A 57671-nucleotide genomic window follows, 5' to 3' on the forward strand; every position below is an offset into this window, starting at 1 on the left:
CTAGAATGTACCCGGCTACAAACGAAGATCGCATAATCTATCTTATGGAACTAACAATGCGGTTTCGCAAGTGTTGCTTTTTGCGTCGAAACCGCCGTTTTGGTCGCTGTTGATTTCTGTGCAAAACGGCGGTTCGGCGCGGCGAAGGCCGCATTATCTATGCTTCATCGTTCAAGGAAGACTACGATCCAGCCCCTCAGTATGAACAGCCTGGACTGAAGACGGAGGCCTCGCAACGCCAGCTTCCGTTACAGAAAGAAATCGTTGAACTCGTCAGGTTCTACATCCGTAACTATCGCGGACGGGCAAATCACCCACATCTTTTGATCTCTTAGAAAGGCCTGCCACTTTCTCGTCGACGACATCGATCTGATCAACGGGATAATCGAGGCAGTTCCAGCCAGCCTCAAGCGGAATACGGCACTCCAGTTCCCATTGGAATAACCGAAGGCTTACCTAACTTGGGCAGGCAGTCGACTAGTGGAAAGCAGACGTGATTGTCAGCGTCTTGCTGTCAGCGTCCAATGTTGCTTCAGTACCAATAGGTATCACCAGCGCATCAGCGCCGTGTCCCAAGGGCAAGCCGCCCAGGTTGTCGGAGCTGGCGATGTCATCGCCCAGACAAGGCAGGTTCTCTCAAATCTACGGGAAGTGCTGGCTGCAGCGGGTACGATCCCTGCCGACGTTGTCGGGGTAAGGACCTATGTCGTCAATCACAGCCCGGAGAACCTTGCGACGATTTGTGGCGAGATTGCCAAATTCTATGATGGCGCTGAGCCTGCGGCCAACACATTCATTGGCGTGCAGACCCTGGCACTCCCTGATTTTCTGATCGAAATCGAGGCGACGGCCTGTTTGCCGTAATAAACTGAAGAAGATGTCACTCAAGCGGCTGGAGAGTCGTTTCGGCGACAAAACCATGTTTTTTAACAGGAGACCACCTGCTCTCTTCTCTTGCCATTCCGCGAATTGGCCAGAACATCAGACTGGTCAAACGTGCCGCTCTGCGTCGCTTTGGAGGTGATTGCTACGCCTAGCCCTGGCGGTCCGGTTTGAAGGATTCAAAAGAGTGTCGGAACCCTATGCCGGGGATTTGGGCCGTGCAATCGTGTCGCCGATAATCTCCGCAGGTTCAAAGCGATGAATACCGCGGGGTTGGAACGACAGGAACTGCTCCGCTCCGAGAAGTTTCGCGGCAAGCCAGAGGACCGACATCCACATTTCCGTGCCCTGCAGTCCTGCCGGATGCCCTTCGGCGAACGCAAACCCCTTTCCCTTTTGCCACCGCCCCTCGTTTCGGCTCAGAATTTCGCGCGCGATCTCTTTCGCCTCGTCTCGTCTGTGATCCGTCTGTTTCAGGCACAGAAGCAGGGGATGGATCGTATCGAGCAGGTTGCAGGCGTCAAATTCCGCGCCGTGAAAGCCGTCATAGGCGCGATAATTGGCGATGACGGAGTCGATTGCCGCCTCCGGATATGGAACAGGCAGGCCGAACTGGGCGTAAGTGCCGCGCGTGAGACGGTAAAAGCCATTGACCGGTTGCAGCAGGCCCTGCGCGGCGGTCGGTTGACCCCAAAGCCCGGTTGTCCTGTCTGCGTTCATCGCAAGCCAGCCGAAGAGCATGGCAATATTGTCGCCGGATGTGAAATAGCGCCTGTTAAAGTAAAGCGCCGTGGCGAGGGCGTCGATGGTGGCGCCGCTATGCCACGCCCGGTTTTGCCATGGCAATTCTTCCAGCAGACGGGTCAGTTCCCCGGCGCGCATGTGTTCGACAAAGGCGATTGGCTGTTTCGGGGCGGCACCAAAACATTCCAGCGCATATCCGATGGCCAGAATATTGTAGAGGATGGAGGGATCCTGTTCTGGCGGTGTCGTGTGTCGATGATTGGCGGTAAAAAACAGCCCGCTTTGTGCATCCTGCATGGCTTGCAGGCTTGCCACGGTCTTTTCGGCGTCGAAGGCATTTCTTTCCTGCCCGAAGGCCGCAGCGATCTCGATCGCGTCGCACAGATGCCTGGCGCTTTCAACGACCTGCCCGGATGCATCGGCTGAACGATAGGCGCCCTGTTCTTCATAGGAACGTATGGCTACCAACCAGTCATCGGCAATTTCCTCACCGATCTCCCGCAGCACGGCTTCTATTTCCGGTAGGTTTGACGCAACCGCTTTTTCTCCGCGATATCGCAGAACCCGGGCGGGAACGCCGCCGGCAATGGCCATGGCGGGAATGCCCTTCACCACGATTGCGCCTGCCGCGACAATCGCTCCGCGTCCAATCGTCACGCCATCGAGCACCACGGCATTGGCGCCGATCCAGACGTCGTCGCCGATCTCGATGCCAAGCGAGGTCAGCGGCTGACGATAGATGGGGGTGTCGATATCGTCAAAACCGTGGTTGAAACCGACGATGCTGACATGGGAGGCGATGCGCACCCCGTTACCGATCGTCACCTTGCCGGAAAGGCAGGCATAGGGATTGATCGAGACGTTTTCCCCGAGTTCGATATCGCCACGCACGATTGCGTAACCGGCAATCCAGGACTGTGCGCCCATCAGCAACCTGTCCGTATGCACTTCTGCCCTGGCAGCAATATAAACGCCTTGCCCGAAAACGGCGTTGGCAGAGCGCTCAAGGCCGCGCAGCCGTGCCTGATGGTCAGGCTTGTCGATATCCTCCTGTTTCCGCTCCCAGGTCAGGATGTTCAGCCGATCGGGCCTTTGGGAAACACTTGGTGTTTCGTCAGCCATCTCCATCAGCCCGCGCGGTTTTCATTGAGGGCAAAGGCCGGAACACGTCGTCCTTCACGCCTGAACATGTCTTCCAGTCCGGCGAGACCGGGAGCATCCGGCAGGATTGCCAATGCTGCTTCTGCGGCCGTGCCGGCCGGTAGCGCCACGGAGGCCGTTATCAGCAACGTTTCGCCGGAGGCAACAGTGCCGCGCAATTGCGGAACAAGGGTTCTGGCATGGATGAGATTTGTGTTGGCGATGGCCTGATGGCACAGTCCTTCGCGATGAATTCCGACAGAAAGGTCGACAATGATGCTTGTGTCGCTTTGCCCGTAACACACAGCGCGGCCCTCTTCCGCCCGGGTTCGGTCGCGGTTGAAGTCGGCGCGCTCTATGGCGAAACCACCTTCGGAGGTTTGTAGCGCACGCGGGGTTCGGATGCGGTGCAGCCTGATATGCCAGGGGTTTTGCGGCACGAGCCAGGTCTCGATCTCGACATCCGCCCAGGGCCGCCAGCGGGAATAGAGGCAGTCTCTGGCAATCAACGCCTCTTCCATCGTCTCACGCGTGCGGAAGTGTACGCCATCATCGGAAAGACCGAGCATGCCGTCGAAACTTGCGGCAGCAAAATGCCGGTCATCCGCTTCGACATTGAAGGCATAACGGGTGGAATAGACGAATTTCGAATATTTCTCCTGCGCGGCGCGCATCCTGTCATGCTGTTGTCCGGAGGATAAGACCACGACATTGCCCGGCGTATGAAAGGCCACCATGCCGGGTTCCGGCAATGGTATCGGCTCGGCGAATTCCTGCAGCTCCGCTTCCGGCGCCATCCAGAAGGGATGGTCGGCCGGAAGCGCCAATGGTAGGAAAAATTTGAGCGCCCAATAGGGTGAGCAGGGAGAATTGTAGCTCTCGCTCATCAGCAGGTTTGGGTAGCCATATCCGACGGAGAGAACGCCATCGCGATCGGCGATGGGCCGCTTCGACCACCAGCGGATATGTCGCATGTAATAACCCTTGATCTCCGGCCACGGCAGTGCCTCTAGATCGGCAAAGGCGAGAGCGCCCCAGAAACCGCCGGCCGCGAAACGATAGGTCTGGCTGCGTCCGAAGGCGAGCGAGGCGCCGTCCGGCCCGAACCAGTGCCGCATGTCACGGGTGAAAATACGCGAGCGTTCGATAAGTCGTGTCTTGCGGGCCTCGTCGTCTTTCGCCAGCACCGTGTAGATCAGGCCGTAAAAATGCATTGCGAAGGGAATATAATGGTCAACGCGCCGCACCGGCCCGTCGCGATACCAGCCGTTGCCTATATCGAAAGCCTCGATCTCGTCGAGATAGGACTGGGTCTTGGTACGGTCGAACTCCACACCCACCCGCTCCAGCCCGAGATCGATCAGGACACGGAAGAATTTCCAGTTATTGTCGACGAATTCCCGCTCGCGTGCGGCCAGAAGATAGGCGGCGACAGTCTTTTTGTCCGTTTCGGCAAGCGGCTCCCAGATGTGTTCGGGAACCATGGCAAGCGCAAATCCTATGGCCGCCAGTTCGACCAGCCGCTGGTGCCGGTCGGCCGTGTCACCCCAATATTCCGGGTGGGCCGGATTGGTGCCGTTGGCCAACCCGCGTCGGTAGAGATCCCAGTGCGGAAAATCATAGCCGCCAGCTGCAAGGGGGACGATTCCCCATAGTGGCCGGGCAAAGCCCTCAAGTTCCGCCGCAGGAAAATCGAAAATCGCTCCCGTCGCACCAAGCCGGACATGCGCCCCACCCGGGGAAAAACAGCCAAGCAGCGGGTTGAAAAGATCAATCACCGCCTTTGCGAGATCATCCCTGCTGAGAAGCGGATTGTGAAAGAGCGGATTGGCTGCTGCGGTCTCGTGTGGCACGGTTACGAATGTCCGGAATTCATGGTTAAAGGGAAAGGCCGCAGGCTCATCACCTGCGGCCCCCTGGCAATTATTTGATGGCCTTGACGCCGTCATTCATGTCCTTGATGCCGTCATCAATGGAGATATTGTCGGTCATCAGCGCATCATGCACGCGGTTCAGGACGACCTCGATCTTGGCCGCATTGGGATTGACCGCCATTTCCAGATAGGCCTTGCCCGCCTGCAACGCGTCCTTGCTGGCCTGATCCTGCGGGAAGCCCGGCAGCGCTGCGATCTTCTCGGCCACGTCATCGGTTCTGAGTGCAGGGAAAGTGCCGGTGGAGGCAACAATGGCCGCACCCTCAGGGCCGGTGACGAACTTGATGAAATCCAGCGCCGCTTCCTTATGCCCGGAATTGGCATTGACTGACAATCCGGCAATTTGAGCGGCGGTCGCGCCTGCCGCCACACCGTCCGGGTGCGGGAATTTCACGATGCCCCAATTGACGCTTTTCGACTCGCCCGATTTCACCTTGGCGATCTGGGTTCCGACGAACCATGTGCCCATCGGCAGCATGCCGATCGTTCCGTTGAAGAACAGGGCGGAATAATGGGTGTTGGATGTTTTCAGCGAGGCATAGGACGGTATCGCGCCGCTCTTCTGCAGGGCGAGCGCCCGCTCATACCAGGGTTTCAGGAATTCGTAATTGCCATCCACCAGCGTGTGCTTGCCATCCTGAATGCCGGGCAATTGCACCGTGGAGCGCCATGTGTGCAAGAGCGCGCCATAGATGCGGTTGGCGCCCATGCCGCCCTTCAGCTTGCCGGCGATTTCATCAAACTGCGCCCAGGTCATGTCATTGGTGGGGTAAGGCACGCCTGCCTTGTCGAAAATATCCTTGTTGTAATAGACCACCCAGAAATCCGAGCGGAACGGCAGGGCGTAAATCTTGCCGTCGATGGTCAGCTCCTCGATCAGGCCGCCATAGGGGGCCGTCTCGATCTTCTGGTCCTTGATGAAGCCGCTGAGATCGGTGATGTTGCCGGCGCGCACCAGATTGGCGTAACCGGGTACATCCTTAATGGTGACGACGTCGATATCCTTGGAGCCGCCGGTCAGCTGCGTGGATATCATCTGTGTGTAATCCTGCGAGCCGAGGTCCACTACCTCGAACGTCACATTCGGATGTTTCTGCTTGTAGGCCTCCATCAAGGGCTTGAAATAAGCGCCCTTATCCAGATCCCACAGCGCCCATTTTAGCGTGACTGGCGCATCGCCCGCAGCGAATGCGGTTCCTCCCATGCCCATCGCAATGCCGAGACCGGCGGTTGCGAGAGCAAATGCACGTCTGGTTGTCTTGAACTCCATAGCCCGTTTCTCCTTCCCTGACTGATGTCGTTTGATTTTCGGTATGCTTTAAGTGCTGCTCCCCGCCGGTTCGGGCACCGGCAGGCCCTTTTGCGCGACGGCGTTTCTTGCCGCAAAGCACAGGGCGAACATGCCGAGCGAAAAATTGATGGTTGCCGGCATGAACACGGACACCGGATAAAACAGGATATGCGCGATCCAGAGCGCCACGACGAAGCCAAGTGCCGCCAGCATCGGCAGTGGTCTGGTGAGCGCAAAAAATGCCGCCTGCCGTAACGTTTCCCGAAGCGGCGGGTCCTGTCTCGCCATGAGAACCGTGGCGTAAGCAAAGACGAGGATGAGGAACAGCGTTACCGCCAGACTGATCGCAAAAGGCAGGCTGTAGATGAGTTGAAGCCGAAGGGCCCCGGCATAGCTGACGGTCGCATAGGCACCGGCGCTGATCAGCAGCCCGCTAACAGCTGTGAATGCGGTGCCAGGCAGGGCGAATTTCCGCATGGCTTCGAGAAAATCTCGCAGCAGATAGGTATTCTCGTCATTTGCGAAGGAAACGCAGATACGGGCCATGGCCAGCATCGCCGCCGGCATCGTCACCACTGGCAGGCTGGCGATGATGAAGAGGAGATTGAGCTTCACCATCTCCCACCATTCGCGCTTGATGATATCGAGGAACAGGGCAAGGCCGGTGAGCGGCGGGGCGTTCTTGTCGATCCCGGCCCCTTCTTTCGTCCATAACCCTTCCAGCCATTGCATCGCGTTGCTCACCGTCGCCTCAATAAAGGATCGATCGTTCGGTGGCGGGATCGAAAAGCTGTGCATTCGTGAGATCGGCCACCAGTTCGACGGGATCGCCGATTTTTGCCCTGAAACGCGGTGAGACGCGCGCAACAAGGTTTCTGCCACCGGAAACGAGGTTGAGATGCACTTCCGATCCCATCGGCTCTGCCAGTTCCACCGTCGCCCTGAAGGGCGCGACATTGGCGGCATCGATATCCGCCGGGGCGAATTCGTGGAAATTTTCCGGACGGATGCCGAGAACGATGTCCTTTCCTTCATAGGGGAGCAGGCGTGCGGTATCGATGCCCGCCGGCAAAGGCAGTAGGGTGCCGTCGAATAGGGCAACGAAGTGGTCACCGTCGCGGCGCAGCGTTACGGGCAGCATGTTCATCTGCGGTGCGCCGATGAAACCCGCGACGAACATGTTGATCGGCCGGTCGTAGAGATTTTGCGGCGTATCCACCTGCTGGATATGGCCGTCCTTCATCACAACGATGCGGTCCGCCATGGTCATGGCTTCCACCTGATCGTGGGTCACGTAGATGAAGGTGGCGTCCAGCCGCTTGTGCAGTTTGGAGATTTCCGATCGCATCGTGCCGCGCAGCTTGGCGTCCAGATTGGAGAGCGGCTCATCGAGAAGAAAGACCTCCGGATTGCGCACCATGGCCCGGCCGAGCGCGACACGCTGGCGCTGACCGCCGGAGAGCGCTTTCGGCTTGCGGTTCAAGAGATGGGTGATGTCGAGAATTTTCGCCGCATCCTTGACCTTGGTGTCGATGAGATCGCGCGGCGCTTTTCTGAGTTCCAGACCAAAGGCCATGTTCTTGTAGACGGTCATATGCGGATAAAGCGCATAATTCTGGAACACCATGGCGATGTCGCGATCCTTGGAGGGGACGTCATTCATCACGTCTTCGCCGATGCGTAATTCGCCACCGGAAATTTCCTCCAGCCCGGCAATCATTCTGAGCGTCGTGGATTTACCGCATCCGGAAGGGCCGACCAGAATGATGAATTCCTTGTCGGCAATATCCAGATCGATATCGTGAACGACCTTGAGCGCGCCGAAGGTCTTGTTGAGTTTTTTCAGGGAAATGCTTGCCATCTGTTCCTCGCGCTCACCAATAGGAAGACCAGTTGCGCGAAAGCCGGATCAGCGCTTCCAGATAATAATAATCGCCCCAGGAGACGCACTCATCGACGCCTTCGCCCCGGCAGGTGTTATGGGCTGTCTTCTTGGAATAGGTACCGTGCAGAAGCTGCCCGTTGGAGAGCGCCGGATCCCGGACGGCGTAGATATCGGCAAGGCTTTTCACCATGCGTTTTGCCAGTTCGCGGTATTCCTCCGCCTTTTCCGGCGTCTCCAGCTCCGCCATTTCCAGGAGGCCACAGGCGACGATGGCTGCTGCCGAGCTGTCACGCGGTTCGCCATCGCTGTCCGAGAAGATCAGATCCCAACAGGGCACGAGATCGTCCGGCAGTCGTTTGAGGTAGAAGGAAAGAAGCCGCTCGAAAGTGTCACGATAGGCTGGCAGGCGCTCGTAACGGTACGAAATGGCCATGCCGGCAATGCCCCAGGCCTGCCCGCGCGCCCAGTAGCTATCGTCGCTATAGCCCTGCTTTGTCACACCGCGCACCGGTGCCCCCGTCTCCGGGTCCATGTAAAATGTATGATAGGTGGAATCATCCGGCCGCACGGAATGGGCAAGCGTGGTGCGGGCGTGGGCAAGTGCTACGGTACGGTACTCTTCCCGGCCCGTTTCACGGCTTGCCCAATAAAGCAGCGGCAGGTTCAAAAGGCAGTCGATGATGTAGCGATATTCGTTGGGATTATCCCTGCGCCCCCAGGCCTGGATGAATTGCCCGACCGGCTGGAAGCGCTCCATCAACTGGTCTGCCGCCATCAGCGCCGCGCGTCGGCCATCCTCATCCCCCACCAGTTTCCATGCGGCGATGCAGGAGGGCGAATAGAGGAAACCCATATCGTGATGATCGGTCTCGATGCGGTTTTCGATACGGTGCAGGAAATTCTGCACCTGGATTTGCGCCGCATGCTGGAAGGTCCTGTCGCCGGTATGTTCGAAGGCGAGCCATATCTGGCCCGGCCAGAAACCCGCCGTCCATTGATCGTTGGCGACGGCGGGGTAGAAATTCTTCACGCTCGAATGGTTCTGCGCCGCATAGGTGAATTGCGGCAGGTTGCGCCTGACTTGCGCGACGGCGGCCTGAAGCGCGGCATCGACTTCCGCTGTGGTGATTGGGGTTGGAACAGTCGTCATCAAATCGAGCATGAAATCAACCCTTGAGGCCAGTGGAGGCGACGCCTTCAACGAAGAAGCGCTGTAATGCCAGGAAAACGACGAGAACCGGAATGAGCGCCACCACCGAGGCGGCCATGATCAGCCCGTATTCCGCCGAATATTGCGAAATGAACATGCGCAGGCCGATCTGGATGGTCTTCAGTTCTGTCTTGGTGAGATAGATCATCGGACCCATGAAGTCGTTCCAGGTCGTGACGAAAGTGAAGATCGTCAACGTGGAGAGCGCCGGCTTGGAGAGCGGCAACATGATCTTCGCCCAGATCTGGTATTCGTTCATGCCGTCGATGCGGGCTGCCTCGCACAGCTCGTTCGGGATCGACATGTAGAATTGCCGCATCAGGAAGACGCCGAAGGCGGTGAAGGCCTGCAGGAAAATCAGCGCGAGATGGGTGTTGTTGAGCCCGAATTCACGCATCAGCAGGAATTGCGGCACCATATAGACCTGCCAGGGCATGGCGATGGTGGCGATATAACCGAGGAACAGCGTGTTCTTGTAGGGAAAATGCAGCTTGGCGAAGGCATAGGCCGCAAAGCTTGACGTCAGCAATTGCAGCAGGGTGACGATGATCGTCAGCTTCGACGTATTGTAGATGAACAGCGCCAGCGGGATTTTTGTCCAGATTTCCACGTAATTTTCCCAGCGCGGCTGGGAGGGGACCCACTCGATCGGGAACGCGAAGACGTCGCGGCTGAGTTTCAGCGAGGCCGACAGCATCCATGCGAAGGGCAAAAGCATGACGATGGTGACGACGATGACGGTCAGATAGATGCCGAACGTGGCGGCGGGGATTTTCCGGCCCATGATGCGCATGGATCAATCCTCCCGCTGCCGTTTGAACTGGATGATGGTGACCATCAGAACCAGGAAGAACAGGACAAGCGCGATCATGCTGGAATAGCCGAGATCCCAGGAAATGAAGGCCTCATTGTAGATGTGGTAGACGAGAACCAGCGTCGAGGTGCCCGGGCCGCCCTGTGTGATCATGTAGACCTGATCGAAAACCTTGAAGGACTGGATCGTCAGCATGACGGTGACGAAGAAGGTCGTCGGCGCAAGCTGCGGCAGGGTGACGTGAATGAATTTCTGCCAGGCATTGGCACCATCCAGCCCCGCGGCTTCATAAAGCTCCGCATTGATGCCCTGCAGCCCGGCGAGATAGATGACCATATAATAACCCATGCTCTTCCACACGCCGAAAAGGATGACCGTAACCATGGCCCAGTGCCGGTCTGCCGCCCATCCCGGCATGTCGGCGGGATCAAGGCCGAGCGTATAAAGCAGCATGTTGACCGGACCCATTTCCGGATTGAAAATCATGTTCCAGACGACGGCCACGGCGACCAACGACGCGACATAGGGAAAGAACATGGCCGTGCGGAAGAAATTGCGACCGCGGATTTTCTGGTTGAGCAGGATCGCAAGCCCCAGCGCGCAGGCAAGCGTGGCCGGTACGGATGCAACCGTGTAAATGATCGTGTTCCAGAAGGCCGCAATAAAGGCCTTGTCTTCGAACAGCCGCCAGAAATTATCGAGGCCGGCAAAACGCATCGCGTTGGAGCCGTCCCAGTGCATGAAGGCTAGCGCAAAGGCAAAGAGGATCGGTCCAAGCGTGAAAATCGCAAAGCCCAAAAAATTGGGCGCTATGAAGGAATAGGCGACGAGCGCGTTTTCGATCCTGCGTCGCCGTCTGGAGACGATGCGAACTTTCTTCCTGCGATACGGAGCCGCCTGCTTGTCGGACATGGTCGCGGTTGCGATTGCCACAGCATACCTCCCATTGCTGCCGTTTCACCACTTCATTGGCGCCGGCAACCTGCATTTCCCATTGCGGCCCGGATTTCCTCCCTGCCGCCTCCCGCGCTCTGGATAACACAATATCCATATTGGTCAAACAACTTTGCATAAAGTCAGACAAATTTTCTGGTTTTTCAAAAATACGTATGATAGGACGCCTGTATCGGATTGCGGAACGCGCGGGAGGTTTGAGGGCGTGTTTGTCGAAATGATGCGGCTCCTGCCTGATCGGTTCGCCGATTTCGGCTCGGAACTGTCGGCGGAAAAAATTCACTCCTCAATGCCGGATGCGGTTCGCGGCAGTCTCGTCGAGGCTGCGGAACAGGCCCTTGGCGAGCCCTGGTCCGTTATTCTGGCGGGCGATTACCGCGAATACGGCCGGAGCGGCAATCGCGATCGTTTCGAGGCGCTTTATTTTTCCCGCCGGCTTAAGCTGAACGCGCTGGTTCTCGGAGAATGCGCCGAGGTGCAGGGCCGCTTCCTTGACGCGATCATCGATGGTCTCTGGCTAATATGCGAGGAGAGCGGCTGGCAATTGCCCGCCCATAATTCCCATGTTCGCGGCGGCCCAAGAGATTCTCTGCCCGATCCGCAAAATCCGGTGATCGACCTGTTCGCCGCCGAAACGGGCAGCAATCTCGCCTTGTGCCTGCACCTGCTCGCACCGGAACTTGAACGGACAAATGCGATACTCGCATCCCGTATCCGCACCGAGATCGACCGACGGATCACGCAGCCCTATCTTGCCCGGCATTTCTGGTGGATGGGGAACGGCGGCGAGCGGATGAATAACTGGACCGCCTGGATCACCCAGAATGTCCTGCTTTCGACCTTATTGTTGCCTACCGACCAGCCGACGCGGCGTTCGGTCGTGGAAAAGGCGCTCAAGAGCCTCGACGCGTTTCAGAAGGATTATGCGGAAGACGGAGCCTGCGAAGAGGGCGTCCTTTATTACGGTCATGCTGCACTGTGCCTGTTCGGCGCAATGAGCACTCTCGAGGCCAGCGCCCCCGGCTCCATGATGCCGCTTTTCGAAACGCCGAAACTGCGCAACATGGCCGAATTTATCCTCAACATGCATGTAGCGGGCGAGAGTTTTTTCAACTTCGCCGACGCGCCGGCGAAGGTCGCAATATCAGGCGTTCGTGAATATCTCTTCGGTAAAGCCGTCTCTTCCCTGCCGCTTCAGGCTTTCGCCGCCGCCTGCTGGAACCGCTCATCGGATAAGTTGATGCGGAAGGAATTGAACCTCTGGTATCGCGTTCAGGCGGCCCTCACCGCGCCGGAATTGTCTGCACTTGCGGTTGCAGAACCGACGAAGACCGACATTGCCTATGCCGGCACCGGATTGGCGATCGCCCGTGACGGGGTTTTCGATCTTGCCGTGAAGGCGGGCAATAATGGCGAGAGCCACAACCACAACGATGTCGGCAGTTTCACGCTTTACAAGAATGGCCGGTCATTCATCATCGATGTGGGGGTGGAAACTTACACCGCAAAAACCTTTTCACCGCAGCGGTACGAAATCTGGACGATGCAGTCGGCCTTTCACAATCTGCCGACTTTCGGTGGCGTCATGCAGGCCGCAGGGCCACAGTTTGCGGCACGGGATTTTGTCGCGGAGTTTTCGGAAAAACAGGCGGACATTACCTTCGACATAGCCGGAGCTTATCCGCCCGACGCGGGTGTCGAACATTACCGTCGGCGTGTCCGGTTGCTGCGCGGCAGCCGCGTCGAGGTCACCGATGATTATCGGGGCACGAGAGACGCAGTTCTGTCACTGATGGTTGCGGAAAAGCCTACCGTCACGCCGGGAAGCCTGATCTTTCCGAGGCTCGGAGAGGTGGTCTGCGAAGGCGCGGGTGAGCCTGCCATCGAGATCATCCCCATCGGCGACATCAGGCTTCGCCAGTCTTTGCCGCCGATGATCTATCGCATTCTTATTCCCATCAAAGCCGAGCGTCTGTGCCTGACGATCAGTTAAGGAAATGCCGATGAAGCTTACACTCAAGGTCGTCAATGCGGCTGGCGCTATTCTGGCAGAGGACGAGGCGGAGGACGAGGTGTTCCTCGTCTATCGTGCCGAATATTGCGAAGGCGACAGGCTCGTCGTCGAAGCTTCGCAGCCGGGCCACATCTGGCTCGGCCTTGATGCCGGCATGCCACCCACGCTTGTTTTTTTGCAGAAGGCCGAATTTGTCCTGCCGGTTCCTTTCGCGGCGAAGCGCAAGTCCTATCCGCCGCAGGCTTTCAGCGGGAACATTCACCGGATTGCGGCGCGTTGTGCGCTTGCCGGTGAGATCGGCGTTCGCAGGAACCTGGCCCTGAACCCGTTCGACGATCACGAAAATACCGCGCTGTTTCCGCATGTCCACGCGAGTACCGAAACGCGTGGGGAAGCCGCCTTTGCGGCCCGTAATGTCATAGACGGCGAAAAGGTCAGCGCTGGCCATGGTTTCTGGCCCTATACCAGCTGGGGTATCAACCGTGATCCTGAAGCCTCGTTGACGCTTGTTTTCGGTCGCGCGGTTCTGATCGACCAACTGACATTTTATCTGAGGGCGGATTTTCCCCATGACGCCTGGTGGGAAGAGGCAAGCGTCACATTTTCCGACGGCGAGAGCGTGCGCTTCACCCTGCAGAAAACCGGCGCTGCCCAGACGTTCCCGGTCGCGCCGCGTCGGGTGGAATGGATCCGCCTGCACGATCTGAAAAAAGCGGATGACCCCTCGCCTTTTCCCGCACTGACACAAATCGAGGTCTGGGGCGCGGATCTGCGGGAAATATCATAAATACCTGATTGCCTTGGTTTTTTGACCGAAAACCGCGATGCGGCTTCACCGGAAATGCTCTAGCTGTGCGAAATGCCGCGAAGGTCGCGCATCATGTCGCGATAGCGGTTCTGGCTGCCGCGCAGATGTGCCTGCATGGCCAGTTTGGCATCCTGTTCATTCCTATCCGATATGGCGATGACGATGGCCTCATGTTCCCTATGGATCAGCCGTCGATAGGCCGTCTGGTCGTTTTCCCGGGTCTCGGGCACCACGCGGGATTGCGGGATCACGGCCTGACCGTGCAGCTCGAGGAACTGCGTGAAGAGCGGATTGTTGGTGGCCGCCGCAATGGCCAGATGCAGCGCCAGATCGGCCTCACGAATGGACTGATTTTCGTCGATACATTTGAGAAGCCGGGCGTGACAGTCGAAAATGGCCTCTTCCTGCGACGGTGAACGGCGAAGGGCGGCCAGCCCCGCTGCCTCGATTTCAAGCGGCGTTCTGATTTCCAGAACCTCCAGATCGGACGATAGCCGGGCGCGATCGATACCGGGCGTGGGTAACGTCTCCTTTTCGCGCTTCAGCACAAAAATGCCCGCCCCCTGGCGAACTTCCACCAGCCCGTCGCAGCGCAGGGCCGTGACCGCCTCGCGCACCACTGTGCGGCTGACACCATGGGTTTCCGTCATTTCGATCTCGCTGGGCAAGCGGTCGCCGGGGCCATATTGCCCGGAGGCAATCGCATGCCTAAGGCTCAGGCTGACTTTGGTAACCAGAGAGCCGGAAGATTTGCTGCGCTGTTTTTGCTGTTCAGCCACGTCGATCACCATGCATTAAAATAGGGTCAGGCGTGAAGCCTGCAAAATATGTATGATGAATTCTGAGAAAACTCAATGATCATACTAATTTTACCCGCATTCATGCATCTTGATCTGTGTGCGTCAGCCCGCGATGACTGAACTTTGGCTGATTATCAATTGCGCGACGACATTCAGCCTGCAAGATCGGCTTGCCTCAACCCAGCCGCCATGTCCCCGACGATGACGATATTATGTCCCCAGAACATGTCGTCATCATCAAACGAGAAGATGAAGGTGCCATCCTCGTCGACGCGGATGCCGATGAGTTGCATGCGGGACAAAAACTCCTCGCGCGACAGAGCTACCTCACCCTCGTCGAGCCAGTTTTGATTTTTCAGGATCAGCAATTCGTCGGCGGCAAACTCGCCTATTCGGAGCTGCCATTTCGATTGTTCCTGGAACAACGAGACGGCGATCCTGAGGATATGCTCTGGAGCGGCATTCCCGGCGCCGCCGAGGATGAGCCTGGTTTGAGTCTCGCACCAGTTGATGGTGCCGACATAAGCTCCGTACGATGGATCCCATTCCAACCTGCCCAATTCCTCGGTTGTCAAACCGATGTGAGTGCCATCTCCCCCAGCGCCCATTCAATTACCTCTTCTATTGTCGGCCCTTTTGTCGTTGCTGCAGTAGCAAGGGATCATGATTATCGTTTCTCACACCAACTGATACGCCCGGATGATCGATACAAAACTGGACAGACGTGACCGCTATCCTTGTATCACGATCCGGGCACCAGGCGACACGCGCTCGTACAGGTCCATGACGTCCTGGTTTAACAGCCGTATGCAACCCGCCGAGACCGCTTTGCCGATTGAGCTTGGATCGTTTGTCCCGTGGACGCGGTAGTAGGTATCCTTGCCATCCTTGTGCATGTAAAGCGCCCGGGCACCCATGGGGTTCCAAGGGCCGCCTTCGACACCATCCTTGTTGGGTCCATAATGCGCCGGGTTTCTCTTGACCATATCAGGCGTCGGGATCCAGCGAGGCCAGGCGGCCTTCTTGGCGATCACGGCATCGCCGCCGTTGAATGCACGGGCAACCGGTCCAACGCCAACGGCATAACGGATCGCCTTGCCGCCCGGCTGAACCAGATACAGGAAGCGCGCCTTCTGATCGACGATGATGGTGCCGGGCTTCTCATCAGTCGTGTAGCTCACGACTTGCCGGACATATTCGGGATTCATCTTCCCAATATTGACGCCAGGAATGTTAAATCCGGCGTCGGTCTTTTCCGAATACATTTCAATTGGGTTCGATCCGAGTGGTTTAAATGCCTCCACATTGGCGCCTTCCCTGACCGGACGCGGCGCAGTCGAAGGAACGCGGTCCGTTGCGCTTGCACAAGCGGAGAGGAGAAGGGCCAATGTGATGGCTGCCGATGAACGAGAAGGGAGAAGCACACGAATCATGGTTGGTTGCCTGGTAGAGTTGGAGTTTTCCAGGCTTCGCTGAGGCTTTCACCTTAAGGCCGGCTTAAGCCCCTCCCGCCAATCACCCGTCATGGGCGCGGCAATGCCAGTGTGACCGTGAACCCCTTGTCCGATTTACGAAATCCAAGCTCTCCGCCAAGTTTGTTCATGGCCATGTCAACGATTGCCAGGCCAAGGCCACTGCCATCAACCGTAGTCGACGAGCCGCGTTTGAAGCGTTCTCTGACCTCGTCCTGATCCGTTGGGTCAATTCCCGGTCCCTGGTCCGTCACTTCGATTTCGAAGCGGGATGCGGCCTGCTGAAGGATGATTGAAACGCTTGAACGCTCTGGTGAATATTGCACAGCGTTTTCGACAACGTTACGAAGCGCCAGTCGTAGCAGGTTGGCGTTACGGACAAGTGGTAATTCGTCTGTCTGGTAAAATGTCTCCATTGAGACTGACCGACGACTGCTCAGTCCCTCCAGATCCGCCCGGATGTCGTTTACGACCCTGTCCAGCCGCGCCTTCTCTGCGTCACCACCACGGTCAGCGGAATCAACGGAGGCCAGATCGATAAGCTGGCGAACAAGTCGCGCTGTCCGATCAACGCTCGTTGATATCTGTGCCAATGCCTTGTCCCTCACCGCCTCCTGATCACTCCGCAGTGCGACCTGCGCCTGAGTCTTCAGCCCTGCCAGAGGCGTTTTCAGTTCGTGAGCAGCATAGGCGATGAATGTCCTTTCACGCTCGCGGGCGGCAGCCACCTTCAGAAGAAGTGAATTGAGCGAGTTGAGTAGCGGCTTGATTTCGCCAGGTGCGTCTTTCTCTTCGAGCGCATGCAATTCCTCGGCAGATCTCTGGCCAAGCAAGGTCGCGATTCTGTTGAGTGGCCCCAGTCCTTTTTCGACGCTTAACCAGATGAGTATGGCCAGAACCGGCAGGATCGCCACAGCCGGCACGAGTTGTCCCTTGACGACGTCGGCAACAAGCCTGTCGCGTATTTCCATACTATCGCCGACAAGGACGCGGACATTCAGCTTTTTATTGACGACCGCGAAGACGCGCCAGCGAACGCCATCAACCACGGCTTCGGTAAAACCGTCATGGGTGTCGGTGAGTGATTTCTGTGGAGCGCTTTCCGAACGGCTGATCAACTGGCCCTGTAGCGACCATATCTGGCAGGAGAGTTGACGCCGGTAATCCCCCTGCATGTCCAGCGATACGGCAGCATCGCCTGTTAGGGTCTCATCGACAGCCGCGGCGACATCGATATGGTGGTCGGTGATCAGGGAGCTGACCATGCGCGCGGCTTCCATCAGTCGGGCATCGAGAACCCTTTCGACCTGATGTTGAACACTGAAGTAGGTCCACGAGACGGCGAACAGCCAGACCGCACCCGTTGCCGCAAGCAAAATTACAAACAGTCGCAAACGTATCGAATGCATCAAGCCATTCCCAGTCTGTAACCGACACCACGAACCGTCTCGATCGCGGCCGCGCCGAGCTTGGCACGCAGTTTGTGGATGTGAACTTCTATCGTGTTACTCTCGACATCTTCCTGCCAGCCATAAAGGCGCTCCTCGAGCGAGTGTTTCGAGTGGATCGTCTGCGGGCTTTCCATGAGGGCCTGGAGAATGGAGAATTCGCGGCGGGAAAGAGATATTTCATTGTCGCCACGACAGACCTGCATCGAGGCTGGATAGAGTGTTAACCCCCGAAGACTAATCTCCGCTGTCGCACGGCCTGCCGACCTGCGGGTAATGGCCCGCAGGCGAGCCGCGACCTCATCAAGGTCGAACGGTTTGCCGAGATAATCATCAGCACCTGCGTCGAGACCGTCAATCCGATCTCCAACCGTATCCCTGGCGGTCAGCAGCAGCACCGGGATCTGGTTTCCCGAACGGCGGATGTCGTTCAATATCGCCAGTCCGGATCCATCCGGCAACATGACGTCAAGCACGACGGCGTCAAAGCGGTCCGTCTTCAGGGCCTCTGAAGCATCGGCTGCCGTCGTGACACCATCGGCAACATAACCACTCAGCTTCAGTCCTTCCCGCAAACCATCGAGCAGGATCGGATCGTCTTCGACAATGAGTATTCGCAACAATACCTCCGAGAGCGGCACATTCATGGCCTTTTGCAATCGCCACCTTAAGGCTGCCTTAAGCTGACGGCGGGATCAGGCCTGATGACGTTTATACGAAAGGAAGCCTGAATGCGCATTTTGGCGTTCACGATTGCGATGCTCGCGGTTTTGAAGCTTGCCTCATCCGCCGGTGCGGTGGATGCGCCACTGGATATGGACCAAGCCTTCAAAATGAAGGTCGAACAGGCCGATGACGGTGGTGCCTTTGTTCGCTGGACCATCGCCGATGGTTATTATCTCTATCGTGAATATTTGAGCGCAGACGATCAGGCTGGCAACAAGCTGGAGATGAAAACACCCCCCGGTGAGGCGAAGGACGATCCGAATTTCGGTTCGACCGAAATCTACTATTCAGCTGCGACAGCCCGGATTGCAGGTGCGCCAGACACATTTCGGGTCACCTATCAGGGGTGCCAGGACAAGGGGCTTTGCTACCCGCCGACAACGAAGACCGTCAACATGGCGACCATGATGATTTCGGGCGAAAGCCTGTTTTCGCAGGGCAGTTTCGCCGCCACTAACCCGGCTTCGCCAAAGGTTTCCAAGGGTACAAACGGGGAAGGCTTTGTGGTGGCCAACGACCATGCCCGGACATTAGTCGACACGATGATGGCCGATGGCGGTGTGGTCATGCTTCTTGCCGGTTTTCTCGGCTTTGGCCTGCTTCTCGCTTTCACGCCCTGCGTTTTCCCGATGTATCCCATCGTTGCGGCCATGCTGGCGCGAGAAGGAGAGCGGCTGACGGCGCGACGCGGCCTTACCCTGTCACTGTCCTACGTTGTCGCGCTTGCATTCGCATTCGGGCTGCTGGGCGTAGCTGCGGCGTGGTCAGGGCAGAACCTGCAGATTGTACTTCAATCGACATACGCAGTTGGCGCTATTGCCATTCTGTTCGTGATACTCGCCCTGTCGAACTTCGGCCTGTTTCATATTCAATTGCCGGCCGCTGTTTCGGCCAGGTTTGCGAAAACCTCCAAAGGTGCGGGCTCCATCCCGGGAGCGATGATACTCGGCTTCTCCTCAGCCTTGCTTATCGGTCCGTGCGTGACGGCACCTCTGGCGGGAGCGCTTCTTTACGTTGCCCGGACCGGGGACATGATCATCGGCGCCGTTGCCCTGTTTGCGCTTGGGCTGGGCAAGGGAATTCCACTCGTCGTGATGGCGACTGCGGGTGGCAACGCATTTCCAAAGGCTGGGCTTTGGATGGAAAAGGTCCGCCAGGTCTTCGGCTTCATGTTTCTTGCAACCGCGCTTTGGCTGGCGGCTCCTCTCATCGCCACCACGTTCGTCATGCTAGGTTGGGCCGTCATTGCACTCTCCTTCGGCGTATTCGCCTTCAGCGCCGCGGCCGGTCATGCAGTAACAGCCATGAATATGATGTCTCGTACGACGGGCCTTGCGTCTATCATCTGGGCACTGATGCTGTTCGTCAGTCTCGGCATTGGCGGAACTGATCCTCTCACGCCGCTGCAGCCGTTCCGGTCGAACGGGGTGGCGGAACGGCAAACGCCGATTAAAAAAAGCGACTTCGCAACGGTATCATCGATGGATGATCTGAGCGCCCGGATCGACGGCGTGTCCCACGGAAAACCGACCCTCCTTTATGTGACCGCCGACTGGTGCGTGACCTGCCGTACAATCGAGCGATCCGTGCTGACATCACCTGATGTGATGGATGCACTGTCGAATTTGAATCTTGTCAGCCTCGATCTGACCAGCCTCGATGCGGACAGGAAAGCACTGCTTTCTGCCCTGAAGGTGGTGGGCCCGCCGACAATGGTATTTCTTGATCAGAACCGAACGGAGCCGGCATCGACGCGGCTGGTGGGTGAGTTCTCTGCCGCGGACCTTTCTGCATCGGCTCAACGAGCCAGCGGCATGCGACCATAAACGCCGGGGGCTGGTGGTCTTCCCTCGTCGTCCGGTTTGATTTTATGAAACAAGGAGAATTCGAATGTTTTCAAGGCGCAACCTCATGATCGGCTGCCTGGCGACGATGACTGGAACGCTGCTTGCCGCACAAACCAGCTCCGCCAAGCAGATGAGCATGAAGGAGGTATTTTTTGACAAGGATGCGCCGGTGACCGGAAATCCGAAGGGACGGATCACGGTTGTCGAATATTTCGATTATCAGTGCCCGTACTGCAAGAGTTCCTATGACATGGTGAAGAAGGTCGTCGCCAGCGAAGGTGACGTCAGGCTCGTTTTGAAAGACTGGCCGATCTTTGGCGGCGCTTCAATCTTCGCGGCGCAGGCCGTGCTCGGGGCTGCCCAGATCGGTCAATATGAAACTGCCATGGAAGCCCTGATGAAGACGAAGGGGCGCCTGTCCGAAGGCGATGTCGAAAAAACACTTACCGGAGCCGGGCTGTCGATGCAGGAAATTGCTGCCTCGGTAAACAGGAGCAACAGCAAGATCTCCGGGTTGCTCGACCGAAATTATGGCCAGGCACTCGGTTTCAATTTCGTCGGCACGCCATCCTTTGTCATAGGCACGACCATCTATCCCGGCGTTCTCGACGAAAAGGGATTGAAGGACGCCATCAAGCGTGCCCGGACCTGAGCCTCCGACACGGCCAGTCTTTCGTCCAGTTCGCCCGAACATATCAGCCCTTTGAAAAATCAAGGAAGCAGCTTCCAATGCCCTACACGATTTCTGCTCGTAATATCCCCATTGCCGCCCTTTTCCTGAGTGTTGTATTTCCCTCCACCCCTTTCGCACAGGATGCGGTTGGTGCAGGTCAGGATCTTCTCCCGATCCTGCGCTCGATCGAACGTCAGGGTATCAATATCCTCGGAGAAATGGACGTTCCGGGAGGCCTTAGGGGGTTCGCGGCCAAAGCAGGGGCACAACCACTGGCAATCTACCTCACACCCGACAACGAGCATGTCATCGTCGGCACGCTCGTTGATGCCAGTGGTCAGGACATGGCTGCCACGCAGATGAAAAAAATCGTTGAAAAGCCAATCCTTGAGGCCGGCTGGGAACAGCTCGAACAAGCGACATGGGTTGCGGACGGCAAGGATGATGCACCGCGCGTCGTTTACACCTTCACGGACCCGAACTGCCCATATTGCAACAAGTTCTGGCAGGCCGCGAGGCCTTGGATCGATAACGGCAAAGTGCAATTGCGGCACATCATGGTTGGCGTCATCAGGCAAGACTCTCCTGCTAAGGCGGCAGCGATTATCGAGGCAGAAACACCATCGTCGGCGCTGACCGAGAATGAGCTGAAGCACAAGGACGGTGGAATCACACCCCTTTCATCCATCAAGGAACAGACCACGGCGAAGCTGGAGAATAATGCGAACCTCATGACGACATTGGGGTTTGGCGGAACGCCTGCGATCGTTTTCAGGAAACAGGATGGTTCAATTGGCACGATGGCCGGCATGCCGCAGGGGCCGGCGCTCGAAATGATCCTCGGCCCGAAATAGGAGGGCTACGCCGATGCTGATGCACAAAATGGCGATCGAGAGCTATCGCCTGCGTACCGTCAGAACGCGAGACAAGGAGGCGCGTCGAAGCGCACCTTTATTTTTCGTGAGACGCCAGCTGATTATGAAATGAGTTGATCTCGTATCTCCGCAATGCCTTGGAGCAAGCGCCGACGTAGACGCGCAAGGAGCGTGGGAACGAGGATATTGTGGAACGGCAGGACGGTTGCGAGATAAACGCGGCCGAGCAGGTTGTTTCGCGCCAGCCGGGGTTGTGGGCGATATCTCTAGGGCTGGGAAGCAAATGCATGGCAGTATCAAATCATCCGGCTGATACAGCGGCGCTGGCAGTGTTGAACATTGTTGTCGGCTGAATTGGATGCTCCGTCGTGCCATTGCGCGCATCTTCACGAAGTTCACTTGGTTCCAGTCATTTAGCTCCTCGAACCAGTTACGCACTACCCTTCATCCTCTGGGCCGATATTGCGGCAAACCGATCACTTGACATAAATTTCGCATTCCGATATGTCAGAAATTATTCTGATATCTCAGTTATGGATTTGATATGTCTGAATTCCTCGAATTTCCATCCCTGCCCCTGTTCGAGTTGGTCGCGCCCGACCAATTGCCGGAGGGCGGCAACATGACCAATCGGATCCATGCGTTGCTCCGCAAACTCATTGTGGAAGTCAAACTGCTTCCTGGGCGCGCACTGTCGGAAAAAGAGATCGCCACACTTTTGAATGTAAGCAAAACGCCTGTACGCGAGGCGATCATCCGTCTGTCGGAAGAGGGCTTCGTCACCGTTGTGCCACAGGGCGGTACATACATCTCACCGATTGATGTGCAGCGATATATGGAAGCCTGCTTTATACGGTTCAAACTGGAAGAGGGCGCGGTCATAGAGGCCGCGAAGCGCCATTCACTTGAAGACATTGCGCGCCTCAAGGCCTGCCTCTCAAATCAGCGCATTGCTGCAAAAGACGAAGAATTCACGAATTTCTTCCTGCTTGACGAGGAGTTCCACAAGACCATCTTTGCAGCCGCTCGCCTTCCGGGCGCCTGGAGCGTCGTCAACCAGGCCAAGGGCGAAATGGACCGTATGCGGCATCTGAAACGCGTCTTTGCGGTCAGGCGGACAGAAAAGGTTATCGAGGAGCACGAGGCAATCGTGGATGGAATTGAATCAGGCGATGTCGAAGCGGCTCGGGAGGCCGTCCAGCGCCATCTCGGATCACTCGAAACCAAAATCGCAGAACTCTCCAGAAACCCGAAAATCTGGACCTTCATCGAGCAGGTCAACACGCGTGTCACGAGGAAGCGCGCTTCACGGGGGTCAAAGACGCCTGACTGAACATTCTAGGCTTTTGAGGAGGGGCCTTTCATGTCTGCAGTTCAAATCAACGACGTCATCAAGCGCTATGGCGCCCTCGAAGTCGTCCACGGTATCAATCTTTCCATACAGCCGCAGGAATTCGTTGTCCTCGTTGGTCCTTCAGGATGCGGAAAATCCACCACGCTGCGCATGCTCGCCGGACTGGAGGACATCTCGGACGGTACCGTTTCGATGGATGGCCGGGTGGTCAACAAGGTCGCCCCGAAAGATCGCGACGTCGCCATGGTATTCCAGAACTACGCGCTCTACCCCCATCTGAGCGTGGCCGAGAACATCGCGTTTGGCCTGCGCGTCAGGGGTGAGAAGCGGGCCGTTGTCGACAAGGCCGTTGGAGAAGCCGCACAGATATTGGGGCTTACCGAATATCTTGCCCGCAAACCGGCCGATCTTTCCGGCGGCCAGCGCCAGCGCGTCGCCATGGGCCGCGCCATCGTGCGCCGGCCGAAAATCTTCCTGTTCGACGAACCCCTTTCCAATCTCGATGCCAAGCTGCGCACCCACATGCGCGCCGAGATCAAGTTGCTGCACAAGCGTATGCAGGCCACCAGCATCTATGTCACCCACGACCAGGTGGAGGCGATGACGCTTGCCGACCGCATCGTAATCATGAATGGCGGCCATATCGAACAGGTCGGCTCCCCGATGGAGGTGTTTCTCGAACCGGCGAACACATTTGTCGCGAGCTTCATTGGCTCGCCACCGATGAACCTTCTCGACGGAGCCATCGAAAAGCAGGATGGCAGGGTGAAGGTCAAGCTCACGGGCAGCTCCGGGCAGCGCTTCAGCATTCCCGATGCCTTCGCGAAGAACGCAACGCAAGGACAGACCGTCAAGCTCGGCCTGCGGCCGGAAATCATGTCGGTGGAAGATGGCGATGGCCGCGAGGATCTCAATTGCAGCATCGACCTTGTGGAGCCTCTGGGCGCTGAAGCGCTGCTGCATGGAAAGGCCGATGGCCAGCCGTTTATCGCCAAAGCCGAAACGCTTTATGGCGACCATGCCCTTAATGGCATCAACCGGCTTTCCATCGATACTGCACGCGTCCACGTCTTTGATGCGGCGACCGGAAGATCGCTCAAAAACCGGGGTGGAGCGCGGCCATGAAACAGGATTTTCAAGGGCGCCTTCACGCCCTTCAGGAAGACCTGCGCCGCGACTGGCAGCTCTACCTGCTGCTCGCGCCAATGCTCACCTGGTTTGCGGTTTTTCTCTACAAACCCATGTACGGATTGGTCATCGCATTCCAGGATTTCTCGATCTTTCGCGGCATTGAAAAAAGTCCATGGGTCGGTTTTTCGAATTTCGTGGAGCTTTTCCAGAATGACATGTTCATTCGTTCTTTCTGGAACACCATCACCATCAGCGGCCTTGGCCTGATCTTCGCCTTTCCGGTGCCGATCATTCTGGCCCTGATGTTCAACGAGATTCAGAGCGGCATTGCCCGCAGCTGGGCGCAGACGGTTGTTTACCTGCCGCACTTCATTTCGGTGGTGATCGTCGCCGGCATCGTCATCAATTTCCTCTCGCCATCAATCGGCATCGTCAATCTAATGCTGAAAGGCCTGGGGTTTGAGCCGATCTACTTCCTGACCCAGCCGGAATGGTTCCGTCCCGTCTATATCGGCTCATCGGTCTGGAAAGAGGCAGGCTTCGAATCCATCGTCTATCTCGCCGCCATCGCCGGTGTGAGCCCGACGCTTTACGAATCCGCCCGGGTGGATGGCGCGTCGCGCTGGCAGATGATGTGGCGTATCACCCTGCCCTGCATCCTGCCGACGATCGTGATCATGCTGATCATCCGCATCGGCAATCTGGTCGAAGTCGGGTTCGAATATATCATCCTGCTCTATCGCCCATCCACCTACGAGACGGCGGACGTCGTTTCCACCTTCATCTACCGCACCGGCCTGCAGGGCACCCAATACGATCTGGCGACTGCCGCCGGCCTGTTCAACGCGGTCATCGCCTTCGTCCTCGTTTATTCGGCAAATCGCATCAGCCGAAAAGTCTCGTCGACATCGCTGTGGTGAGGAGCTGACACATGGCAAACTTCAATCTCTATTCCCGTGGCGACAGGATTTTCGGCTGGGCAAACGCCATTCTTCTCGGTCTGTTTGTCCTGTCGACGCTCTATCCCTTCATCTATGTGCTGTCGGTCTCGCTCTCCTCGGGCGCTGCCGTCACGGCGGGTCGCGTCACGCTCTGGCCCGTCGATGTCACGCTTGCCGCCTACGACCGTGTCTTGTCCGACAGGATGTTCTGGGTCGCCTATGGCAACACGTTCATCTACACGTTCGGCGGCACGCTCGCGAGCCTGCTGATAATGATCCCCGGGGCTTACGCCCTTTCGCGCAAACGCCTGCGTGGCCGCACCTTCTTCAACATCGCCATCGCGTTTACGCTCTGGTTCAACGCCGGCATGATCCCGTTCTTCCTGAATATGCGTGATCTTGGGCTTCTCGACAGCCGTTTCGGCATCATCCTCGGTTTCGCGGCCAATGCCTTCAACGTCATCCTGCTGCGCAATTTTTTCGAAGCCGTACCGAAATCCTTCGAAGAGGCCGCCAAGATGGATGGCGCCAGCGAATTGCAGCTGCTGTGGAAGGTGTTCATCCCGCTGTCGAAGCCCGCAATCGTCACAGTTGCGCTGTTCTGCATCGTGTCGCGCTGGAACGGTTATTTCTGGGCCATGGTGCTGCTGCGCGGCGAGGAAAAAATCCCGCTTCAGGTCTATCTGAAGCGCGTCATCGTCGACCTCAATTCGAATGACGAATTCGCCTCGAGCCTGCTCACCGCCCACTATTCGTTCGAGACGGTGACATCGGCGATCATGATCGCGTCCATCATTCCCGTCCTCATCATTTACCCCTACGCGCAGAAGTATTTCACCAAAGGAATTCTGCTGGGCGGAGTCAAAGAGTAGCAGCACAAGGGAGGAGAACCTGTGAGAGCACTACGAAAAGGCACGCCCCTACTGGCGTTGATGACAGCCGTAACCCTGACCTTGCCGGTATCGGCTCAGGATTCAGGCAAGATCACCGAAGACCCGCTGGAACTGACCATCCATTTCCACTTTCGCGACAAATACGTCTATTCGGAAAAATGGCCGGTGGAGCAGAAGGCCGCGGAAATCACCAATATTCATGTCCGCAACGTGGCGTCATTGGCAACCACCAGCAGTCGCGACGCCTTCAATCTTCTGATCGCCTCGGGCAATCTTCCCGATATCGTTGGCGGCGACGCCACCGGCGGTTTGAAGGAAGACTTCATCCGTTACGGGCTGGAGGGCGCGTTCATTCCGCTCGATGAGCTGATCGAGGAAAACGCCCCCAATCTCAAGGCGTTTTTCGACAGCCACAAGGAAATCCGCAACGCCATCTCCGGACCGGACGGCAAGCTTTATTTCATTCCCTATGTGCCTGATGGCAAGTTCTCGCGCGGCTGGTTCATCCGCCAGGACTGGCTCGACAAGCTTGGCCTGAAACAGCCGGAAACACCGGAAGAGGTCTACGAGGTTCTGAAAGCCTTCCGCGACAAGGACCCGAACGGCAACGGCCTCAAGGATGAGGTGCCTTATTTTGCCCGTGAGGAAATCGATGCCGTCCGCCTCATCAATCTGTGGGACGCACGCGTTTCGGGATCGGAGCGTTATGGCGACTTTGCCGTCTATGACGGAAAACTGCGCCACCCCTGGGCGGAAGAAAACTACAAGACCGGCATTTCCAATGTCGCCAAGTGGTACAAGGAAGGGCTGATCGACAAGGAAATATTCACCCGCGGCGCCCGCTCGCGCGAATATCTGCTGGGTAACAATCTCGGCGGCATGACACATGACTGGTTCGCCAGCACCTCGACTTACAATGACGCCCTGTCGCCGAAGATCGAGGGCTTTGCGCTGAAGCCCATGCTTCCGCCCAAGACGGTTTCAGGTGAGCGTTTCGAAGATTCCCGCCGCCTGCGTGTCCAGCCCGTTGGCTGGGCTATTTCGGCGACCAATGAACACCCCGTCGAAACCATCAAATATTTCGACTTCTGGTTCTCGCAGCCGGGTCGCATCCTGTCGAACTTCGGCGTCGAGGGCCTCACTTACGAAATGGTCGACGGTAAACCGCAGTTCAAGAAGGAAATCCTCGACAACAAGGATCCGGTCAATGCCCAGCTATGGGCAGTCGGTGCGGCGATCCCGCGCGGATACTGGATGGATTACGAATATGAGCGCCAGTGGACGAACAAGATCGCGCTTGAAGGCATCGATCTGTACGAGAAGTGCAACTGCCTCAAGGACGAGTTCATGGGCGTTTCCCTGAACGCCGAGGAAAAGGCGACCTTCGACCGCTACTGGCCGAGCATCCTCACCTACATGACCGAGATGCAGCAGACCTGGATTCTCGGCGCGCAGGACGTCGATACCGGCTGGGACGCCTACAAAAAGCGCCTCACTGCCCTCGGTTATGACGAGGTCATCAAGATGATGCAATCGGCCTATGACCGCCAGTACAAGGCGGCTCAATAAACCCTCCGACCAGGATGGCGGCTTTGTCGCCGCCATCCTTTCCCTTCTGTTTTCATAGGAGTTAGAGCGCAATGCGTCCCTCTGCCCCGGCCATCTCCAGACAGACACTTCTCGATGAACCTCGCCCGGGTTCATTGACCATTGGCTACGAGCCGAGAGAAGAAGCACAACCGGCGGAGAATCCTCCGCGCTTTTCATGGCTGCCCGATATCGATGACGGCGCGCGTTACGTGCTGCGTATTTCGACCGATCCCGGCTTTGCAGACAAAAAAACGATCGTCTTCCAGGATCTCGCCTGGAATTTCTTCACCCCGGACGAAGCACTGCCAGAAGGTCACTATCACTGGTGTTATGCGCTTTGGGATCAGAAATCCGCAGCGCCGGATTCGAACTGGAGTACCGTACGCAGTTTCGAGATCGGCGCCTCGTTGCCGAAGACGCCGCTTCCCGGCAGAAAGGCCCGCCACGCCGCCGCCCATGCCAGCCACCCGCGGCTCTGGCTCAATTCCGAGCAGTTGAATTCCTTCGCCGACGCCGTAGCAAATGACGCAAACCATTGCGGCTGGGCAGAATTTTACGAAAAATCGGTTGAACCATGGCTGCAGCGGCCGGTTATGCCGGAACCGCAGCCCTATCCCAACAACATGCGTGTCGCCACGCTCTGGCGGCAGATGTATATAGATTGCCAGGAAGTGATCTATGCGATCCGGCATCTGGCCATCGCCGGGCGCGTGCTTGGACGCGACGATCTTCTCGATGCATCCCGCAAATGGCTGTTGGCCGTCGCCGCCTGGGACACGAAAGGTGCGACCTCCCGCGCCTATAATGACGAGGCGGGGTTCCGTGTCGTCGTCGCACTCGCCTGGGGTTATGACTGGCTGTACGACCATCTGAGCGAAGACGAACGCAAGACCGTGCGATCCGTTCTTCTCGAACGGACGCGGGAAGTTGCAGATCATGTTATCGCACACGCCCGCATTCACGTATTTCCCTATGACAGCCATGCGGTGCGCTCGCTCTCGGCTGTACTGACACCGGCCTGCATCGCGCTTCACGGCGAAAGCGATGAGGCGGGTGAATGGTTCGACTATACTGTCGAATTCCTCGCCACGCTCTATTCTCCATGGGCCGGAACCGATGGCGGTTGGGCGGAAGGTCCGCATTACTGGATGACAGGCATGGCATATCTCATTGAGGCCGCCAACCTGATCCGCTCCTATATCGGTTACGACCTTTATCAGCGGCCGTTTTTCCAGAATACCGGCCGCTTCCCGCTCTACACCAAGGCGCCCGGCACCCGTCGCGCCAACTTCGGCGACGACTCCACGCTCGGTGATCTTCCCGGCCTGAAGCTGGGATACAACGTTCGCCAATTCGCCGGCATCACCGGCAATGGCCATTACCAATGGTACTTCGATCACATCAAGGCGGACGCGACGGGCACCGAAGTGGCCTTTTACAATTATGGCTGGTGGGACCTGAACTTCGACGATCTGGTCTACCGTCACGATTACCCGCAGGTGGAAGCCCTGTCGCCCGCCGACCTGCCGGCACTCGCCGTTTTCGACGACATCGGCTGGGCTACCATCCATAAACATATGGAAGACCCGGAACGGCATCTGCAGTTCGTCTTCAAATCCAGCCCCTATGGCTCGCTCAGCCACAGTCACGGCGACCAGAACGCTTTTGTACTTTATGCCCATGGCGAAGATCTGGCGATCCAGTCCGGTTATTATGTGGCATTCAATTCGCAGATGCATTTGAACTGGCGGCGTCAGACACGGTCGAAAAACGCCGTACTGATCGGCGGCAAAGGCCAATATGCGGAAAAGGACAAGGCGCTTGCACGCCGCGCCGCCGGCCGCATCGTCTCGGTGGAGGAAAAGCCGGACCATGTTCGCATCGTCGGCGATGCAACCGCCGCCTACCAGGTTGCGAACCCGCTGGTTCAAAAGGTGCTGCGCGAAACCCACTTTGTTAATGACAGCTATTTCGTGATTGTCGATGAGGTGGAATGTTCCGAACCCCAGGAACTGCAATGGCTTTGCCATACACTCGGAGCCCCGCAGACCGGCAGGTCAAGCTTCCGTTACAATGGCCGGAAAGCCGGCTTCTACGGGCAGTTCGTCTACTCTTCGGCCGGCACGCCTCAAATCAGCGCCGTGGAAGGTTTTCCCGATATCGACCCGAAAGAATTCGAAGGGCTGGATATTCACCACCATGTCTGCGCCACGGTTCCGGCCGCCACCCGGCATCGCCTTGTCACCCTTCTCGTCCCTTACAGTCTGAAGGAGCCGAAGCGAATCTTCAGCTTCATCGACGATCAGGGTTTTTCTACCGACGTCTACTTCAGCGATGTCGATGACGAGCGTTTCAAGCTCTCACTTCCCAAGCAGTTCTAATCATACGAGGTTTTCCAATGCAGCGTTTTACAAACAGGACCGTTGTTGTCGCCGGGGCCGGCCGGGATATCGGCCGGGCATGTGCCCTCCGCTTTGCACAGGAAGGCGCCAATGTCGTTCTCACCTATAATGGTGCGGCAGAAGGCGCGGCCGCAGCCGTCGCCGAAATCGAGAAACTTGGCCGTTCGGCTCTGGCGATCAGAGCGAACCTCACGAAAGCAACCGAGGTCGAGGCGGCCATATCGGCCGCTGCCGACAAATTCGGCGAGATTCATGGCCTCGTCCATGTTGCCGGCGGCCTGATCGCCCGCAAGACAATCGCAGATATGGATGAAGCATTCTGGCATCAGGTCCTCGACGTCAATCTGACGTCACTGTTCCTGACGGCGAAGGCCGCATTGCCCAAAATGGCCAAGGGCGGCGCCATCGTCACTTTCTCGTCGCAGGCGGGCCGTGATGGCGGCGGCCCCGGCGCTCTTGCCTATGCGACCTCCAAGGGTGCCGTGATGACGTTCACCCGCGGACTTGCCAAGGAAGTCGGCCCTGATATCCGCGTCAACGCCGTTTGCCCCGGCATGATCTCGACCACCTTCCACGACACCTTCACCAAGCCGGAGGTGCGCGAACGGGTGGCTGGTGCGACATCGCTCAAGCGCGAAGGGTCGAGCGAAGACGTCGCCGGTCTGGTTGCCTTCCTTGCGTCTGACGATGCCGACTATGTCACCGGCGCCTGCTACGACATTAATGGCGGCGTCCTGTTCTCCTGATAATCCGGATCGCCTCATGTCGGTAACGCTCCCCCGGGCTGGCCGGATTGCCATTCTCGGCACCTCGCTCGTCCAGCAGAACCATATTGGCGACGTCAACTCGCTTGCCACATCGGCACGCGGCTGGATGAGCTGGGCCGAGGTCCTGTCGCATGGCAGGCTTTGCTGCCCGGTCCATCACGATCCTTCCGTGCCGTCCGGCTGGGAGCCGAGCAACCGACCCGGTGTCAGCCGCTTCTTTTCCGGCCTCAATTTCGGGGTCTCCGGCCAGAAGGCGGTCGAGATCGAGCGGCGATTGCCGCGGTTGCTGCAATCGGATTTCGATCTGGTCATTGTCGATGCCGGCACCAACGACATGATGGTGGAAACGCGCCAGACGATTGCGGAGACGCGGGCAAGGATCGCCTCAGTCTTGCTCGCCGCCGGCAAAACCGTCATTCTGCTTCCCATTCTGGCACGAAGCATCGGAAAATGGCCGGCGGGGGGTGCTGAGCGGTCAAAGGCGCACTGGATCAACCGGCAGAGCACCGAATTTGCGACCAACAACGCCAATTGCCATGTCTTCGACTGGAACGCGGCGTGGGTCGATGTTGATAACGAATTTGGCGAGCCATATCCCGACTATTCCGATGACGGAACCCATTTTTCAGTGCCCGGCGCCTTTGCAGTCGGGCAATTGCTGGCGGACTATCTCGAAACTGTCGTGCCACGTGCGCCGGCCCGGCTCCTGTCAAAGGATGACAGCTTCGATCCGGTAAACAATCCGGCGGGCAATCTCGCATCGGACCTCTTGGCCCGGACCATCACCGAAGCGGATGAGCAGAACCATCGTCTTGGCGGGCAGCTTGTCCACCCCGGCACGGGCGTCTGGGTGGACGCAATCTGCGATGTGGAGATACCGGCTCATGATGGCGTTCTGGGAATATCGCTGCGGTTGAAAGATGTCGCAGCCGAAGGACAGGTAGTGACAGCGCTCGCACCGTTTCGTGCCGATGACGGCAGGCTCTTTTCCTTTCCGTCCGGACAGTGGAAAGGCGCGTTAAGGACCCCTCCCCTGAAATTGCGGCCGGGCAAAGCACCGCCTGAACTTTTTCTCGATGTGATCCTGCAGCCCGGTTCGCAACCGATCGAGATCGATGTTTCCAAGATCGACATCCGCTCCGTTTCAGATCCGGTGCGCGCATGACGCATTCTCAGAACAAACCGCGCCTGCTGATCGCCATGCGCAGCGAGCTTCCGGAAGGGTTTTTTGGTCCGCGCGAATGGGCGCGACTGAATGCCGTAACGCATATCATTCAGGGTTTTCCCCATACGGATTTCGACACGGCTGAAGGTGCGGAGGCTCTCGCCGAAGCTGACATTCTGCTTGCTGCCTGGGGTACGCCATCCCTCACACGCGAACGCCTTTCGCGCGCGCCACGGCTGAAAATGATCGCCTATACGGCATCATCGGTGCGGATGGTTGCGCCCGCAGAATTCTGGGAGACGTCCGATATTCTGGTCACGACTGCGGCTTCCGCCATGGCCGTGCCGGTTGCCGAATTCACCTATGCAGCAATCATCATGTGCGGCAAGGATGTATTCCGGTTGCGGGATGAACACAGGGCAGAGCGTGGCACCGGCGTTTTTGGCAGCAGGCGCGGCAGGAACCTGCCCTATCTCGGCAATCACGCCCGCAAGGTCGGCATTGTCGGAGCCTCGCGCATCGGGCGGCTGGTGATCGACATGCTGGCGCGTGGCAAATTCGAGATTGCCGTTTACGATCCCTTTCTTTCGGCGGAAGAAGCCGCGTCCCTTGGCGCAAGGAAAACCGAACTGGACGAGCTTCTCGCCTGGTCCGATGTAGTCTCGCTGCACGCGCCGATCCTGCCGGAAACACACCATATGATCGGCGCCCGCGAACTGGCACTCATGGCCGACCATGCCGTCTTCATCAACACGGCAAGGGGCTGGCTGATCGACCACGATGCATTGCTGGTCGAGGCGCTTTCCGGGCGGCTGCGCATTCTGATTGACACGCCGGAACCCGAGCCCCTGCCAACGGACAGCCCGTTTTACGATTTGCCCAATGTCGTGCTCACCCCCCATATAGCTGGCGCACTGGGCAATGAATTGCGCGCACTTTCCGATCTGGCTATCACCGAGATAGAGCGCTTCGTCGCGGGACTTGCGCCGCTCCACCCCATCCATAAGCAGGATATGGAGCGCATGGCATGAGCACTTTCGAATATTGTTTTTCGACCCTCGGCTGCTCCGGACTCAGCCTGCATGAGGTGGCCGATCTGGGAGAGTGCCATGGCATCGCAAGGGTGGAATTGCGAGCACTTTCCGGCACGATCAACCTGACCGCCGCCTTGGCTGCCGAGTTTGGCACCCCTGCCGGATTTGCTGCCTTTCTAATCGGACGTAAGCTCAAGGTTACTGCTCTCAACACATCTATGCGGCTGTTCGGCAGCAGCGGCCTTTCCGAAGTCGAGCCCTTCATCGATTGGGCAGAGGCTGCCGGCATCCCCAATTTGCGGATATTCGACGGCGGCGGGCAACCAGCATTAGAAGAGATGGCTCGTGCAGCGGCGCTGCTGGACAATTGGCAGGCTTTGCGCCGATCGCGCAGACTGAATGTCGAGCTGATGATAGAAACCCACGATGCGCTGGCCGATTTCGATCAGCTCCTCGCTTTTCTGGAACACGCGCCGACGGCCCGGATATTGTGGGATACCCATCATACATGGGCCAAAGGCGCTGATGTCAGAACTCTTTGGCCCCTTATAGCGAAAAACGTCGTCCATCTGCACGTCAAGGACAGCATGGAGGATAGCGATGGGAAACGGCGCTATGTACTGCCCGGCCATGGCGACTTTCCCATCGCGGAACTGCTTTCGTTGCTCCAGCCGGACGAACGGAAAATTCCCCTCAGCCTCGAATGGGAACGCCACTGGCATCCCCAATTGCCTCCACTGGAAGACGCGCTGAAGGCTGCGCGCCACTGGTGGCGACAAGGAGTCTCCTGATGCGCATAGCCGAAATTCACCTCACACCGGTCGCCATTCCCGACAGGCCACTTTTGAATTGCAAAGGTGTCCATCAGCCCCATGCACTGCGCACCGTCATCGAGGTCATATGCGATGACGGTACGGTCGGTCTCGGGGAAAGTTACGGAAGTATCAAGGCGCTGGAAGGGCTGCGACACGCTGCTCCGGCACTCATCGGACTGGATCCATTTCACCTGCACGAACTAAAGTCCCGGATCATAGCCGCCTTGCCGGGCGGTGGCGGTATCAATGCCAAATCAGCCGTCGCCGATCACAAGCTGACGGATGTGGTCGCATCTGCCTTTGAGGTTCCCTGTCTTGACATCCAGGGCAAGCTCCTCGGTCGCCCGGTATGCGATCTCCTCGGCGGCGCTGTTCGGACAAGTGTACCATTCAGCGCCTATCTGTTTTTCAAGTTTGCGGGGCATATTGGTGAGGAGTCGGACGAATGGGGGGAGGTCCTGACACCGGAGCAGATGGTCGGCGAAGCCCACAGGATGATCGGGAAATACGGCTTCCAGTCACTGAAACTCAAGGGCGGCGTACTTCATCCCGACCTTGAAATCGAAACTATGCTGAAACTTCGGGAAGCCTTTCCGCGTCATCCTTTGCGTATTGACCCAAATGGAGGCTGGACGGTCGAGACTGCGATCCATGTGGCACGCAAGCTTGAGAACGTTCTGGAATATCTGGAAGACCCGGTCCTGGGCATGGACCAGATGGCGCAAGTGGCGGCCGCAACCTCAATCCCTCTCGCGACAAACATGATCGTACTGGAGTTCGATCACATCGCCGCAGCCTTTGAAAAAAAGGCGGTAAAGATAGTGCTTTCCGACCATCACTACTGGGGTGGCCTTCGCGCCTCATCCAATCTTGCAAAAATCTGCGAGGTGCTGGGCCTGGGCCTTTCGATGCATTCCAACTCACATCTGGGCATCACGCTCGCGGCGATGGTCCACGCTGCTGCTGCAACACCAAATCTCACCTTCGACTGCGATACCCATTACCCCTGGACGGCTACAGACGTCGTCGAAGGGACGCCCTTCATTTTCCGCGACGGGAAACTCCGCTTGCCGACAGAACCGGGGCTTGGCGTATCACTGGACAGGAACAAACTCGCATCTCTTGCGGCACTTTATGAAGAAAGCAGTTTGAAGGAACGCGATGACACGGCTTACATGAAGCTTTTTGATCCAAGATACGAAAGACTTGTGCCACGTTGGTGAGGTTGCTGCAAACTTGCCAGGGTCAAACGTCACAACACGCCGGGATGATACATGCCCGTAGTCAGGGGGGAGATAGGGCCCCTCGCTCTAAAATGGCCGGTGGAGTCCAACCACAGTCTCATGTTCATCCGGTTGGATATGTTCCTTCTACACGCTTATGAGTGCATCATCACGAGTGGTCGACCGCACTCGACACCGTTCAAGTTACAGCTTTGCCAGGATAATGCGCTGCAGATCGGCTTCATCAACATCGTCGCGGATAACAACGTCACCGATGATAACATTATCACCACATCCCATCCGTCCGACTTGGCTTTGGCCTGAACAGACGCGCGCCTCGAAGACCGCTGTCCATCCCGAATATCACAACGCCAGCCAAGTAGCAGTTATCAGTGCAGCCGATTTGAATCCGCAACGCCTGGACAACTTCCGCTTATAACAACTCTCGTATCCGTCGGAACCACTGGAATGAAGTGGGACGCTTCCGTTATCGGATCGAAAATTTGAGAGGGCGCTGTTTAGCTGCTCTTGACGGTAGGTGAACGTCAAACCTCCCTCCACGATCGTGCGGAGGAATCAGAAGAAAACTTTGGCTCCAGCTTCGAGAACTTGATCTGAACCCTGCAGGCTGGAACAGTTGGCTGGAATTTTCCCTCTCGCCCTGCGGGTTGGTGCCGACTGAGACAGAGTATGATGTATCCAAACACGCTCTTTCATTTCATTGTTCCGCGCCATCCTCCTGAAGTTGCCCCCTGCATACCCAGTTCTCGGTAGGCCTGAAGAAATCCGTGTCCAGCGGCCCTTGAGCGTGAAGCCGCCATTGATATCGTGCCCGAACTATAGCGGCGGCATATGTATTGAGGAGTACGCGGCCGCTTCCGGGGAGGACATCATGAAGTTTCTGTTGGCCGTTTCGCGCGCCATTGATGCTGCCAATTCAGCCATTGGCAAAGCTATTTCCTGGCTGCTTCTTGCGGCCATTTTCATCAGCGCCATCAATGCCGCCATGCGCAAGGCGTTTTCCATGAGCTCAAACGCCTGGCTCGAATCGCAGTGGTATCTGTTTTCTGCGGTCTTTTTGATCGCTGCTGCCTACACGCTTCTGAACAACGAGCATGTGAAGGTCGATCTGGTCTACGGAAATCTTCCGCGCAAAGGGCAGCTGTGGGTCGACATTCTCGGGACGATCTTCTTTCTCATGCCATTCTGCCTTATCACGGTCTATCTCTCCTGGCCGGTGTTCCTGCAGAAATTCGCCTCCGGTGAAGTATCGAACAATACGGGCGGCCTCATCCAGTGGCCGGTCTGGGCGCTGATACCGATCGGTTTCAGCCTGCTCGCCCTGCAGGGCCTTTCGGAACTCATCAAGCGCGTCGCCATCCTGCGCGGCGATATTCCTGATCCGGTTGCAGCGGCAGATGCCGAAGCGGCAATGCTCTGATCGAAGGAAAAACAACAATGGCATTCCTTGCGGAAAATCTCGCCCCGATCATGTTCGCGGCGCTCATCATCGTGCTGCTGCTGGGCTATCCGGTGGCCTTTGCTCTCGCTTTCGTCGGCTTTTTCTTCGGTTTCATCGGGATCGAGCTCGGCCTGCTGCCGGCAACGCTGTTCCAGGCCATCCCCGATCGCATATTCGGCCAGATGTCGAACGAGACGTTGCTCGCCATACCGTTCTTCACCTTCATGGGTCTGATCCTTGAAAAGAGCGGCATGGCGGAAGACCTCCTCGATACGATCGGCCAGCTGTTTGGACCGGTCCGCGGCGGCATTGCCTTCGCGGTGATTTTTGTCGGCGCTATTCTGGCGGCCACGACAGGCGTTGTTGCCGCCTCGGTCATTTCGATGGGTCTCATCTCGCTGCCGATCATGCTGCGTTATGGTTACGACCGCAAAATCGCCGCCGGCACGATCGCGGCCTCCGGCACGCTGGCGCAAATCATTCCGCCAAGCCTCGTCTTGATCGTGCTGGCGGACCAGCTTGGCCGCTCGGTGGGCGACATGTACAAGGGCGCCCTCGTTCCGGGTCTCATGCTTGTCGGCGCCTATACACTTTACATCATCGTGACCTCGATCATCAGCCCGGCAAAGGTGCCTGCTCTGCCATTGGAGGCCCGGACCCTGCGCGGCAGCAAATTGCTGCTGAAGGTCATCACCTCGCTCGTGCCGCCACTCGTCCTGATATTCCTCGTGCTCGGCACGATCTTCCTCGGCATCGCCACGCCCACGGAAGGTGGCGCCATGGGTGCGGTGGGCGCACTCGCTCTTGCGCTCGCCAACCGCAAGCTCAACTTCGGCCTCATCCAGCAGTCTCTTTACGCCACGGCAAAACTGTCGTCCTTCGTCCTGCTCATCCTGCTCGGCGCGCGCGTCTTCTCCCTGACCTTCTATGGCGTGAATGGCCATGTCTGGGTCGAGCATCTGATGACATCGGTTCCGGGCGGCGAGATCGGCTTCCTGATCGTCGCCAACCTGCTGGTCTTCTTCCTGGCCTTCTTCCTCGATTATTTCGAGCTGGCCTTCATCATCATCCCGCTTCTGGCTCCGGTCGCCGATGCCCTTGGCATTGATCTGATCTGGTTCGGCGTCATGCTGGCGGTTAACATGCAGACTTCTTTCATGCACCCGCCCTTCGGTTTTTCGCTGTTCTTTCTGCGGTCCGTTGCGCCGACACGCGCCTACAGGGATCGCGTCACCGGACAGACGATCCAGCCGGTCACCTCGACCCAGATCTATCTCGGCGCCATTCCCTATCTCTTTATCCAGCTCGCCATGGTCATCATCATCATCGCCTTCCCCGGCATCGTGATGCACTACAAGTCAGGCGCCAAGCAGGCCGATCCTTCCGCCGTTCATATCAACGTACCCATGCCCGGTGCCGGAACGGACGCAGATCCGTTTGCCAACCCGTTCCTCGCGCCCGGCAATACCGCGCCGAGCTTCGGCAAGCCAAACACCCCGTGACAGCAGACCGGGCGCGCAAGCGTCCGCGCAAACCATCGACGTCCCGGACGTCGCTCATATTCAACAGGAGGAGGTAACCCATGAAGGACAATCCAGGCCGCAGACATTTCCTGTCGGGCGGTGTGCTTGCGGGGGCAGCAGCGGCTGCCTCCACACTTGCAACACCGGCCATAGCCCAGTCATCGCCGACCGTTCGCTGGCGTCTGACGTCAGGTTTCCCGAACAATCTGGACACGATTTACGGCGGCGCCGTCGTCATGGCCAACGCATTGAAGGCAATGACCGGCGGCAAGTTCGAAATCCAGGTCTTTCAGGCCGGCGAGATCGTTCCCGGCGCCCAGGCCATCGATGCCGTAAAAGCCAATACGGTCGAAATTTCCCATACCTGCGGATATTATTTCACGGGCAAGGATCCGACATTCGCCATCGGCTCGACCATCCCCTTCGGCCTGAACGCCCGCCAGCAGAACGCATGGCTTTACCATGGCGGCGGCAACGAGGCGTATAATGAATTCCTGTCCGACTACGGCGTCATCGGTATTCCCGGCGGTGCGACGGGTGCCCAGATGGGTGGCTGGTATCGCAAGGAGATCAAGAGCATCGAGGATATCAAGGGCCTCAAGATGCGTATTGCCGGCGTCGCGGGACAGGTGCTCGCCAGGCTTGGCGCCGTGCCGCAGCAGCTTCCGGGCGGCGATATTTATCCGGCACTGGAACGTGGTACCATCGACGCCGCAGAGTGGGTTGGTCCCTATGACGACGAAAAGCTCGGTTTCTACCAGATCGCGCCCTATTATTATTATCCGGCCTTCTGGGAAGGTGGCCTGACGATCCACTTCTTCGTCAACAAGGACCAATATGCGGCTCTGCCTGACGAATACAAGGCAGCGCTCGATACCGCCTGCAAGGCCGCCAACATCAACATGCAGGCGCTCTACGACGTCAAGAACAAGGATGCGATCCGCTCGCTGGTTTCCAAGGGCACGCAGCTTCGTCCGCTGCCCCGGGATGTGCTCGATGCCGCCTACAAGGCAACCTTCGAGCTCTATGACGAGTACACGCAGAAACATCCCGCATGGGCCAAGATCTATCCCGGCTGGAAGAAATTCCGCGACGAGAGCTATGAATGGTTTCGCGTCGCCGAATATACCTATGACAGCTATGGCTATGCGATGCAGACCGCCGGCAAATAAGCCGACATGACTGATATCGAGGGCCCCGGATGGCGACATTCGCGGGGCCTCGATCCTGTCCCGCTATTCCTTGATGAGCCCGTTGTCTATCGCATAGCGAATGAGACCGGCGGTCGTTGCAATATCCAGTTTCCGCTTGATGTTCTTGCGGTGGGTTTCCATCGTGCGCTCGGCGATATCGAGGGCGAGAGCAGCATCGCGGTTGCTTTTTCCCCTTGCAATCAAAAGCAGAACGTCCTGCTCGCGGGTGGTCAGCTCCTTCAGCCTGCCGGTGGAACTCTCCATCAGCACGTCCCGAACGCCTGAGGAGAAATAGGTGCCGCCGGCCGCAACGGTATCGATTGCCGCCACTATTTCCTCGGTGGCCACATCTTTCAGAATGTAACCGGCGGCACCATACATCACCGATGTCGAGATATATTCCCGGCTGTCATGCATCGACAGCATCAGCACCCGCGCGGAAAGCTGTCTTTCCTTGAACAGCTCCAGGGCATCGATGCCATTGATCTGGGGCATGTTGATATCCATCAGCACGACATGGGGTCGTGTGGCGACAGCCGCCTCGATACCCGCCATGGCAGAGACAGCAGTTCCAACGACAGCGATATGTTCGTAGGTTTCAAGTACTGCCTTCAACCCGTCGAGGACGAGAGGATGGTTGTCGACTAGAAGGACGCGGATGGGATGAACGGTCACTCCGCAGCCTCCTGCAAACGATGGCCACGATCCTTCATGGCGGTCATGGGAAGAACCGCTCGCAGAACGGTTCCCTTGGCAGAGCTTTCCACATCAAGCCTGCCTCCAAAATGGGTCATGCGCTCCTGCATGTTTCTAAGGCCAAGGCCCTTGTTGGCTGACATCTCGTTCTCTGTCCGGGTGGCCGGAAATCCCCGGCCATTGTCGCGAACTTCCATCTGCACCCGTTCGTCGCGGCTTGAGAACCTGACGGTGACCCGCGTCGCATCGGAATGACGCTCGATATTGGTGAGCGCCTCCTGTGCGACACGATAAAGCGCGACACGGGCCTCCGGAACGAGCATATGCTTGAAGGCCACCGATTCCAGTGTCGCCGCAATGCCGGTGCGTTCGGAAAAGCTTGAAATCAGGGCTTCCAAAGCGGCGGTCAGTCCCAGGTCGTCAAGGACGCGGGGACGCAGATCGTGCGAGATACGACGGACCTCCTTGATCGCCTCGGTCAATGCTGCCGCACCTTTGCCGATCGCCTCGACAGCACCGACATTATCCGGCGTCACCTTGCGCCGCGCGAGGTCGATTGCGAAGCGCACGCCGACGAGATTTTGAGAAATACCGTCATGCAATTCCCGGGCAATGCGCAGGCGCTCCTCTTCCTGCGTATCAATGACCCGCTGCATCAGTTCCTTCAGCCGTCCATCCGCCATCCTCTGCTGGCGCAGATTGAGCAGCATGCAGGTGGCAAACACCAACAGCACGGCAGGAACTGCAAACAGCGCGACGATCAGAAAATTCCATGTGATGGAGCGGCGCAATTCTTCCTTGGCCGCCGCCGTTGCTGCAAAAACGTCATCCAGATAGACACCCGTGCCGATCATCCATCGCCACTTGTCGAGGCCGGCCGCAAACGAAAGCTTGTCGGCCATCTTCCGGGTTGAGGGTTTCTCCCACTTGTACTGGACAAGGCCGCCACCTTCTTTCGCCTTGAGGATCAGGTCATAGATGACGCGGTTGCCATCTGGATCATAAAGATCCAGCCAGTTATTGCCCGGACGGAAATTTTGCCGCGGATGAACGACGTTCAACCCGTCATAATCATAGACGAAGAAATAACCGTCCGTGCCATAATCGAGGTCCATCAGAATGCGCTTGACCTCTTCCTTCGCGGCTTCGTCGTCCGGCCCGGCCTTGTCATAAACCGAACGGATAGCGGAAAGGGCGAGATTGGTGAGGTTGAGGAGTTCCGCCTCCTTTGCGGCAAGCATGTTTCGCTCGAATGCGTCGATGCTGGTGCGCGCCAGCGTCATTGACTGCCAGGTGATGAGCGCCGTAATGATGATGATGGCAAGAACAAGGGGCCCGATGGCCAATGCAAGGATCTGGTTCCTGAGTCTCATGCGGCCCCTCCGACACATTCGCTCTCACTTATTCTCAACTAACAACACTTCATACGGCAAGTCGAGCATGATGGCACATGATCCAGTCGGAAATACAGGGGATTCGGGGAATCCGTGCCGCGAGGAAAAGTAGAGTTTCGGACTGACTTCGGCTTAGTTGGCTACAACAGGAGACACCCTGCCGAGACGGCCGCACCGGAACCACAACAGGTACAGTTGACGCAGCATGCACCTTTTCTCCAGAAGAGAACCCTGCTGACATTGCGGACACGGATCTTCGATCCCAAAATCTTCGGCTTGCTGCGAAGCCATGACTGGATCGGCGGTTGGACCTTGGCATTGCAAGGTATTCAACGTGCTGCCTTGTCAGTCCACGATGGCGGTAACCCAAACTGGGAGGCCGCAAAATCCTTAAGTCCCGGTGCACGGCCGAATTTTTCACCAGCGCGATATTCGGGCTTGCCACAGAGACTGGATTTCAGCTTCGGAGACGAAGGGGTTTTCGCCGTAACGAGCATCTTGGGTAAATAAGCATCACCAATCTGCGAAATGCGGGGACTTGTCGTCAAGGTATTTGCACCTTTTGCCACACCATCGCGCCAAGTCGCCTGCCCTCCGTACATCCTGGCAGACTGATCCAGTTCCAATCTATTTCCGTCAGTAAATTGAATATCGGCCTTCTTATTAAGCGTTGTTTTCCCGTAATAGGGCTCGGGACTTTCTATCTCATTGGGTGTCTCGGGAGAGGCGGTGATGAGATCGCTGGAGGCAGCGCCGTCACCTGGGCGCCATCGGGGCCGACCGTATCGCCAGGACATTGCGAAGATAATACGGCCCGCGCAGAAGCAGGCTCTTGATCGGCTCGAGCGCATCCGCCGCTTCTTGCCATCGAACACAGACCTCATGTCGCAGGCAACTTTGAACCAGGTCGCACGCATTCTCAACGACCAACCCAGAAAGTGTCTCGGCTACAGGACGCCGGCCGAAGCGTTCATGGCTCATTTACAGGAGGAGACCTGATCCCCTACCCTGCAAAACCGGCATGATGCACTTGGGGAAGATTCTCCAATCTGCAAATTCGCATATTCGGCCGACGGCCATGCGATCAAGGTGTGACAGCATCGACGATGCCAATGTAATTTGGATTGGTAAATATGCTGTTCATCTTGCCTTCTGGAGGCACTTGACGAAGTCGATGAAGGCACGCAGCGGCGCAGGCACCAGCCGGCGACCCGGATAATAAAGGTAAGGACCCGGGAAGCTCAACCACCAGGGCTCCAGCAGGGGTTCGAGGGCGCTACTCGCGAAGTGCGGCCTCAGCCAGTCTTCGAAGAGATAGATGATGCCTGTGCCTGCAATGGCTGCGCTGACGCCGAGATCAGTCCCTCCCCCCGATTGCACCAGGAGTTGGCCCGGTGGTTCAATGATCACCGTCTCGCCATCGCGCTCAAATTCCCAAGGGGAAACGGCCCGACCAGCAAACCGCCCCCGGATGCAGCTATGCGACAACAGGTCTCGCGGATGCGCGGGTCTTCCCCTTGCCGTAAGGTAATCCGGCGCGACACCAAGAGCAAAGCGCTGTGTGCGCGGGCCGATGGGTATAGCAATCATGTCCTGCTCGAGCCGGTCGTCGTAGCGGATGCCTGCATCGCATCCGGCTGCGATGATATCGACGAAACTCTCATCGGTCACGATCTCCAGCCGAATATCGGGATAGGCCGCAAGAAAGGGGGCGACGATGCGCGGCAGCACCAGACGCGCGGCACTTACCGGAACGTTGAGTTTCAGCGAGCCTGCCAGTCGGTCGTGACGGCTGCTCGCCTGGTCGAGAGCGGACAGTATTTCTGCGAAAGCCGGGTCTATGCGCTTGATCAGTTCGCCACCAGCTTCAGTCGGAAGAACGCTGCGTGTGGTGCGGTTCAGGAGACGAACGCCGAGTTCAGTCTCAAGCCGCTTGATCGCATCGCTCAGAGCCGACGAGCTTATTCCGCTTTCGCGGGCCGCCTGACGAAATCCGCGGGCGCGGGCCACTGCGAGGAAGGCGCTGACATCGTTCATGTCCGGCATTCGAAAGTCCCTGCTGTACCTGGATTGTCCGCAAAGGCGGACAGGTTGTCCGGATTGTGGCTGATTGTGACCTTTATAGCATCAGACTATTTTCTGCCCACGCAACAGGAAATCTCAGCGCCGAGCTGGTGTTGGATCCACTGGCCCGCCGGGATGGGCGGCAGAAGCCGGGCGCGAAGATCGTCTGAACTGCTGCGTACCGGCATCAAAGGCAGCCAAAATTATATAGCGGCTCGGAAAGCAAAAACCAAAGTCCAGAGCCGGTGCGATTTGTACCGGTTGACAATGATTTAAGAGTAACCACCACAAGGAATACATATGTCTACGACAATATCAGCCCTCGGCGGCACTTTTACGCTTCCTGGAACAACAGTGAACCTCAAGCGGATCGGATATGGCGCCATGCAGTTGCCAGGTCCTCATGTATGGGGTCCGCCCCGTAACAAGCAAGCAGCGCTTGCGGTTCTACGGGAGACAGTAAAACAGGGGGCTAATCATATTGACACCGCTCATTTCTACGGCCCTCAGGTTGCCAACGATCTTATCCGTGAAGCGCTTTCCCCTTACTCAAAAGATCTCGTGATCGTGACGAAAATCGGGTACGTCCGAGGCGACGACGGCTCCTGGGCTTTGGATATATCCAAGGAAGGACTTACGACGGCTGTACATCAAAACCTCACCAGCCTTAACGTAGAAGCTTTGGATACCGTGAACTTGCGCGTTGGAGGACCTGCTGGCCCCAGCGAAGGTTCTATAGCTGAGCCGCTGTCAACTCTTGTAGAGCTTCAGAAAATGGGCCTCGTTCGCCACATTGGGCTGAGTAATGTTACTCAAGACCAATATCGAGAAGCGTCCTCGATCGCCAAGATCGTCTGCATCCAGAACCAATACAATCTCGTCCATCGAGAGGACGATGCATTTATCGATGTTCTCGCAGCTGACGGAGTGGCTTATGTGCCATTCTTCCCTCTTGGAGGCTTCACACCTGTCCAGTCGTCCGCTTTATCGGGTGTTGCGAATGCTATCGGCGCGACCACCAAACAAGTCGCTCTCGCATGGCTTCTGCAGCGCTCGCCAAATATCTTGGTGATCGCGGGAACCTCGTCAGTTGATCACCTTCGCGAGAATTTCAAGGCTGGCGATCTTGTGCTGCAACCGGAACACTTGACCATCCTGGATTCAATCGCCACGAAAACCGGTGCGTCATGAGATTGCGTGCAGATTTTCCGCCTTTAGTCGCCATGGTTCAGGGTAGACACAGCGCTTCTACAGCGCAGTCGTGTGTCCGGCCTTTGATGCAGCTATCTACCGACTGCCGGCCTTGAGGGGTTAAAGGGGAAGTGGAGGTCCTGTGGTGTGACAGGTCAAACTCCGCAAGACGCGGTTCGCGTGTCGTTCCGCACGTCAAGCGACAAGCCCACTCGTGTGGAGAAATGAACGCCACAGTTTGTCACGACATTCTCGTTAACGGATTTGTCGATTGCCACTGACAGGTGGGAAGAGCATTCCAACCCGTCAGTGGGAACCAACACCTGCAGCTCACGACCTGTGGTCCAAAAGGTAACGGTACAAAACGATTTTCCAGAAGGAAAAATCACCGATTCGCAGCCTACCCACTATGGGAGGAAATGACGCACAATGTTGCGCCAGGATCACGATCAGAGCTGCCGGCATTCCCAAATCGTGGCAATCAAAGCTATAGAGTTCAGCATCCCAATACCCAGGATATCTGTTATTCCGCTCAGCTGTGCCAGCAAATCCGTCAGTATCCGCCCGTCAGAAAAATGTTCTCCCCGGTCATGAAACTGCAGGCCTGGGACGACAGGAATATGGCGGCACCCACCATTTCTTCCGGCTGCCCGGCACGGCCCATCCAGTTCAGTGTCTGGACATAGTCTGCCCAGCCTTCGGGATCCCCATCACGACGGTGGACATTGCGGTCGGTGTCTATGAGGCCGGGAGCGAGCGTGTTAAGCAACACATTGTCGCGCGCGTAATCCCGCGCCTGACTCTGGATCAGATTATGCTGCGCAGCCTTGGTTGCGGCATAGGCGGTGACGATGCCTTTGGGCCGCAACTGATTGACCGAGCCGATGGAAACCACCCTGCCCCACTTGCGGGCCGCCATGCGCGGCAGGGCCGCCTGCAGCATATCCACCGTCGAGCCCAGATTGACCGCCAGCTGAAACGCCAGATCGTCACGCGTAAGTTCCGACAGCACGGCATTGATCTGCGCGCTTGCATTGATGACAAGAATATCGACCGGTGCGACCGCCTCCGCCCGTTCGATGAGGTCACGGCCGGCACCGGGCTCGGAAAGATCGCCCGCCAGTTCCTGCGCCGTGCCGCCACTTGCGACGATCCGGTGCTGCACGGCTGCGGCAGCACCCGGCTTCACGCCATGCAGGATGACATGGGCGCCCGCGCCCGCCAGCCCCTCGGCAATGGCGGCGCCTATGCCACGGCTGGAACCGGTGACGAGCGCCGTGCGGCCCTTCAATCCAAAGAGGCTTTCGAGACGCATCCTTTATCCTTCAAACAGCGAGATGCGCGCGCCGGCAATTCCCGGGCGGCAGGAAAACAGGCCGCCGGAGAGCGGCGCGTCGGCGAGTGTGGATGCCGGCAGGCGCGTACGGGCGCTGGTGATGAACAGCGTCGACAGGTCCGGCCCGCCAAAGGCGATGCTGGAGGGGCGCGGCACCGGCATGTCGATCACCTGGTCCAGCTTGCCGTTCGGAAGATAACGGCGCACGCACCAGCCATCCCAGATGGCGCACCAGACCCCGCCTTCGGCGTCCACAGCCAGACCATCCGGCCGGCCATCGGCCACCGGAATGCGGGCAAATTCACGGCGCTGCGACAGCGCACCCGTCGCCGGATCGCAATCATAGGCATGGATGAGGCCGGGCACGGTATCGACGAAATAGAAGGTCCTGCCATCGGGGCTCCAGCCGAGACCGTTTGAAACGATGATGCCGCCTTCCTTGCGCTCGGATGCGCCGTTGGCACTGATGCGATAAAGCGCACCTGTGGGCTTGGAGGCATCGATGCGCATCGAGCCGACCCAGATTGCGCCATCCGGTCCGCATTTGGCATCGTTCAGGCGGTTGTCGGCAATGTCAGCCTCCGGGCTGACGAAGGGGGTCAGCCGGCCGGAGGCGAAATCCAGCCATTCGACGCCATCCTGAGACGCCACAAGCAATCGCCCTCCGGTGACCGGAATGACGGCGCTGACCAGCTTGCCGGTTTCGCAGGTTTCGTTGCGGCCAGTGGCGTGATCGAAGCGGTGCACTGCCGGATGCAGGATATCCACCCAGTAGAGCGCGTTTTCCCCCTCGTGCCAGACCGGGCTTTCCCCCAGCTGCGCACCCCATGGCAGAATACAGCTGAGTTCGGCGCCGGGGCGGCCCGTTGCCGAACGCGGACGTGGCCGCGAGCTGATCGCCACGGCCCCGGCGGCACCGGTAATGCGGCGGGCGGCGGCAATCAATTCGCGCCCGGCGGGATGGATATTGGAGGAATCCAGCCGCGACGACGGCCCGAGCGCAACGAGCACACCCATCGGCGTATTGTCCCGGCCCATGACAGGGGCGGCGACCGAATTCACCCCCGGCAGATGCTCCTCATAGGAAATCGAATAACCCCGCGCCCGCGTCAGCGTCAGATCGGCCTGCAGCACATCGACGGTGGTAATGGTTTTGGGTGTTTGCAGATCGAGCGTCAGGCGATCCAGCAGGGCGCGGCCAACGGCGGGGTCCTGAAAGGCGAGCAGTGCCTTGCCGGGTGCCGTGCAATGCAGGGGAACGCGGCGTCCCACCTCGACGCGCACCGAAAGACCGTTCGGCGAACGCTCGGCGAGATATTGCGTCATGGTGCCGTCAAGCCGGCACAGCGCAACCGTCTCCCCCAGTTCAGCAGCCAGCCGCTCCAGTTCCGGCGTTGCCGCCGAGACGAGATCGAAGCTCTCCCAGACCTTATGGGACATTTCCAGAAAACGCTGGCCCAGGACATAGGTGCCACGGGCCTCATCCTGACGGACGAGGCCATAGGCGATAAGGGTACGCAGGATGCGCGCGAATGTCGGCTTCGGCAGGCCAGAGGCGCGCGACAGCTCGGCAAAACGTAGCGGTTCCGGCGCATCGGCGACCATGTCGAGCAGGGTCAGCCCCTTGGCCAGCGCCGCCGTGCCGCCCGGCGTCTCCGGTTTCATCGCCTCTGCTCCCTCGCGAGGCGCTGCCGCCTTGCGGCCGCCGCGTCTTCCAGCATCCGGTCCATCGTCCATTCCGCTTCAAACCCCAAAGTGTTTCTGATCCGCTTGTTGGACGTATGGTAATAAACGCCGTCGCCGGGAAAATCGACTGTCACGATGGGCAGGCCGGTCAGCGCCGCAATCTTCGGCAGAAGCGCGGCGAAATCGGTCGGTTCATCGGCGCCGAGATTGAAGGTGCCACCTGCCGCCTCAGGGTGATCGAGAGCGAGCAGAATGCCCGCCACCATGTCGCGCGTATCGGTGATATGCATACGGAACGGTCGGCCGTTTTGATTGCGCGCCAGAATGTGCGACGGCTCACCGATATCGCGGGACCGGAGCAATTCGGCGATGGCAGCGTTTCCGAAATTCTGCTGCTGGCGAATGCGCGGCCGCAGGAAAAACCGGGGACCGGAAAAGAAACTCTCCTCGTCCAGCAGTTCCGCCGCATCCTGCGTATGCGAAAACCGCAGGATCACCGTTTCCATGGTGCCGCTTCGCTGATGAAAGCGTACCAGCTCTTCACCCAGAAGCTTGGTCAGACCATAGGGCGAGTTGGGGCAAAGCGGATGGTCCTCGGTGACCGGCAGGAACTCCGGCCGGTTTTCCGGATAGACCTCACCCGAGGAGGCGAAAACGAACCGCCGCACGCCAGCCGCTGAAGCGGCATCCAGAAGCCGGCGCGTGCCCTCGACATTGACGGCGAACATGCGGTCGCGATCCGCCGGAGCCCATGACATGAAGGCACCCAGATGCAGGACGGCACTCACGCCCTTGATGGCCTCGGACAGTGCCTGCGTATCTTCCAGCGACCCGACGACTTCTTCGCCGCCGGTTCCCGATGGCCTGAGATCAAAACCGCGAACGGCGCGGCCCTGTGCGCGCAAGGCGGCGACAACGGCACGGCCGACACGACCTGCCGATCCGGTAACGAGGATCATAGCCGTGCTCCGGTCTTTGCATCGAAGAGATAAAGCTGGGCCGGATCGAAACCGAGCCGGAGCGCCTCATTGCCGGGAAGGCTGCCGGTATGCGAAACGCGGGCGATCAGCCCCTTGGACTTGCCCTCCTCGCCATCCGCGACCCTTGCGCCTTCTGCATCAAAATAGACGTATTTTTCCGATCCCAGGCTTTCCACCAGCGTCGGACGGACATCGAAGGTGACCGGCCCATCGCCCAGAACGAGATGTTCCGGCCGCAGACCGACGATCACGCTGCCCTGGCGGCCGACCGCGCCCGGCAGGGAGACCTGCTGCCCAAACAGGGTAACAGTGCCGTCACGCAGTTCCGCATTGAGGAAATTCATGCCCGGCGAACCGATGAAACCGGCAACGAAAAGATTGGCCGGATTGTTGAAAAGCTCGTCGGGTGCGGCGATCTGCTGGATAATGCCGCCCTGCATGATGACGACGCGGTCCGCCATCGTCATCGCCTCGACCTGATCATGTGTCACATAAACGGTGGTGACACCGATGCGCTTGTGTAATGCGCCGATTTCGGCACGCATGTGAACGCGGAGCTTGGCATCGAGATTGGACAGCGGCTCATCCATCAGGAAGGCCTGCGGCTGGCGCACGATAGCGCGGCCAAGCGCGACGCGCTGGCGCTGGCCGCCCGAGAGATCCCTGGGCTTGCGATCGAGATAGGGGGTCACTTCCAGAATGCGCGCCGCATCATCAACCCGGCGGTCGATCTCGGCCTTGTCGGTGCCGCGCATCTTCAGGCCAAAGCCGATATTCTGGCGAACGGTGAGGTGCGGATAAAGCGCATAGTTCTGAAACACCATGGCGATGTCGCGGTCACCCGGTGCGAGATCCGTCACTTCGTGGTCGCCGATGAAGATCTGGCCTTCGCTTGCCGGTTCGAGACCGGCGAGGATTTTCAGCATCGTCGACTTGCCGCAACCGGAAGGCCCGACCAGCACCACGAACTCGCCGTTCTCGATCTCAAGCGAAAAGGGCCTGAGCACGTTGAGCGCGCCATATGACTTGCTGACGTTGCGAATGGAAATATTGGCCATGCTTATTTCTCCGCGCCAGCGGTGAGGCCGCCGACCAAATAACGTTCCAGGAACAGGTAGATTGCGATGATCGGCAGCGCGATGAACACGGATGCGGCGGAAATGTCGTTCCAGTAGGTGACATATTCGCCCTGCATCGTGGTGATGCCGAGATTGGCCGTCCAGTTGTCCGGCGAGTTGACGAGGAAGGTGCGCGCATAGGCATAGTCTGCCCAGCTGAGCACGAAGGCATAAAGTGCGGTGGCGGCAAGCCCCGGCGTGGCGATGGGAAGCACGACGCGCACCATCGCGCCGACCGGCGAGCAGCCATCGACCATGGCAGCCTGTTCCAGTTCCTTCGGAATGGTGTCGAAATAGCCTTTCAGCATCCACGTGGCGAAAGGAATGATCATTGTCGAATGCGCCAGAACCAGCGTCCACAGGCTGCCGATCAGGCCGAAGCTGGAAAAGATCGAAAACAGCGGAATGACGAGCAGCGTCGCGGGCAGCATCTTCGCCGTCAGGACGAAGAGACCCATGGTCGCGCCACCTCGCATGGAATAACGCGACAGTGCATAACCGGCGCTGACCGAGACCAGCATCGACAACGCCACCGAGCCGATAGCCGCCAGCATCGAATTCCAAAGCCACAGCAGGATCGGTTTTGCCGCCCAGACCCGGGCAAAGATGTCCCACTGCGGATCGTCCGGCCAGAAGGTCGGCGGCAGGCGGTACAGCTCATCGGTGGTGGAAAGTGCTGTGACCAGCAGCCAGTAGACCGGGAACAGGATCATCACCAGCGTGAAGATCACAGTCGCGTAAAGGGCAAGGCTCTGCAAAAATGTCCGTTTCATCAAAGCCTCCTCAATAGATCGATTTCGAACGCCGGCCGAGCATCAGGAGGCTCGCGACGATACAGATCACCAGCGTCAGCACGCCGACGGCGGCGGCACGACCGAAATTGTGATACTGGAAAGCCTGGTCGTAGGTCATGATCGACAGCGTCTGGGTTGAACGCAGCGGCCCGCCGCCGGTCAGAACCTTGATGATGGAAAAGTCGCGGAATACCCAAAGCAGCGTCAGCACCAGCGTCACGCCAAGTACCGGCATCAAAAGCGGCATGGTGATCCAGCGGAAACGCTGCCACACACTCGCGCCATCCACCTTGGCCGCCGCATAATAATCAGCGGGGATGGACTGCAGGCCGGCCAGACACATGATCGAGACGAAAGGAAAACCCTTCCACACCATGGTGATCGCCACTGCCCAGAATGCGGCCGTGGAACTGCTGACCCACGGGATCATCTGGTCGGTGAAACCGAGCTTGATCGCCAGCCAGCCAAACAGGCCGAAGGAGGTGTCGAACATCCACGCAAAGATGACGACCGCGATGATTTCCGGCACCGCCCAGGGCAGCGCCATTCCCAGCCGCGCGACGGTGCGGCCCTTGAAACGGTTATTGGCGAGAAGCGCCGTGCCGAGGCCAACCGCGACGCTGCCGGCGGTAACGACGATGACCAGTTTCAGCGTTACCCAGCAGGCCAGCCAGAATTCCGGCGACGAGAACAGCCAGGTGTAATTGCTCAGCGAAAACGGCCGGCTGGCGCCGCCAAGCCTTGGTATCTTGACCTGCTGGAACGACAGGTCAACGGCCAGCACGAGCGGCCAGACGATGATGGCGGCAACCATCAGGACCGCGGGCGCGATCAGAATATAGCCGAGGAGATGTTGCCGGCTGGGACGCGCAAGATCGAAGAACTTGCGACGCCCAGCCCGAACGGGTTCGGTCATGGATGGTCCTCCTGCCGGATGCGAATGATGGCCATGGCCCTTTACGGGCCATGGCAGGACAACGGGATCAACCCTTGATGGCTTCGGCCTTTGCCTGCATGGTTTTCGCCGCCTCCGCCGGATCGAGATCCTGAATGATCATCCGCTGGCTTTCCTCCATCACCATCTTGCTGAACTCGTTGTAGAAAAGCTCAAGCCCGGTCGGAATGCGGTCGATACCGGCTTCAGACGCGGCCTTCATCGTTTCGATCAGCACCGGGAAATGCGGGATGGTCTTTTCAACACCCGAGACATCCGCCTTCGGGCTTGGCGGGGTGTTGCCGCCAAGGGTGGCGTAGCTGCGCTGGAATTCCGGCGTCATCGTCAGCTTGATGAAATCCCAGACGAGCGCCTTCTGGTCGTCGGGAATATCGGCCGGCATGGCGAGCACGTTGGAGGACCCGCCAAGCGGCGGATGAAGCGGCGGCGCGACATAAACGATGTCACTCTTGGCCGAACCCTTTTCAGTCGTGCCATAAAGCCACGGTCCATCGAGCCGCATGGCCATCTTGCCATCGGCAAACAGCTTGCGCACGTCGCTGGCGCTCATGTCGACCGGGCTGATGCCGCTCTTCATCACGGTTTTCCAGCGTGAAAGGCCCTCGACCATCTGTGGCGTGTCGATGGTGATGTTGCCGTCCTTGTCGGTCCAGTAGGCACCGGCATCGATGATGTAGTTCAGCATTTCCGTCAGATATTGCCCCGGACCGCCCTTGGTTTCGTGGCCGGTGCCGAACTGGTCGATAATGCCGTCGCCGTTCAGATCCTTGGTCGTGGCTTTTGCAGCGGCCAGAAACTCGTCATAGTTCTTCGGAACCGCAACGCCGGCTTCTTTCAGCAGCTTCTTGTTATAGGCCATGACGAAACCGAAATAGTTGGTCATGATGCAGACGGTTTCACCGTTCCACTCGCATTTCTGCTGGCCGGCCCAGCCGGTCATGTCGATGCCGTCCTTCTTCAGCCAGGGGTCAAGCGGTTCCAGCCAGCCGTTATCGGCAAACATCTGGAATTCGAAGGACGCCAGATGCACGATCTGCGGCGGCTGGTTGGCGGCAAAAAGCGTGGTCATCGTATCCGCGTAGGAACTGCGCTCCGCCTTGGTGAATTCGATCTTCACGCCCGGATGCTGTTTCTCGAAGGCGGCGATGGCGGAATGCCACCATTCGCCCGTTCCGGCATCGTCGGTCTGCCAGGAAATGAACTTCAGCACGGTATCGGCCATCGCGGGCGCTACAACGCCCATGGTCATCAAAACGGCGGTCGCGGTGCCCAGCGCCAGCTTTTTCATTCTTTTGGTCATGGTTTCCTCCTCCAAAAAACCAAATCAGATACGTTCAATCAGACCGAGCGCCGCCTCCGACGGTCTTACCCCAAGTCCCGGTCCTGACGGCAGGTGATACCTGCCTTCTCGGCAATCCATGTCGCCTTCCAGCAGGCGGCGGTTCGGCTCGAAGATCGAGTGCTGGAATTCGTGCCCCTTCAGCATCGACAATGTCGACGATGCCTGCAGGCTGGCGGCAAGGAATATGCCTGCGCCAACGGTGGCGTGCGGGATCACGTCAATGCCGTGCGCGGCGGCAAGAGCGCCAATGCGGATGAAATTGGTGATGCCTTTATGGCCCATTTCCGGCTGCACGATTGCGATGCGGCAGCGTTCGATGCGGGCGCGCATATCCCAATGGGTGCGCCATTCCTCGCCGACGGCAATCGGTACGTCGGTATTCTTCGAGACCTTCTCCAGACCGGCAATGTCCTCCGTCCAGACGGGCGCCTCGGCGAACCACGGGTCGAAAGGCTGCATTTCGGCAATCAGTTCCAGCGCCCGTTCCGGCGTCTGGTTCCAGTGCATGTCGGCGGCGATCTTCGCCTGCGGGCCAAGCACCTGCCGGAGATTGGCAATTTCCGCCGCCGGGCCGTCATCAGCCACCGGTGTTGCAAATTTGAAGGCGTTGAAACCGCGATCCTGCCAGTATTTTGCCAGTTCCCCGCGCGCCTTCAGTGTTTTTTCAGGCAGGCCGGAAACATAGGCGGGAAAGGTATCTACCCCGCCGCCGAGAAGGTCGCGAACCGATTTTCCGGCTTCCTGCCCGGCAATATCCCAGAGCGCGATATCGAGCGCGGCAAGCGCATCGACGTAAAGGCCGCCGGTATAACCGCGCACCCGCATCATGTCGTAAAGGTCGTCATAGATCGCCGAAGGATCGGACGCATCGCGACCGATCACGAAACCGGCGAGAAGATCATTGATGAGGGCGGCAACTGCGCCGGGGGCGACGATGCCATAGGTCTCACCCCAGCCGACAATGCCGGTCCCGGTGGTCATACGCACCAGCACACTGCGGTCAAAGGTGGGGTAAACCGTGCGATTGCCCTTGCGCACGATGTAGCCGTTGGGATTGACCACCTCGCCTTCCCTGAGCGCGCCAAGATAGGGTACCTTGCGCGGCTGGGTCAGCGTGAAGACTTCGACGGTTGCGATGGGGCTGTTCATGCGGCCTCCGCGGCAACAAGGCCAAGTTCGACCAGATTGGCGTCAATATCGGCAATGGCCGCCGCATCAAGCTCGGGTGTCGGCGCACGCACAGCGACGCCTTCGATCACGCCGCGACGGGCGAGTACATATTTGGTCAGTCGCATGCGATAGACCGCCTGCAGCACCAGAAGCGGCAGGGTGCGGACATAAATCCGGCGGGCCTCTTCCTGGCGCCCTCCAACAAGCGCCCGGTCGATGGCCACATGTTCCTCGGCGATCTCCAGCGCCGGCATGGCTGCCGTCGCACCACGGGCATATTCGTCAAGAATGTAACGGGCGCCGCCACCGCCGATGACGCCCTTCAGGGTCGAAGGCGCATGGGCGATGATGTGGCTGATGGCCGGGCCGGCAGGAAGCGTTTCTTCCTTGATGTAGGTCACCTGCGGCAAGGCGCGCACGATCTCCACGATCGCCTGCGGCGAAAGGTCGGAGCCGCGCGGCGCAGGCGCATTCTGCAGGATGATTTCAACCTCGGGCAGCGCCTCGACGATCCGGCCGAGGAACTCGATCAGCGCCGGCGCATCCGTGCCGACCGATTTGGGCGGCTGCACCATCAGGTGGCGAATGCCAAGCGCCGATGCCGCCCGCCCATGCTCGACCACGTCACGCCAGTCGGCTGCACTGGCTCCCGCCACGACCGGCACCCGACCGGCCACCGCGTCCACGACGATCTTCAGCAGCGTTGCGCGCTCGGTGGCATTCAAAGTCTCCACCTCGCTGGCGAAACCGGGAAACACGACACCATCCACGCCCTTGTCGAGCGCAAAGATCACCAGCCGCTCCATACCCGCTTCGTCAATGCCGCCGTCAGCCAGAAACGGTGTGGGCAGAACAGGCAAAATCCCCTTGAGGCCAGCCACCATCTTTTTCCTCCCAATTAAGTATCATATTGTGATACCTTGAATTCACTAATTGACACTACATAGACTCCCGCCCTATGACAAGCCCCAAGATGAAATGAACGAGGAGGTTCAAGACATGGCAGCACCGGCGACATCGATCATTGTCGATTGGGGAACGACATCACTGAGGGCAGCGCTCGTTGGTGAAGGCGGCAAAGAGCTCGATCATCTCGAAACCGCAGATGGTATTTCGAGCCTTGGCAAGGGCGAGCATGAGGCGACGTTGATGGCTGCACTCACCCCCTGGTTCTCGTGCCACGGGGCCTTGCCCGTCGCCGCACTCGGCATGATCACCAGCCGCAACGGCTGGGTCGAAGTCGCTTATGTGCCTTGCCCGGCAGGCCCGGCGGAACTTGCCGCCGGCACGGTGCGCAGGTCGCTGCCGAACGGCTCCGATCTCGTCTTCCTGCCGGGCCTCAACGACCCCGCCCGCCAGCCCTTTCCGGACGTGATGCGCGGCGAAGAAACACAGATCGTCGGCCACGGCCTCGGCGAAGACGCCACCCTCATCATTCCCGGAACCCACAGCAAATGGGCGCGGGTGAAGGCGGGGCGGATCGACGGTTTCCAGACGTTCGTGACCGGTGAAATCTTCAACCTGCTCATCAATCATTCCTTCATCGCGCGCGGTTCCACGCAGCCGCCAGTCGATGATCCGGAGGCCTATCGCTGGGGTCTGAAAGAGGCAAAACGATCCGCCGCCATGTCGTCTCTGCTGTTTTCGGCGCGAACCGGAGGGCTTGCCGGCCGGCTTTCGCCGGACCAACTGCGCTCCTATGTGCGGGGACTGGTCATCGGACAGGAATTTAGGCAGGCCCGTGAGGCGGCATGGTATGCGGAAGGAGACGAGGCAGCCGTCGTCGGCAATGACGGGCTGAACGAGCTTTACCTGGTTGCTGCGGATGTGTTCGGTCTCAAGACATCCATGGGGATGGATGACGCCCTGACAAAAGGGGCCCTGGCTGTCCTGCGGCAAACGCTTTCGTAACCTCTGCCGATCGCGGGATGCCGAAATGGCGGCATCCGGCTTTCAGACCACATGTTTTTAGGACCGTCATGTACGACTTCCCAGTCAATATCGGCACCAGCCGTCACGAAAACGATATCATTACCATTCTGACCCGCCTTCAGCGCATCGGCCTTCCAGACAATCCGATCGCCTTTTATGGCTCATCCTCGTTTCGAATCTGGAGCTCCGTCGCCGAGGATCTCGGCTCACTGGATATAGTCAATCTGGGATTTGGCGGCGGCACTTACCTCTCAGCCAGCCACTACCTGCACCAGCTCCTGGCTCCCTTGAAGCCAGGCCGAGTGGTGCTTTATTTCGGCGAAAACGATATTGCCAGCGATGGCCTCAAGGCTCAAACGACGCTTCGGCACCTGCAGGATTTACGGGATCGCATCTGTCGAGCGCTACCGCGGGCGGACGTGTTTGTTCTGGCGATCAAGCACAGTCCGGCGCGCTGGATATACCGTCATGAATTCGATCTCTTCAACCGGACGGCGCGCGACTGGTGCAATGGCCGCGAACGCACAACATGGCTTGATCCGAACGCCGGCCTCATTGGTGAGAACAGCCTGCCGATGTTCCGTTATTATCTACCCGATCTGGTTCACCTGAATGCAGCTGGCTATGCGGTCTGGTCGGAGGCGTTCAGAAAAACGTCGGGCCTGCTGAACTGAGGTTATGGCCTGTTCTTCATAGACGGCAGCGCTGACTTTTTCCGCCCGAGGCGGAGCCCAAGCGCAAGGGTGCGTCTATGGACATGGCATTCGTCACCCGGCATGGGTCGACGCGACTGACCAATATCGGAGACCATTCTCCGCTCGTACGACCCGGGGGATGCCGTGGCATTCGCTTTTCGCGACCACGAAGATCCGGGCCGAGGACGCAAACCGGCACCAGATAACTGAGCGGACTCGTGTAAAACCGTGACCTCAAATGCGGTTCTGCTGCGGCCATCGCTGCAATGCTTCATATCCGGCCGGGGTCAGATTGTAGACTCCTCGGTCGAGCCGTTCAAACCAGCCATAGACATTCGCAAGCAGTATCTTCCCGGCATCCGGAATACTGGACCTGACCTGACGCACACGCATCGGCCCTGACGACAGCGCCAAAGCGCAGCCAAGCGCCTGCTGGCGGTACGCGGTCATGATCGGCGCGCGGGTGCTCCCGCCTGCTGTTGGATCGCCGCGTCGTTTCTGGTGTTCACGCATGAGCCGCGACCGCCGTTTCGGATTGGTTCTTGGCATCGGTGATATGGATCCAACGATAATGCTCACGTCGCCGGTATCGGAAATGCCGAACATGCCGATCCCGAGCCTGCGGCAGAGATCGCGGTAGCGTCTGTCGGCCTCGCGGCCTTTACCCTTGGCGGAGATCCGCGCCGCGATCCACACTTCATCTGCGATGGTCGCGCGATCGACAGCCTGCAAAATGAGTTCCAGATTGAAGCTCAGTTTCAGCTCGCAAATCACGACAACAGGCGGATCGTTATCACTCAAACCGACGAGGTCACAGCCGCCGACTTCGCCCTTGACGGTGTAACCCGCCTTTTCAAGAAAGCCTTTGATTGGCAGATAAAGCGACGTTTCCATGTGCCTGCGGGATTCTCGTGAGTATCAACCCTGAATACATTGATCCACCCGCGCAGAGCAACCTTTATGGCTGTCGCCGCGCGGTTTCGGATCGTCCGCAACAAGGCCGTCGCCGACCGGCCTAATGGAATTGTGCTGATCTCCCTATTCGGTGAACGCTTCCTCCCGTTTGCGGCTGATGCTCGGCGACGGCACGAACGCGAGCACGGCAAGGGCCAGGATCAACAGTGACAGGCTAAGCGGGCTGCGCAGAAAGATCGCCGGATCACCTTGGCTGATCAGCATCGCGCGCCGCAGATTTTCCTCCAGCATTGGCCCCAAAATGAAGCCGAGCAGCAACGGCGCCGGTTCGAAACGCGTCTTGCTCAACGCAAAACCGACAATATTGAAACCTGCCATGACGAAGACGTCGAA

51 protein-coding genes and 1 pseudogene are annotated in these 57671 nt (G+C 58.3%); 24 read left to right on the forward strand and 28 right to left on the reverse strand.

Translation table 11 applies throughout. The annotated features are described in order from the left end of the window. The first annotated feature begins 567 nt into the window (after positions 1-567). Positions 568-864 (forward strand): RidA family protein, encoded by a 297-nt coding sequence (locus tag O3S81_RS19250; protein ID WP_269345787.1) that lies wholly within the window; start codon positions 568-570, stop codon positions 862-864. 216 nt (positions 865-1080) lie between these two features. Here the strand turns inward: O3S81_RS19250 and O3S81_RS19255 are convergent, their stop codons facing one another. The 8 genes from O3S81_RS19255 to O3S81_RS19290 form a co-directional block, all read right to left on the reverse strand. Continuing rightward, complete coding sequence (locus O3S81_RS19255; RefSeq protein ID WP_269345788.1) at positions 1081-2748, reverse strand: acyltransferase; 1668 nt, start codon at positions 2746-2748, stop codon at positions 1081-1083. A gap of 5 nt (positions 2749-2753) precedes the next feature. After that, on the reverse strand, positions 2754-4619 hold the full coding sequence (locus O3S81_RS19260) for a DUF2264 domain-containing protein (RefSeq protein WP_269345789.1): 1866 nt from the start codon (positions 4617-4619) through the stop codon (positions 2754-2756). 70 nt (positions 4620-4689) lie between these two features. Further along, complete coding sequence (locus O3S81_RS19265) at positions 4690-5970, reverse strand: ABC transporter substrate-binding protein (protein WP_442864954.1); 1281 nt, start codon at positions 5968-5970, stop codon at positions 4690-4692. A gap of 48 nt (positions 5971-6018) precedes the next feature. Then, positions 6019-6723: a DUF624 domain-containing protein gene (locus O3S81_RS19270; protein WP_442864963.1), complete on the reverse strand. Its 705-nt coding sequence runs from the start codon at positions 6721-6723 to the stop codon at positions 6019-6021. A gap of 19 nt (positions 6724-6742) precedes the next feature. After that, positions 6743-7852: an ABC transporter ATP-binding protein gene (locus tag O3S81_RS19275; RefSeq protein ID WP_269345791.1), complete on the reverse strand. Its 1110-nt coding sequence runs from the start codon at positions 7850-7852 to the stop codon at positions 6743-6745. Positions 7853-7865: 13 nt separating this feature from the next. Further along, positions 7866-9038 carry a glycoside hydrolase family 88 protein gene (locus tag O3S81_RS19280; RefSeq protein ID WP_269345792.1) on the reverse strand — a complete coding sequence of 391 codons (1173 nt, stop codon included), beginning with the start codon at positions 9036-9038 and terminating at the stop codon, positions 7866-7868. Positions 9039-9042: 4 nt separating this feature from the next. Then, positions 9043-9879 carry a carbohydrate ABC transporter permease gene (locus O3S81_RS19285; protein ID WP_269345793.1) on the reverse strand — a complete coding sequence of 279 codons (837 nt, stop codon included), beginning with the start codon at positions 9877-9879 and terminating at the stop codon, positions 9043-9045. 3 nt (positions 9880-9882) lie between these two features. Beyond that, positions 9883-10812, reverse strand: a complete 930-nt coding sequence (locus O3S81_RS19290; RefSeq protein WP_442864964.1) for a carbohydrate ABC transporter permease — start codon at positions 10810-10812, stop codon at positions 9883-9885. 247 nt (positions 10813-11059) lie between these two features. On the opposite strand from O3S81_RS19290, the gene O3S81_RS19295 reads away from it, so the two are divergent. Beyond that, positions 11060-12847 (forward strand): heparinase II/III domain-containing protein, encoded by a 1788-nt coding sequence (locus O3S81_RS19295; protein ID WP_269345795.1) that lies wholly within the window; start codon positions 11060-11062, stop codon positions 12845-12847. Positions 12848-12857: 10 nt separating this feature from the next. Next, a complete protein-coding gene (locus O3S81_RS19300; RefSeq protein ID WP_269345796.1) occupies positions 12858-13655 on the forward strand; it encodes a carbohydrate-binding protein in 798 nt (265 codons plus the stop codon). A 59-nt stretch (positions 13656-13714) separates the two neighbouring features. Here the strand turns inward: O3S81_RS19300 and O3S81_RS19305 are convergent, their stop codons facing one another. The 5 genes from O3S81_RS19305 to O3S81_RS19325 form a co-directional block, all read right to left on the reverse strand. Then, positions 13715-14467: a FadR/GntR family transcriptional regulator gene (locus O3S81_RS19305; protein WP_269345797.1), complete on the reverse strand. Its 753-nt coding sequence runs from the start codon at positions 14465-14467 to the stop codon at positions 13715-13717. A 161-nt stretch (positions 14468-14628) separates the two neighbouring features. Next, positions 14629-15084, reverse strand: coding sequence for a DUF2262 domain-containing protein (locus tag O3S81_RS19310; protein WP_269345798.1), 456 nt, complete (start codon positions 15082-15084; stop codon positions 14629-14631). 123 nt (positions 15085-15207) lie between these two features. After that, on the reverse strand, positions 15208-15909 hold the full coding sequence (locus O3S81_RS19315) for a L,D-transpeptidase (protein WP_269345799.1): 702 nt from the start codon (positions 15907-15909) through the stop codon (positions 15208-15210). A gap of 89 nt (positions 15910-15998) precedes the next feature. Beyond that, positions 15999-17357: an ATP-binding protein gene (locus O3S81_RS19320; RefSeq protein WP_269345800.1), complete on the reverse strand. Its 1359-nt coding sequence runs from the start codon at positions 17355-17357 to the stop codon at positions 15999-16001. Further along, positions 17357-18016, reverse strand: coding sequence for a response regulator (locus O3S81_RS19325; protein WP_269346302.1), 660 nt, complete (start codon positions 18014-18016; stop codon positions 17357-17359). Before O3S81_RS19325 ends, O3S81_RS19320 begins: the two co-directional genes overlap by 1 nt. Before the next feature lie 111 nt (positions 18017-18127). Here O3S81_RS19325 and dsbD point away from each other — a divergent pair, with 111 nt between their 5' ends. The 17 genes from dsbD (at position 18128) to O3S81_RS19410 (ending at position 38989) form a co-directional block, all read left to right on the forward strand. Continuing rightward, positions 18128-19948 (forward strand): protein-disulfide reductase DsbD, encoded by a 1821-nt coding sequence (gene dsbD / locus O3S81_RS19330; RefSeq protein ID WP_269345802.1) that lies wholly within the window; start codon positions 18128-18130, stop codon positions 19946-19948. A gap of 64 nt (positions 19949-20012) precedes the next feature. Beyond that, entirely contained in the window at positions 20013-20621 is a 609-nt protein-coding gene (locus O3S81_RS19335) for a DsbA family protein (RefSeq protein ID WP_269345804.1), read from the forward strand. A gap of 77 nt (positions 20622-20698) precedes the next feature. Then, positions 20699-21496, forward strand: a complete 798-nt coding sequence (gene dsbG, locus O3S81_RS19340; RefSeq protein ID WP_269345805.1) for a thiol:disulfide interchange protein DsbG — start codon at positions 20699-20701, stop codon at positions 21494-21496. Between the two features lie 565 nt (positions 21497-22061). Continuing rightward, positions 22062-22850, forward strand: coding sequence for a GntR family transcriptional regulator (locus O3S81_RS19345; protein WP_269345807.1), 789 nt, complete (start codon positions 22062-22064; stop codon positions 22848-22850). Positions 22851-22880: 30 nt separating this feature from the next. Further along, on the forward strand, positions 22881-23996 hold the full coding sequence (locus O3S81_RS19350) for an ABC transporter ATP-binding protein (protein ID WP_269345809.1): 1116 nt from the start codon (positions 22881-22883) through the stop codon (positions 23994-23996). Next, complete coding sequence (locus tag O3S81_RS19355) at positions 23993-24922, forward strand: ABC transporter permease (RefSeq protein ID WP_269345810.1); 930 nt, start codon at positions 23993-23995, stop codon at positions 24920-24922. The genes O3S81_RS19350 and O3S81_RS19355 overlap by 4 nt, the downstream gene beginning before the upstream one ends. Before the next feature lie 11 nt (positions 24923-24933). Continuing rightward, the gene (locus O3S81_RS19360) at positions 24934-25815 is read left to right on the forward strand and encodes a carbohydrate ABC transporter permease (protein ID WP_269345811.1); all 882 of its coding nucleotides are present in this window, start codon (positions 24934-24936) and stop codon (positions 25813-25815) included. A 60-nt stretch (positions 25816-25875) separates the two neighbouring features. Further along, entirely contained in the window at positions 25876-27405 is a 1530-nt protein-coding gene (locus tag O3S81_RS19365; RefSeq protein WP_269346304.1) for an extracellular solute-binding protein, read from the forward strand. Positions 27406-27476: 71 nt separating this feature from the next. Continuing rightward, positions 27477-29807 carry an alginate lyase gene (locus tag O3S81_RS19370; RefSeq protein ID WP_269345812.1) on the forward strand — a complete coding sequence of 777 codons (2331 nt, stop codon included), beginning with the start codon at positions 27477-27479 and terminating at the stop codon, positions 29805-29807. 17 nt (positions 29808-29824) lie between these two features. Next, positions 29825-30574 (forward strand): SDR family NAD(P)-dependent oxidoreductase, encoded by a 750-nt coding sequence (locus tag O3S81_RS19375; RefSeq protein WP_269345814.1) that lies wholly within the window; start codon positions 29825-29827, stop codon positions 30572-30574. A gap of 16 nt (positions 30575-30590) precedes the next feature. Continuing rightward, entirely contained in the window at positions 30591-31760 is a 1170-nt protein-coding gene (locus tag O3S81_RS19380; protein ID WP_269345815.1) for an SGNH/GDSL hydrolase family protein, read from the forward strand. Next, positions 31757-32791, forward strand: coding sequence for a hydroxyacid dehydrogenase (locus O3S81_RS19385; protein WP_269345816.1), 1035 nt, complete (start codon positions 31757-31759; stop codon positions 32789-32791). Before O3S81_RS19380 ends, O3S81_RS19385 begins: the two co-directional genes overlap by 4 nt. Beyond that, positions 32788-33585, forward strand: a complete 798-nt coding sequence (locus tag O3S81_RS19390; protein ID WP_269345817.1) for a sugar phosphate isomerase/epimerase family protein — start codon at positions 32788-32790, stop codon at positions 33583-33585. The genes O3S81_RS19385 and O3S81_RS19390 overlap by 4 nt, the downstream gene beginning before the upstream one ends. Further along, on the forward strand, positions 33585-34832 hold the full coding sequence (locus O3S81_RS19395; protein WP_269345818.1) for a glucarate dehydratase family protein: 1248 nt from the start codon (positions 33585-33587) through the stop codon (positions 34830-34832). Before O3S81_RS19390 ends, O3S81_RS19395 begins: the two co-directional genes overlap by 1 nt. Before the next feature lie 892 nt (positions 34833-35724). Next, a complete protein-coding gene (locus O3S81_RS19400) occupies positions 35725-36273 on the forward strand; it encodes a TRAP transporter small permease subunit (protein ID WP_269345820.1) in 549 nt (182 codons plus the stop codon). Positions 36274-36290: 17 nt separating this feature from the next. Further along, positions 36291-37796, forward strand: coding sequence for a TRAP transporter large permease (locus O3S81_RS19405; protein WP_269345821.1), 1506 nt, complete (start codon positions 36291-36293; stop codon positions 37794-37796). Positions 37797-37876: 80 nt separating this feature from the next. Further along, complete coding sequence (locus tag O3S81_RS19410) at positions 37877-38989, forward strand: TRAP transporter substrate-binding protein (protein WP_269345823.1); 1113 nt, start codon at positions 37877-37879, stop codon at positions 38987-38989. A gap of 63 nt (positions 38990-39052) precedes the next feature. On the opposite strand, the gene O3S81_RS19415 is transcribed toward O3S81_RS19410, so the two are convergent. From O3S81_RS19415 to O3S81_RS26655, 3 genes are all read right to left on the reverse strand, one after another. Continuing rightward, complete coding sequence (locus tag O3S81_RS19415; RefSeq protein ID WP_269345824.1) at positions 39053-39685, reverse strand: response regulator; 633 nt, start codon at positions 39683-39685, stop codon at positions 39053-39055. Further along, positions 39682-41079, reverse strand: a complete 1398-nt coding sequence (locus tag O3S81_RS19420) for a cache domain-containing protein (RefSeq protein ID WP_269345825.1) — start codon at positions 41077-41079, stop codon at positions 39682-39684. Before O3S81_RS19420 ends, O3S81_RS19415 begins: the two co-directional genes overlap by 4 nt. Positions 41080-41429: 350 nt before the next feature. Continuing rightward, positions 41430-41726, reverse strand: a complete 297-nt coding sequence (locus O3S81_RS26655; RefSeq protein ID WP_442864955.1) for a hypothetical protein — start codon at positions 41724-41726, stop codon at positions 41430-41432. Between the two features lie 187 nt (positions 41727-41913). Between O3S81_RS26655 and O3S81_RS19430 the strand changes: the two are divergent. Continuing rightward, positions 41914-42099 (forward strand): annotated as a pseudogene (locus O3S81_RS19430) (IS30 family transposase); the annotation flags it as partial. A gap of 141 nt (positions 42100-42240) precedes the next feature. Here the strand turns inward: O3S81_RS19430 and O3S81_RS19435 are convergent. Continuing rightward, entirely contained in the window at positions 42241-43146 is a 906-nt protein-coding gene (locus O3S81_RS19435; protein ID WP_269345828.1) for a LysR family transcriptional regulator, read from the reverse strand. Between the two features lie 318 nt (positions 43147-43464). Between O3S81_RS19435 and O3S81_RS19440 the strand changes: the two genes are divergently transcribed. After that, the gene (locus tag O3S81_RS19440) at positions 43465-44355 is read left to right on the forward strand and encodes an oxidoreductase (protein ID WP_269345829.1); all 891 of its coding nucleotides are present in this window, start codon (positions 43465-43467) and stop codon (positions 44353-44355) included. A 553-nt stretch (positions 44356-44908) separates the two neighbouring features. On the opposite strand, the gene O3S81_RS19445 is transcribed toward O3S81_RS19440, so the two are convergent. The 9 genes from O3S81_RS19445 to O3S81_RS19485 form a co-directional block, all read right to left on the reverse strand. After that, entirely contained in the window at positions 44909-45670 is a 762-nt protein-coding gene (locus O3S81_RS19445) for an SDR family NAD(P)-dependent oxidoreductase (protein WP_269345830.1), read from the reverse strand. A gap of 3 nt (positions 45671-45673) precedes the next feature. Next, positions 45674-47356: an SMP-30/gluconolactonase/LRE family protein gene (locus O3S81_RS19450; protein WP_269345832.1), complete on the reverse strand. Its 1683-nt coding sequence runs from the start codon at positions 47354-47356 to the stop codon at positions 45674-45676. Then, complete coding sequence (locus tag O3S81_RS19455) at positions 47353-48336, reverse strand: NAD-dependent epimerase/dehydratase family protein (protein ID WP_269345834.1); 984 nt, start codon at positions 48334-48336, stop codon at positions 47353-47355. Before O3S81_RS19455 ends, O3S81_RS19450 begins: the two co-directional genes overlap by 4 nt. Next, positions 48333-49415 carry an ABC transporter ATP-binding protein gene (locus O3S81_RS19460; RefSeq protein ID WP_269345836.1) on the reverse strand — a complete coding sequence of 361 codons (1083 nt, stop codon included), beginning with the start codon at positions 49413-49415 and terminating at the stop codon, positions 48333-48335. The genes O3S81_RS19455 and O3S81_RS19460 overlap by 4 nt, the downstream gene beginning before the upstream one ends. A 2-nt stretch (positions 49416-49417) precedes the next feature. Beyond that, complete coding sequence (locus O3S81_RS19465) at positions 49418-50248, reverse strand: carbohydrate ABC transporter permease (RefSeq protein ID WP_269345837.1); 831 nt, start codon at positions 50246-50248, stop codon at positions 49418-49420. Positions 50249-50258: 10 nt separating this feature from the next. Next, positions 50259-51185: a carbohydrate ABC transporter permease gene (locus O3S81_RS19470; protein ID WP_269345839.1), complete on the reverse strand. Its 927-nt coding sequence runs from the start codon at positions 51183-51185 to the stop codon at positions 50259-50261. Between the two features lie 67 nt (positions 51186-51252). Beyond that, positions 51253-52524, reverse strand: coding sequence for an ABC transporter substrate-binding protein (locus tag O3S81_RS19475; RefSeq protein ID WP_269345840.1), 1272 nt, complete (start codon positions 52522-52524; stop codon positions 51253-51255). Positions 52525-52548: 24 nt separating this feature from the next. Next, entirely contained in the window at positions 52549-53715 is a 1167-nt protein-coding gene (locus O3S81_RS19480; protein ID WP_269345841.1) for a mandelate racemase/muconate lactonizing enzyme family protein, read from the reverse strand. Then, positions 53712-54620: a dihydrodipicolinate synthase family protein gene (locus O3S81_RS19485; RefSeq protein WP_269345842.1), complete on the reverse strand. Its 909-nt coding sequence runs from the start codon at positions 54618-54620 to the stop codon at positions 53712-53714. The genes O3S81_RS19480 and O3S81_RS19485 overlap by 4 nt, the downstream gene beginning before the upstream one ends. A 115-nt stretch (positions 54621-54735) precedes the next feature. On the opposite strand from O3S81_RS19485, the gene O3S81_RS19490 reads away from it, so the two are divergent. Continuing rightward, the gene (locus O3S81_RS19490; RefSeq protein ID WP_269345843.1) at positions 54736-55647 is read left to right on the forward strand and encodes a 2-dehydro-3-deoxygalactonokinase; all 912 of its coding nucleotides are present in this window, start codon (positions 54736-54738) and stop codon (positions 55645-55647) included. A gap of 68 nt (positions 55648-55715) precedes the next feature. Beyond that, complete coding sequence (locus tag O3S81_RS19495; RefSeq protein ID WP_269346306.1) at positions 55716-56342, forward strand: GDSL-type esterase/lipase family protein; 627 nt, start codon at positions 55716-55718, stop codon at positions 56340-56342. A gap of 255 nt (positions 56343-56597) precedes the next feature. Here O3S81_RS19495 and O3S81_RS19500 read toward each other — a convergent pair whose 3' ends face one another. Next, on the reverse strand, positions 56598-57257 hold the full coding sequence (locus O3S81_RS19500; protein ID WP_269345845.1) for a DUF2161 domain-containing phosphodiesterase: 660 nt from the start codon (positions 57255-57257) through the stop codon (positions 56598-56600). A 144-nt stretch (positions 57258-57401) separates the two neighbouring features. After that, positions 57402-57656 (reverse strand): hypothetical protein, encoded by a 255-nt coding sequence (locus tag O3S81_RS19505; RefSeq protein ID WP_269345847.1) that lies wholly within the window; start codon positions 57654-57656, stop codon positions 57402-57404. Between the last annotated feature and the right edge of the window lie 15 nt (positions 57657-57671).

Origin of the sequence: Agrobacterium sp. SOY23 (assembly GCF_027212525.1) — a bacterium.
Lineage (GTDB): Bacteria > Pseudomonadota > Alphaproteobacteria > Rhizobiales > Rhizobiaceae > Agrobacterium > Agrobacterium tumefaciens_I.

Bases quoted from the DNA above. Each gene is read 5' to 3' on its own strand.
- O3S81_RS19265 (WP_442864954.1), bottom strand. From the start codon at position 5,970: ATGGAGTTCAAGACAACCAGACGTGCATTTGCTCTCGCAACCGCCGGT.
- O3S81_RS19475 (WP_269345840.1), bottom strand. From the start codon at position 52,524: ATGACCAAAAGAATGAAAAAGCTGGCGCTGGGCACCGCGACCGCCGTT.
- O3S81_RS19370 (WP_269345812.1), top strand. From the start codon at position 27,477: ATGCGTCCCTCTGCCCCGGCCATCTCCAGACAGACACTTCTCGATGAA.
- O3S81_RS19375 (WP_269345814.1), top strand. From the start codon at position 29,825: ATGCAGCGTTTTACAAACAGGACCGTTGTTGTCGCCGGGGCCGGCCGG.
- O3S81_RS19380 (WP_269345815.1), top strand. From the start codon at position 30,591: ATGTCGGTAACGCTCCCCCGGGCTGGCCGGATTGCCATTCTCGGCACC.
- O3S81_RS19500 (WP_269345845.1), bottom strand. From the start codon at position 57,257: ATGGAAACGTCGCTTTATCTGCCAATCAAAGGCTTTCTTGAAAAGGCG.
- O3S81_RS19435 (WP_269345828.1), bottom strand. From the start codon at position 43,146: ATGCCGGACATGAACGATGTCAGCGCCTTCCTCGCAGTGGCCCGCGCC.
- O3S81_RS19285 (WP_269345793.1), bottom strand. From the start codon at position 9,879: ATGCGCATCATGGGCCGGAAAATCCCCGCCGCCACGTTCGGCATCTAT.
- O3S81_RS19310 (WP_269345798.1), bottom strand. From the start codon at position 15,084: ATGGGCGCTGGGGGAGATGGCACTCACATCGGTTTGACAACCGAGGAA.
- O3S81_RS19305 (WP_269345797.1), bottom strand. From the start codon at position 14,467: ATGGTGATCGACGTGGCTGAACAGCAAAAACAGCGCAGCAAATCTTCC.
- O3S81_RS19485 (WP_269345842.1), bottom strand. From the start codon at position 54,620: ATGGTGGCTGGCCTCAAGGGGATTTTGCCTGTTCTGCCCACACCGTTT.
- dsbG (WP_269345805.1), top strand. From the start codon at position 20,699: ATGCCCTACACGATTTCTGCTCGTAATATCCCCATTGCCGCCCTTTTC.
- O3S81_RS19455 (WP_269345834.1), bottom strand. From the start codon at position 48,336: ATGATCCTCGTTACCGGATCGGCAGGTCGTGTCGGCCGTGCCGTTGTC.
- O3S81_RS19395 (WP_269345818.1), top strand. From the start codon at position 33,585: ATGCGCATAGCCGAAATTCACCTCACACCGGTCGCCATTCCCGACAGG.
- O3S81_RS19490 (WP_269345843.1), top strand. From the start codon at position 54,736: ATGGCAGCACCGGCGACATCGATCATTGTCGATTGGGGAACGACATCA.
- O3S81_RS19480 (WP_269345841.1), bottom strand. From the start codon at position 53,715: ATGAACAGCCCCATCGCAACCGTCGAAGTCTTCACGCTGACCCAGCCG.
- O3S81_RS19450 (WP_269345832.1), bottom strand. From the start codon at position 47,356: ATGAAACCGGAGACGCCGGGCGGCACGGCGGCGCTGGCCAAGGGGCTG.
- O3S81_RS19360 (WP_269345811.1), top strand. From the start codon at position 24,934: ATGGCAAACTTCAATCTCTATTCCCGTGGCGACAGGATTTTCGGCTGG.
- O3S81_RS19275 (WP_269345791.1), bottom strand. From the start codon at position 7,852: ATGGCAAGCATTTCCCTGAAAAAACTCAACAAGACCTTCGGCGCGCTC.
- O3S81_RS19290 (WP_442864964.1), bottom strand. From the start codon at position 10,812: ATGTCCGACAAGCAGGCGGCTCCGTATCGCAGGAAGAAAGTTCGCATC.
- O3S81_RS19345 (WP_269345807.1), top strand. From the start codon at position 22,062: ATGTCTGAATTCCTCGAATTTCCATCCCTGCCCCTGTTCGAGTTGGTC.
- O3S81_RS19460 (WP_269345836.1), bottom strand. From the start codon at position 49,415: ATGGCCAATATTTCCATTCGCAACGTCAGCAAGTCATATGGCGCGCTC.
- O3S81_RS19465 (WP_269345837.1), bottom strand. From the start codon at position 50,248: ATGAAACGGACATTTTTGCAGAGCCTTGCCCTTTACGCGACTGTGATC.
- O3S81_RS19445 (WP_269345830.1), bottom strand. From the start codon at position 45,670: ATGCGTCTCGAAAGCCTCTTTGGATTGAAGGGCCGCACGGCGCTCGTC.
- O3S81_RS19505 (WP_269345847.1), bottom strand. From the start codon at position 57,656: ATGGCAGGTTTCAATATTGTCGGTTTTGCGTTGAGCAAGACGCGTTTC.
- O3S81_RS19365 (WP_269346304.1), top strand. From the start codon at position 25,876: ATGACAGCCGTAACCCTGACCTTGCCGGTATCGGCTCAGGATTCAGGC.
- O3S81_RS19350 (WP_269345809.1), top strand. From the start codon at position 22,881: ATGTCTGCAGTTCAAATCAACGACGTCATCAAGCGCTATGGCGCCCTC.
- O3S81_RS19495 (WP_269346306.1), top strand. From the start codon at position 55,716: ATGTACGACTTCCCAGTCAATATCGGCACCAGCCGTCACGAAAACGAT.
- O3S81_RS19410 (WP_269345823.1), top strand. From the start codon at position 37,877: ATGAAGGACAATCCAGGCCGCAGACATTTCCTGTCGGGCGGTGTGCTT.
- O3S81_RS19280 (WP_269345792.1), bottom strand. From the start codon at position 9,038: ATGCTCGATTTGATGACGACTGTTCCAACCCCAATCACCACAGCGGAA.
- O3S81_RS19320 (WP_269345800.1), bottom strand. From the start codon at position 17,357: ATGCATTCGATACGTTTGCGACTGTTTGTAATTTTGCTTGCGGCAACG.
- O3S81_RS19335 (WP_269345804.1), top strand. From the start codon at position 20,013: ATGTTTTCAAGGCGCAACCTCATGATCGGCTGCCTGGCGACGATGACT.
- O3S81_RS19355 (WP_269345810.1), top strand. From the start codon at position 23,993: ATGAAACAGGATTTTCAAGGGCGCCTTCACGCCCTTCAGGAAGACCTG.
- O3S81_RS19390 (WP_269345817.1), top strand. From the start codon at position 32,788: ATGAGCACTTTCGAATATTGTTTTTCGACCCTCGGCTGCTCCGGACTC.
- O3S81_RS19255 (WP_269345788.1), bottom strand. From the start codon at position 2,748: ATGGCTGACGAAACACCAAGTGTTTCCCAAAGGCCCGATCGGCTGAAC.
- O3S81_RS19440 (WP_269345829.1), top strand. From the start codon at position 43,465: ATGTCTACGACAATATCAGCCCTCGGCGGCACTTTTACGCTTCCTGGA.
- O3S81_RS19270 (WP_442864963.1), bottom strand. From the start codon at position 6,723: ATGCAATGGCTGGAAGGGTTATGGACGAAAGAAGGGGCCGGGATCGAC.
- O3S81_RS19385 (WP_269345816.1), top strand. From the start codon at position 31,757: ATGACGCATTCTCAGAACAAACCGCGCCTGCTGATCGCCATGCGCAGC.
- dsbD (WP_269345802.1), top strand. From the start codon at position 18,128: ATGCGCATTTTGGCGTTCACGATTGCGATGCTCGCGGTTTTGAAGCTT.
- O3S81_RS19405 (WP_269345821.1), top strand. From the start codon at position 36,291: ATGGCATTCCTTGCGGAAAATCTCGCCCCGATCATGTTCGCGGCGCTC.
- O3S81_RS19470 (WP_269345839.1), bottom strand. From the start codon at position 51,185: ATGACCGAACCCGTTCGGGCTGGGCGTCGCAAGTTCTTCGATCTTGCG.
- O3S81_RS19315 (WP_269345799.1), bottom strand. From the start codon at position 15,909: ATGATTCGTGTGCTTCTCCCTTCTCGTTCATCGGCAGCCATCACATTG.
- O3S81_RS19400 (WP_269345820.1), top strand. From the start codon at position 35,725: ATGAAGTTTCTGTTGGCCGTTTCGCGCGCCATTGATGCTGCCAATTCA.
- O3S81_RS19420 (WP_269345825.1), bottom strand. From the start codon at position 41,079: ATGAGACTCAGGAACCAGATCCTTGCATTGGCCATCGGGCCCCTTGTT.
- O3S81_RS19300 (WP_269345796.1), top strand. From the start codon at position 12,858: ATGAAGCTTACACTCAAGGTCGTCAATGCGGCTGGCGCTATTCTGGCA.